The 56,648-nt window shown below is 45.1% G+C and carries 61 protein-coding genes (1 of these 61 only partly in view); 34 read left to right on the top strand and 27 right to left on the bottom strand.

Annotated features, from left to right (window positions below):
- Window positions 1-66: the 5' end (the start) of a biotin transporter BioY gene (locus tag M1D59_RS17470; protein WP_020452815.1), read on the bottom strand. Its footprint begins 531 nt before the window's first position; 66 of the gene's 597 nt are visible here — the first part of the coding sequence; its start codon is at window positions 64-66; its stop codon lies beyond the left edge, outside the window.
- 103 nt (window positions 67-169) lie between these two features.
- Here M1D59_RS17470 and M1D59_RS17465 point away from each other — a divergent pair, with 103 nt between their 5' ends.
- Together M1D59_RS17465 and M1D59_RS17460 are read left to right on the top strand one after the other, a co-directional pair.
- A complete protein-coding gene (locus M1D59_RS17465) occupies window positions 170-763 on the top strand; it encodes a sulfite oxidase-like oxidoreductase (protein ID WP_059231512.1) in 594 nt (197 codons plus the stop codon).
- A gap of 15 nt (window positions 764-778) precedes the next feature.
- The gene (locus M1D59_RS17460) at window positions 779-1,021 is read left to right on the top strand and encodes a hypothetical protein (RefSeq protein ID WP_458117559.1); all 243 of its coding nucleotides are present in this window, start codon (window positions 779-781) and stop codon (window positions 1,019-1,021) included.
- Between the two features lie 52 nt (window positions 1,022-1,073).
- Here M1D59_RS17460 and ald read toward each other — a convergent pair whose 3' ends face one another.
- Together ald and M1D59_RS17450 are read right to left on the bottom strand one after the other, a co-directional pair.
- A complete protein-coding gene (gene ald, locus M1D59_RS17455) occupies window positions 1,074-2,213 on the bottom strand; it encodes an alanine dehydrogenase (protein ID WP_458117558.1) in 1,140 nt (379 codons plus the stop codon).
- Window positions 2,214-2,323: 110 nt separating this feature from the next.
- Window positions 2,324-3,562 carry a PucR family transcriptional regulator gene (locus M1D59_RS17450; RefSeq protein ID WP_020452812.1) on the bottom strand — a complete coding sequence of 413 codons (1,239 nt, stop codon included), beginning with the start codon at window positions 3,560-3,562 and terminating at the stop codon, window positions 2,324-2,326.
- A gap of 182 nt (window positions 3,563-3,744) precedes the next feature.
- Between M1D59_RS17450 and M1D59_RS17445 the strand changes: the two genes are divergently transcribed.
- The 10 genes from M1D59_RS17445 to M1D59_RS17400 all read left to right on the top strand — a co-directional run bounded on the left by M1D59_RS17445 (window position 3,745) and on the right by M1D59_RS17400 (window position 17,335).
- On the top strand, window positions 3,745-5,154 hold the full coding sequence (locus M1D59_RS17445; protein ID WP_023856169.1) for an alanine/glycine:cation symporter family protein: 1,410 nt from the start codon (window positions 3,745-3,747) through the stop codon (window positions 5,152-5,154).
- Between the two features lie 333 nt (window positions 5,155-5,487).
- Complete coding sequence (locus M1D59_RS17440) at window positions 5,488-5,784, top strand: WXG100 family type VII secretion target (RefSeq protein ID WP_003184900.1); 297 nt, start codon at window positions 5,488-5,490, stop codon at window positions 5,782-5,784.
- Window positions 5,785-5,864: 80 nt separating this feature from the next.
- Complete coding sequence (locus M1D59_RS17435; RefSeq protein ID WP_020452810.1) at window positions 5,865-6,104, top strand: EsaB/YukD family protein; 240 nt, start codon at window positions 5,865-5,867, stop codon at window positions 6,102-6,104.
- Between the two features lie 14 nt (window positions 6,105-6,118).
- On the top strand, window positions 6,119-7,435 hold the full coding sequence (essB, locus tag M1D59_RS17430; RefSeq protein WP_245117748.1) for a type VII secretion protein EssB: 1,317 nt from the start codon (window positions 6,119-6,121) through the stop codon (window positions 7,433-7,435).
- Between the two features lie 36 nt (window positions 7,436-7,471).
- Window positions 7,472-11,956, top strand: coding sequence for a type VII secretion protein EssC (essC, locus tag M1D59_RS17425; RefSeq protein ID WP_023856167.1), 4,485 nt, complete (start codon window positions 7,472-7,474; stop codon window positions 11,954-11,956).
- On the top strand, window positions 11,953-14,949 hold the full coding sequence (gene esaA, locus M1D59_RS17420; RefSeq protein WP_059231516.1) for a type VII secretion protein EsaA: 2,997 nt from the start codon (window positions 11,953-11,955) through the stop codon (window positions 14,947-14,949). Before essC ends, esaA begins: the two co-directional genes overlap by 4 nt.
- The gene (gene essA, locus M1D59_RS17415) at window positions 14,939-15,427 is read left to right on the top strand and encodes a type VII secretion protein EssA (RefSeq protein ID WP_025809752.1); all 489 of its coding nucleotides are present in this window, start codon (window positions 14,939-14,941) and stop codon (window positions 15,425-15,427) included. The genes esaA and essA overlap by 11 nt, the downstream gene beginning before the upstream one ends.
- 12 nt (window positions 15,428-15,439) lie before the next feature.
- Complete coding sequence (locus M1D59_RS17410; RefSeq protein WP_023856164.1) at window positions 15,440-15,895, top strand: hypothetical protein; 456 nt, start codon at window positions 15,440-15,442, stop codon at window positions 15,893-15,895.
- 20 nt (window positions 15,896-15,915) lie between these two features.
- On the top strand, window positions 15,916-16,647 hold the full coding sequence (locus M1D59_RS17405; RefSeq protein ID WP_458117557.1) for a (S)-benzoin forming benzil reductase: 732 nt from the start codon (window positions 15,916-15,918) through the stop codon (window positions 16,645-16,647).
- Between the two features lie 157 nt (window positions 16,648-16,804).
- Window positions 16,805-17,335, top strand: a complete 531-nt coding sequence (locus tag M1D59_RS17400; protein WP_020452803.1) for an HD domain-containing protein — start codon at window positions 16,805-16,807, stop codon at window positions 17,333-17,335.
- On the opposite strand, the gene M1D59_RS17395 is transcribed toward M1D59_RS17400, so the two are convergent.
- The 3 genes from M1D59_RS17395 to M1D59_RS17385 form a co-directional block, all read right to left on the bottom strand.
- Window positions 17,332-18,795: an esterase/lipase family protein gene (locus M1D59_RS17395; RefSeq protein ID WP_145654515.1), complete on the bottom strand. Its 1,464-nt coding sequence runs from the start codon at window positions 18,793-18,795 to the stop codon at window positions 17,332-17,334. The genes M1D59_RS17400 and M1D59_RS17395 overlap by 4 nt on opposite strands.
- Before the next feature lie 146 nt (window positions 18,796-18,941).
- Window positions 18,942-19,838: an alpha/beta hydrolase gene (locus M1D59_RS17390; protein ID WP_035337600.1), complete on the bottom strand. Its 897-nt coding sequence runs from the start codon at window positions 19,836-19,838 to the stop codon at window positions 18,942-18,944.
- A gap of 170 nt (window positions 19,839-20,008) precedes the next feature.
- A complete protein-coding gene (locus M1D59_RS17385) occupies window positions 20,009-20,443 on the bottom strand; it encodes an Rrf2 family transcriptional regulator (RefSeq protein WP_020452800.1) in 435 nt (144 codons plus the stop codon).
- Between the two features lie 187 nt (window positions 20,444-20,630).
- Between M1D59_RS17385 and M1D59_RS17380 the strand changes: the two genes are divergently transcribed.
- The 7 genes from M1D59_RS17380 (at window position 20,631) to M1D59_RS17350 (ending at window position 26,445) form a co-directional block, all read left to right on the top strand.
- Entirely contained in the window at window positions 20,631-21,740 is a 1,110-nt protein-coding gene (locus tag M1D59_RS17380; RefSeq protein ID WP_101561517.1) for an AI-2E family transporter, read from the top strand.
- Between the two features lie 56 nt (window positions 21,741-21,796).
- Entirely contained in the window at window positions 21,797-22,018 is a 222-nt protein-coding gene (locus M1D59_RS17375; protein WP_020452798.1) for a spore germination protein, read from the top strand.
- A 73-nt stretch (window positions 22,019-22,091) separates the two neighbouring features.
- Window positions 22,092-22,340, top strand: a complete 249-nt coding sequence (locus tag M1D59_RS17370; protein ID WP_020452797.1) for a YueH family protein — start codon at window positions 22,092-22,094, stop codon at window positions 22,338-22,340.
- A gap of 93 nt (window positions 22,341-22,433) precedes the next feature.
- Window positions 22,434-22,835, top strand: a complete 402-nt coding sequence (locus M1D59_RS17365; RefSeq protein WP_026580054.1) for a YueI family protein — start codon at window positions 22,434-22,436, stop codon at window positions 22,833-22,835.
- Window positions 22,836-23,008: 173 nt separating this feature from the next.
- On the top strand, window positions 23,009-23,560 hold the full coding sequence (locus M1D59_RS17360; protein WP_231005627.1) for a cysteine hydrolase family protein: 552 nt from the start codon (window positions 23,009-23,011) through the stop codon (window positions 23,558-23,560).
- A gap of 17 nt (window positions 23,561-23,577) precedes the next feature.
- Window positions 23,578-25,047, top strand: coding sequence for a nicotinate phosphoribosyltransferase (locus M1D59_RS17355; RefSeq protein WP_023856157.1), 1,470 nt, complete (start codon window positions 23,578-23,580; stop codon window positions 25,045-25,047).
- 177 nt (window positions 25,048-25,224) lie between these two features.
- Window positions 25,225-26,445: an EAL and HDOD domain-containing protein gene (locus M1D59_RS17350; RefSeq protein ID WP_020452793.1), complete on the top strand. Its 1,221-nt coding sequence runs from the start codon at window positions 25,225-25,227 to the stop codon at window positions 26,443-26,445.
- A 42-nt stretch (window positions 26,446-26,487) separates the two neighbouring features.
- Here M1D59_RS17350 and M1D59_RS17345 read toward each other — a convergent pair whose 3' ends face one another.
- Window positions 26,488-26,835 (bottom strand): hypothetical protein, encoded by a 348-nt coding sequence (locus tag M1D59_RS17345; protein ID WP_223254849.1) that lies wholly within the window; start codon window positions 26,833-26,835, stop codon window positions 26,488-26,490.
- A gap of 485 nt (window positions 26,836-27,320) precedes the next feature.
- Between M1D59_RS17345 and degQ the strand changes: the two genes are divergently transcribed.
- From degQ to M1D59_RS17315, 6 genes are all read left to right on the top strand, one after another.
- A complete protein-coding gene (gene degQ / locus M1D59_RS17340) occupies window positions 27,321-27,461 on the top strand; it encodes a degradation enzyme regulation protein DegQ (protein ID WP_003184860.1) in 141 nt (46 codons plus the stop codon).
- 186 nt (window positions 27,462-27,647) lie between these two features.
- Window positions 27,648-28,529, top strand: coding sequence for a polyprenyl synthetase family protein (locus M1D59_RS17335; protein ID WP_128823060.1), 882 nt, complete (start codon window positions 27,648-27,650; stop codon window positions 28,527-28,529).
- Window positions 28,530-28,532: 3 nt separating this feature from the next.
- Window positions 28,533-28,706, top strand: a complete 174-nt coding sequence (gene comX / locus M1D59_RS17330; protein ID WP_080131484.1) for a competence pheromone ComX — start codon at window positions 28,533-28,535, stop codon at window positions 28,704-28,706.
- Between the two features lie 11 nt (window positions 28,707-28,717).
- A complete protein-coding gene (locus M1D59_RS17325) occupies window positions 28,718-31,030 on the top strand; it encodes an ATP-binding protein (protein ID WP_095323674.1) in 2,313 nt (770 codons plus the stop codon).
- 86 nt (window positions 31,031-31,116) lie between these two features.
- Entirely contained in the window at window positions 31,117-31,755 is a 639-nt protein-coding gene (locus M1D59_RS17320) for a response regulator transcription factor (protein WP_003184849.1), read from the top strand.
- Between the two features lie 16 nt (window positions 31,756-31,771).
- A complete protein-coding gene (locus M1D59_RS17315) occupies window positions 31,772-32,161 on the top strand; it encodes a hotdog fold thioesterase (RefSeq protein ID WP_009329508.1) in 390 nt (129 codons plus the stop codon).
- A gap of 36 nt (window positions 32,162-32,197) precedes the next feature.
- Here M1D59_RS17315 and mnhG read toward each other — a convergent pair whose 3' ends face one another.
- The 7 genes from mnhG to M1D59_RS17280 are packed head-to-tail and all read right to left on the bottom strand — an operon-like array spanning window position 32,198 to window position 37,964.
- Window positions 32,198-32,572: a monovalent cation/H(+) antiporter subunit G gene (gene mnhG, locus M1D59_RS17310; RefSeq protein ID WP_023856153.1), complete on the bottom strand. Its 375-nt coding sequence runs from the start codon at window positions 32,570-32,572 to the stop codon at window positions 32,198-32,200.
- Complete coding sequence (locus M1D59_RS17305) at window positions 32,556-32,840, bottom strand: Na(+)/H(+) antiporter subunit F1 (RefSeq protein WP_003184842.1); 285 nt, start codon at window positions 32,838-32,840, stop codon at window positions 32,556-32,558. The genes mnhG and M1D59_RS17305 overlap by 17 nt, the downstream gene beginning before the upstream one ends.
- On the bottom strand, window positions 32,840-33,316 hold the full coding sequence (locus M1D59_RS17300; protein ID WP_020452787.1) for a Na+/H+ antiporter subunit E: 477 nt from the start codon (window positions 33,314-33,316) through the stop codon (window positions 32,840-32,842). The genes M1D59_RS17305 and M1D59_RS17300 overlap by 1 nt, the downstream gene beginning before the upstream one ends.
- A gap of 5 nt (window positions 33,317-33,321) precedes the next feature.
- The gene (locus M1D59_RS17295) at window positions 33,322-34,800 is read right to left on the bottom strand and encodes a Na+/H+ antiporter subunit D (protein WP_023856152.1); all 1,479 of its coding nucleotides are present in this window, start codon (window positions 34,798-34,800) and stop codon (window positions 33,322-33,324) included.
- The gene (locus M1D59_RS17290; RefSeq protein ID WP_020452785.1) at window positions 34,793-35,134 is read right to left on the bottom strand and encodes a Na(+)/H(+) antiporter subunit C; all 342 of its coding nucleotides are present in this window, start codon (window positions 35,132-35,134) and stop codon (window positions 34,793-34,795) included. The genes M1D59_RS17295 and M1D59_RS17290 overlap by 8 nt, the downstream gene beginning before the upstream one ends.
- A complete protein-coding gene (locus M1D59_RS17285) occupies window positions 35,134-35,565 on the bottom strand; it encodes a Na(+)/H(+) antiporter subunit B (protein ID WP_003184834.1) in 432 nt (143 codons plus the stop codon). Before M1D59_RS17285 ends, M1D59_RS17290 begins: the two co-directional genes overlap by 1 nt.
- Window positions 35,562-37,964 (bottom strand): Na+/H+ antiporter subunit A, encoded by a 2,403-nt coding sequence (locus M1D59_RS17280; RefSeq protein ID WP_458117556.1) that lies wholly within the window; start codon window positions 37,962-37,964, stop codon window positions 35,562-35,564. Before M1D59_RS17280 ends, M1D59_RS17285 begins: the two co-directional genes overlap by 4 nt.
- Before the next feature lie 245 nt (window positions 37,965-38,209).
- Between M1D59_RS17280 and M1D59_RS17275 the strand changes: the two genes are divergently transcribed.
- A complete protein-coding gene (locus M1D59_RS17275; protein WP_025809732.1) occupies window positions 38,210-38,443 on the top strand; it encodes a hypothetical protein in 234 nt (77 codons plus the stop codon).
- Between the two features lie 59 nt (window positions 38,444-38,502).
- On the opposite strand, the gene M1D59_RS17270 is transcribed toward M1D59_RS17275, so the two are convergent.
- From M1D59_RS17270 to malK, 6 genes are all read right to left on the bottom strand, one after another.
- Window positions 38,503-39,846 carry a 2-hydroxycarboxylate transporter family protein gene (locus tag M1D59_RS17270; RefSeq protein WP_458117555.1) on the bottom strand — a complete coding sequence of 448 codons (1,344 nt, stop codon included), beginning with the start codon at window positions 39,844-39,846 and terminating at the stop codon, window positions 38,503-38,505.
- A gap of 271 nt (window positions 39,847-40,117) precedes the next feature.
- Window positions 40,118-40,909, bottom strand: a complete 792-nt coding sequence (locus M1D59_RS17265; protein WP_458117554.1) for a phosphatidylserine decarboxylase — start codon at window positions 40,907-40,909, stop codon at window positions 40,118-40,120.
- 42 nt (window positions 40,910-40,951) lie between these two features.
- Window positions 40,952-41,434: a DedA family protein gene (locus tag M1D59_RS17260; protein ID WP_020452781.1), complete on the bottom strand. Its 483-nt coding sequence runs from the start codon at window positions 41,432-41,434 to the stop codon at window positions 40,952-40,954.
- Window positions 41,435-41,440: 6 nt separating this feature from the next.
- On the bottom strand, window positions 41,441-41,977 hold the full coding sequence (pssA, locus tag M1D59_RS17255) for a CDP-diacylglycerol--serine O-phosphatidyltransferase (protein WP_020452780.1): 537 nt from the start codon (window positions 41,975-41,977) through the stop codon (window positions 41,441-41,443).
- 525 nt (window positions 41,978-42,502) lie between these two features.
- Window positions 42,503-43,210: a response regulator gene (locus M1D59_RS17250; RefSeq protein WP_025809726.1), complete on the bottom strand. Its 708-nt coding sequence runs from the start codon at window positions 43,208-43,210 to the stop codon at window positions 42,503-42,505.
- A complete protein-coding gene (gene malK / locus M1D59_RS17245; protein WP_023856146.1) occupies window positions 43,203-44,804 on the bottom strand; it encodes a malate sensor histidine kinase MalK in 1,602 nt (533 codons plus the stop codon). The genes M1D59_RS17250 and malK overlap by 8 nt, the downstream gene beginning before the upstream one ends.
- Window positions 44,805-44,990: 186 nt before the next feature.
- Here malK and M1D59_RS17240 point away from each other — a divergent pair, with 186 nt between their 5' ends.
- Window positions 44,991-45,548 (top strand): YufK family protein, encoded by a 558-nt coding sequence (locus tag M1D59_RS17240; protein ID WP_020452777.1) that lies wholly within the window; start codon window positions 44,991-44,993, stop codon window positions 45,546-45,548.
- A 50-nt stretch (window positions 45,549-45,598) separates the two neighbouring features.
- Here the strand turns inward: M1D59_RS17240 and M1D59_RS17235 are convergent, their stop codons facing one another.
- The 3 genes from M1D59_RS17235 to M1D59_RS17225 all read right to left on the bottom strand — a co-directional run bounded on the left by M1D59_RS17235 (window position 45,599) and on the right by M1D59_RS17225 (window position 49,175).
- Window positions 45,599-45,997 (bottom strand): thiol-disulfide oxidoreductase DCC family protein, encoded by a 399-nt coding sequence (locus tag M1D59_RS17235; RefSeq protein WP_033155026.1) that lies wholly within the window; start codon window positions 45,995-45,997, stop codon window positions 45,599-45,601.
- 31 nt (window positions 45,998-46,028) lie between these two features.
- Window positions 46,029-47,864 carry a transglycosylase domain-containing protein gene (locus tag M1D59_RS17230; protein ID WP_052252271.1) on the bottom strand — a complete coding sequence of 612 codons (1,836 nt, stop codon included), beginning with the start codon at window positions 47,862-47,864 and terminating at the stop codon, window positions 46,029-46,031.
- A gap of 132 nt (window positions 47,865-47,996) precedes the next feature.
- Entirely contained in the window at window positions 47,997-49,175 is a 1,179-nt protein-coding gene (locus M1D59_RS17225; protein ID WP_026580045.1) for an MFS transporter, read from the bottom strand.
- Window positions 49,176-49,485: 310 nt separating this feature from the next.
- Between M1D59_RS17225 and kapD the strand changes: the two genes are divergently transcribed.
- Window positions 49,486-50,103, top strand: a complete 618-nt coding sequence (gene kapD / locus M1D59_RS17220; protein WP_023856141.1) for a 3'-5' exonuclease KapD — start codon at window positions 49,486-49,488, stop codon at window positions 50,101-50,103.
- 27 nt (window positions 50,104-50,130) lie between these two features.
- Here kapD and M1D59_RS17215 read toward each other — a convergent pair whose 3' ends face one another.
- Complete coding sequence (locus tag M1D59_RS17215) at window positions 50,131-50,520, bottom strand: kinase-associated lipoprotein B (RefSeq protein WP_023856140.1); 390 nt, start codon at window positions 50,518-50,520, stop codon at window positions 50,131-50,133.
- A gap of 67 nt (window positions 50,521-50,587) precedes the next feature.
- On the opposite strand from M1D59_RS17215, the gene M1D59_RS17210 reads away from it, so the two are divergent.
- A complete protein-coding gene (locus tag M1D59_RS17210) occupies window positions 50,588-50,788 on the top strand; it encodes a hypothetical protein (protein WP_020452772.1) in 201 nt (66 codons plus the stop codon).
- A 26-nt stretch (window positions 50,789-50,814) separates the two neighbouring features.
- Here the strand turns inward: M1D59_RS17210 and M1D59_RS17205 are convergent, their stop codons facing one another.
- Window positions 50,815-51,978, bottom strand: a complete 1,164-nt coding sequence (locus M1D59_RS17205) for a MalY/PatB family protein (protein WP_023856139.1) — start codon at window positions 51,976-51,978, stop codon at window positions 50,815-50,817.
- Window positions 51,979-52,084: 106 nt separating this feature from the next.
- Between M1D59_RS17205 and M1D59_RS17200 the strand changes: the two genes are divergently transcribed.
- On the top strand, window positions 52,085-52,582 hold the full coding sequence (locus M1D59_RS17200; RefSeq protein ID WP_035337575.1) for a hypothetical protein: 498 nt from the start codon (window positions 52,085-52,087) through the stop codon (window positions 52,580-52,582).
- A 79-nt stretch (window positions 52,583-52,661) separates the two neighbouring features.
- Window positions 52,662-52,916 (top strand): DUF1871 family protein, encoded by a 255-nt coding sequence (locus M1D59_RS17195; RefSeq protein WP_023856137.1) that lies wholly within the window; start codon window positions 52,662-52,664, stop codon window positions 52,914-52,916.
- A 39-nt stretch (window positions 52,917-52,955) separates the two neighbouring features.
- On the opposite strand, the gene M1D59_RS17190 is transcribed toward M1D59_RS17195, so the two are convergent.
- Window positions 52,956-53,777, bottom strand: coding sequence for an alpha/beta fold hydrolase (locus tag M1D59_RS17190; RefSeq protein WP_023856136.1), 822 nt, complete (start codon window positions 53,775-53,777; stop codon window positions 52,956-52,958).
- 204 nt (window positions 53,778-53,981) lie between these two features.
- Between M1D59_RS17190 and M1D59_RS17185 the strand changes: the two genes are divergently transcribed.
- The 3 genes from M1D59_RS17185 to yugI all read left to right on the top strand — a co-directional run bounded on the left by M1D59_RS17185 (window position 53,982) and on the right by yugI (window position 56,250).
- Window positions 53,982-54,482, top strand: a complete 501-nt coding sequence (locus M1D59_RS17185) for an Lrp/AsnC family transcriptional regulator (protein ID WP_003184796.1) — start codon at window positions 53,982-53,984, stop codon at window positions 54,480-54,482.
- Complete coding sequence (locus M1D59_RS17180; protein ID WP_020452766.1) at window positions 54,483-55,655, top strand: aminotransferase; 1,173 nt, start codon at window positions 54,483-54,485, stop codon at window positions 55,653-55,655.
- A gap of 205 nt (window positions 55,656-55,860) precedes the next feature.
- Window positions 55,861-56,250, top strand: a complete 390-nt coding sequence (yugI, locus tag M1D59_RS17175; RefSeq protein WP_020452765.1) for a S1 domain-containing post-transcriptional regulator GSP13 — start codon at window positions 55,861-55,863, stop codon at window positions 56,248-56,250.
- Window positions 56,251-56,281: 31 nt separating this feature from the next.
- On the opposite strand, the gene M1D59_RS17170 is transcribed toward yugI, so the two are convergent.
- Window positions 56,282-56,518 (bottom strand): DUF378 domain-containing protein, encoded by a 237-nt coding sequence (locus M1D59_RS17170; RefSeq protein ID WP_020452764.1) that lies wholly within the window; start codon window positions 56,516-56,518, stop codon window positions 56,282-56,284.
- Window positions 56,519-56,648 lie beyond the last annotated feature (130 nt).

Here is a 56,648-nt window from a genome sequence, read left to right as displayed (position 1 = left end):
CCCCATGAGGGCGGCAAACATTCCGACAAGCGCCATATCAGCGGCGCGAAGTTTCTTTTTATTCATGATCTTTGTTCCTCCTCAGTGATTCAACACAACCTTATCGTAAGAGATCGTAAAATAGTTTGTCAACCACTTTTTAAACAAAGTTAACAAAGGGGGTTCTTTCGTGTTTTTTGGAAAAACAAAACCGCACAAGTCCGACAGGGTGCCTCCAAACCAAAATGTCACGACATCTTTTCCTGTTCTTCATGCAGGCGATGTTCCGGAATACAAAGACCTCTCAAAATGGAATTTGCAAGTCTACGGACTTGTCGAACAGCCGCTCCTGCTGTCTTTGAATGATCTGCATGACATGCCGCAGAGCGAAGTGTCCAATGATATTCATTGTGTAACAGGCTGGTCCAGGCTCGATAATGTCTGGGAAGGGATCAAAACAAAGGAGATCGCTGAAAGAGTAAAGCCGCTTCCCGAAGCCAAATTTGTCATCTTGCATGCAGAGGAAGGCTGGACGACGAATGTTCCGCTCGAAGACTTCTTAAAGAATTCGTCTCTTTTGGCTCATTCCCACAACGGCGCCCCGCTCACACCGGAGCACGGTTTTCCGCTCAGAGCGGTCATGCCGCATCTGTATTTTTGGAAAAGCGCCAAATGGCTGAGGGGCATTCAGTTTACAAAGGAAAACCATCCGGGCTTTTGGGAGAAAAACGGGTACCATATGAGGGGAAATCCTTGGAAAGAAGAAAGGTACAGCTTTGATTAACGGGGGGAGGATGAAATGTTTTTCGTACAGCTGCTCATATTTTGCATGCTGACCGTATGTTTTTGGCTTTTGATCGCATCATTCAAGAAAAAGGCTTTTGCTGTTTTATTTGCGCTGACAGCTACGGCGGTTTTGCCGCTGTTTGCCGCAGCCGGCGATGCCTCAGACAGGACGCTGTGGAGAATCGTTCTGTTTGCGGTGATCCCTGTTTCTGTGATTACCGCAAAATTGATTCAGGATCGGCGGAAAACGGAATAAAAGAAAAAGACAGAGTCTCGGAGCTGTTTCCCGGGGCTCTGTCTTTTTGATGCTATGCACCGGTGGCTGACGACGAATTTTCGATCGCAAGCTCTGCCGGAACGTAATCATAGTTTAAGTCTCTGGCTACGGCTTCATAAGTGATATGGCCGTTTGCTGTGTTTACGCCGGCTTTTAGCGCACGGTTTTCAAGTATCGCTTTTTCCGCGCCCTTATTTGCGATTTCAAGCGCGTACGGAACTGTTACATTCGTCAGTGCGACTGTGGATGTCCGCGGAACTGCCCCGGGCATGTTGGCAACGGCGTAATGGACGATTCCGTGTTTGACATAGGTCGGATTGTCGTGGGTTGTGATGTGATCCACCGTCTCGACGATGCCGCCTTGATCGATTGCGACGTCAACGATCACCGAGCCCGGTTTCATCTGTTTGACCATCTCTTCCGTCACCAAAGTCGGCGCTTTGGCACCCGGGATCAGCACCGCGCAGATGAGGAGATCGGCTTCAGCGACGGCATCAGCGATGTTGACCGGATTGGACATCAAAGTTTTGATTTGGTTGCCGAATTGATCATCAAGCTGGCGCAGACGTTCCGCGCTTAAATCGATCATCGTCACGTCGGCTCCCAGACCCGCCGCGATTTTTGCCGCATTTGTGCCGACAACGCCTCCGCCGATAATCGTCACTTTCCCGCGCGCGACTCCTGGTACCCCGGCCAATAGTATGCCTTTTCCGCCTTTCGGCTTTTCAAGGAACTGGGCGCCGATTTGAGCGGCCATCCGCCCGGCTACCTCTGACATCGGCGTCAGTAAAGGAAGGGAGCGGCCGTCGCTGACCGTTTCATAGGCAATGGCTGTCACGCCTTTTTGCTTTAATGCTTCAGCCAGGGAAGGCTCTGCGGCCAGATGCAGATAAGTGAACAAGATAAGCCCTTCTCTAAAATACGGATATTCTTCAGGAAGCGGCTCTTTGACTTTCATCACCATATCAGCTGCTTCCCAGACGGCTTTCGCCTGTTCTGAGATCTCCGCTCCCACTGAGACGTAATCTTCATTTTCAAACCCGCTTCCAGCCCCCGCGTCTATTTCGATGATGACGCGGTGTCCTGCCGCGATTAGTTGAGAAGCTGCACCGGGAGTCAAGGCAACACGGTTTTCATTGTTTTTGATTTCTTTCGGTACGCCGATAATCATCCCATCATTCCTCCTTTTTCTGTAAAAATGCTGTTGTTTTAGTTTATACTGACTTTTTAGAATTTTCTTTGTTTGGATCGAAAAATAAAAAAACATGCATTTGTGGAATTTCACAAATGCATGTTGCGAAGCTTGATTTCCAGATAAATCGTAAATTTTTCATTGATGTTTTTTAAATCGATTTCGGCGATTTTACTGATGCGCTTCAGCCTGTAGTTCAGCGTGTTGACGTGAATGTTCAGCTTTTTGGCGGCGGTGTTGACGTTGCTGTCGCATTCGATAAACTGCTCAAGCGTCTCGACAAGATTGGAGTGGTGCTCCTTGTCATATGCTTCAAGCTGCATTAAAGAATAGTTTGGATAGCTTGCGTGTTTCCGTTTTTCGCTGAGCACGTCGAGATACTGATAGATGCCGAGTTCTGAAAAGCTGACGAGCTGCCTTGTTTCTTCGGGAAAACGCTCCTTGACCTTCAGCGCCGAGAGCGCTTCCTGATAAGACTGGTGTACAAGGGTGATCAAGCTGTACATTCCGCCGATCGCAATCGTGCAGTTGTTCAGTTTATAGCGCTCTTCAAGCTGCTTTTGTATATTCGCGGCAAATTGCTTTAAATCATTGAACGGCTGTCCCTTTTGCCCCGTTTTTGGCGAAGCAAGGACAATCAGCTCATTATAATCGATTGTAGCCAGAAGAATTTGCACCTGCTGAGTCGTCTCCAGCAAGTAGTGGAGCTGTTTTTCGGTTTTTTCTTCGATTTCGTCTTTCAGCCGGATGATGATGACCGAGTAAGTTGAAGGTACCCCGATACCAAGCTGATGAAAGCCGTCGGAGATCTCCTGATCTTCCGAAATATGCCCGGTCAAGAGCTTCCAGAAAAATTCCTGGCTGCGCTGTTCATTTTTTCTTTTTCGGACTTGATAAGGCAGCAGCTTGTTTTTGACGGAATCCGCAGCCAGCTTCAAAAGATGAAGCTCGTCTTCCGACAGCGTTTTTTGGCTTTCCAGCGCCCAGATAAAACCGATAACCTCGCTGTTTTTCCAGATTGATATCGCCACGCGGCTCGACAGGCCGACTTCATCGATTTGCTCGACCCTGATCGGTTCGTCGGTTTTCATCAAGGCGGGAATCGTTCCATCTTTCCAAAGCTTGTTGATGACCTTTTCCGGCACGCGTCTTCCGATGATCGTTGACGTTCTCGCCGGGTCCGTGTAGTCGCTGTGGGTGCTGTAAGCAAGGAGACGGTGGTTGATGTCTTCTATTGTAATCGGACAGTCCAGCACCTCGCTGATATGATCTGCCACATCTTCTAAACGGTCATATTGATATTTAAAAGGATTGTTTCGATTGTTCATAAAAAAACCCCTACTTTTATGTTTGCATGAAAAAATTTTGACATATACCCATCTTACTTTTATTATGAATATAGTTGTTTGTTAAAATCAACAAAAAAGTCGCTGACGATTTATTATTTTTCATAAACGTAGCGATGTATTACACCAAATTTAATTATTCTGAAATAAGAGGAGTAGGAACATTGGCGATTCTAGAGAAAATCAACGGCTTTTTATGGGGAGTCCCGGGCATCATTCTGCTTGTGGGAACCGGTTTATTTTTGACGTTCATCCTACGGGGGCTTCAATTTAAAAGATTGATATATGCATTCAAACTTGCATTCGGGAAAGAGAAAGAATCAGCCGGAGCAGACGGTGATGTCAGCAATTTCAAGGCGCTGATGACGACGCTTGCCGGAACGATCGGAAACGGGAATATTGCCGGTGTAGCCACGGCGATTACGGTTGGAGGTCCGGGGGCTTTGTTTTGGATGTGGCTCGTCGGTCTTTTAGGGATGGCTACGAAATACAGCGAAGCATTGCTCGCCACGAAATACCGCGTCAAAAATGAGCGGGGCGAATATTCGGGCGGACCGATGTACTATGTCGAAAAAGGGCTCGGGAAGAAGTGGAAGCCGCTTGCCGTTTTATTTGCATTGTCAGGTGTGCTTGCCTCTTTTGGAATCGGGGATTCCGTCCAGTCCAACACGATTTCGGAAGTCGTCACACACAGCTTCGGAATTCCAGGCTGGATCATCGGTCTTGTGCTCGCGATATTGACAGCCGCGATCATCTTCGGCGGTTTTCAGCGTGTCAGCACGGTGGCGAGCATTTTCGTGCCGGTCATGGCGATTCTTTATATCGGCGGCTCACTGATCATTATTTTCCTTCATTATGATCAAATCATTCCGGCGTTCCAGCTGATTTTTTATCACGCCTTCAATCCGGTGTCAGCCGCTGGGGGCTTTACAGGTGTAGTCGTGTCTGAGGCGATCAGAAACGGCATGTCGAAAGGAATCTTTTCAAATGAAGCGGGTCTTGGTACCGCTGCTTTGATCGCAGGAAACGCGAAATCCGATCACCCCGTCAAGGCTGCTTTGGTTGCGATGACGGGAACATTCATCGTCACATTGATCGTATGTACAATGACCGGGCTCGTCCTCATTATTACGGGATTTTGGGATCCTTCAGGCGGTCTGCTTTCTGGTGTTGCCCACGATACATCGCTTGACGCCGGCGCGCTGACAAACGCCGCGTTTGCTTCTTCGCTCGGAGCCGCGGGTAAATACATCGTGACGTTTTCAGTTATTTTCTTCGGCTATTCAACCATTGTCGGTTGGTATGTATATGGAGAAAAATGTCTGGAATATTTAGTTGGTTTAAAATGGGTGCCGGTTTACCGTGTCGTTTATGTCATCGCTGCATATTACGGTGCAGTCGCAAGCCTCAATACTGTATGGGCTTTTGCCGACATGGCGAACGCATTAATGATGATCCCGAACTTAATCGCCCTTGTGCTCTTATGGAAAGTCATTCGGGCGGAAACTGACGATTTCTTTTTGCACCATTATAATAAGGAAAAACAAAAATCAGCCGGCTTGAAAGCGGGCTGATCGAGACAAGCCTGCCTCTCTTAGAGGCGGGCTTTTTTTGCGCTTATGCAATCCTTCCTTTATCCTATGGAAACGGTTCAGACCCAAGTGGGTACACAGAACCATGTCATTTGATTCAAATGTTACGAGAGAAGAAAATTGAGATAATTTTACTAGATTTCTATAATTTTTGCTGGGTGGAAATAGAGGAATGATAAACCTTTAGACTCATTTTGTAAAATAACAACAGATTTGTTTGACTGTGCCTCAATCTTGTTTTTATAATAAAAGCGTTCAAAAAAATAAGTTATTTAGCCCATATCTAGGGCGAATAGCGCAGGAGGTATAAGGAATATGTCAGGAATCATTCGTGTTACGCCGGCTGAATTGCGGCAAATGGCTGACAGATATCAAAAAGAAAGCGGAGATGTGACTGAACAGGTCAATCAGCGCCTTGATCAAATGATCAACCAGCTTCAAGATATGTGGGAAGGTGAATCAAGCCGTGCGTTCTCAGAGCAATATCAAGAGCTAAGACCTTCTTTTATTAAAATGGCTGAACTTCTAAGCGACGTTTCTAAACAACTTCATCAGACTGCTAACACTCTTGAAAGCACTGACCAAGACATCGCTAGCCAAATCCGCGGCTAATTTACAGATTAGAAGAATGAGAGAAGCGCCTAATTCAAAAGAAGATGACGGCGCTTTTTCTATTGAGAGGTGATGAACTGGTGTATGTTGACATTACCATCGATTTAAAACATTACGACGGCAGCGCCTTTGACCTCAGACTGTCGGATTACCATTCTGTTAAAAAGGTAATCGACATCGCGTGGCAAGCCAAAAGCATACCGGTACCTCCCCGGGAAGGCTACTGGGTAAGGGTGACAAATAAAGATGCCGTTTTTTCAGGCGAATATACATTATCGCAATGCGGAATTACGACAGGTGACCGCCTGGAAATTTTATGAAAGGATCTGGGTGAATGGCAGAGAAAAAGAAAACGTATCTCGAAGACCAATTAGAGGCCGTCATGACGAAAGAAGACGGTTCATATATCTTTCGTTTTCAAAGAGAAAAGATCAATCTTGTGAACGGCTTGGAAGCAAACGTCATCAAAGAAGTCGATCCTTCCTTTAATAAAGAAACCGTCATGACCGATGATGAAGTCCAAATTTTGATTCAGCCCCCTTCCGAATATAAAGAATTTCGTTATATAAAAGGAAAAAATAAAAAAAGCAAATGGCTTTTTGCGTACCAGCTCGTGAAAGCCGTTGAAGAACATTCAATTAAAAGGCTGCACCTGATCGCTGCGCCTGAAAATATTGTTTTTGACAAAGGATTAACACCTAAATTTTTACATTATGGAGTGAAAGAAAGCATTCCGCCATATGAACACGACGAAGAAAGACTTTTCAATGAAGTGAAAGCCGCCGCTGCGCTTGCTGTCGATGGGCAGTTTACTTTTGAAGAGTATTTAAAATACAGCGAAACCATCAAGTTTTCAGACCAGGTAAAAGACATCATCACAAGCGGGACGTACGGCGATTTGAAAGCCGTCATTCAAAAGAAGATCGATGAACTGGATGCCGAAGAAAAAACGCTTGTCCATCTTCCGAAAAAGAAATGGAAGATTCAAAGGTACATAGGGTTAGGACTTATTTTATGCTTAATACCGGCTGTTTTATTTTCCTTCTACTCATTATTCTTTGCACAACCGAAACAGCAGGCGTTTATCGAAAGCAACCGCTACTTCTTAAATAAACAGTACAGCAAAGTCATCAGTACGCTTGATAAATATGATGCCGGCGAGATGCCTGATTCTGTTCAATATCAGCTGGCTTATTCGTATATCATCGTTGACAATGTACTGAAGGAAGCGGATTTACAGGAAGATGCTATGAAGAGCCTGACGCTTCAAGTCGATCCGAATAACTTCCTTTATTGGATTCAGATCGGACGCGGCGCCAATAAAGAAGCGCTTGAGACGGCCCGTAAGCTGGAAAACAATGCACAGATTATGTTGGCACTTATGAAATATACAGATGACATTAAAGCTGATGATAAATTGTCCAGTGATGAGAGGCAGAAACAGCTGGAACCGCTCGAAAAAGAACTTGAAGAATTGAAGCGGACAGCAGATGAACAGAAAGCTAAAACTGATGAAAACCAGCAGGCAAACACCGAGCAAAGCCAGGCGGACGTAGAAGCCGCAAAGGCTGAAAAGGAGAAAGCCGAGCAAGAGCAGGCGAAAAAAGAAAATAAAGAAAAGGAAGACAAAAAGAAAAAAGATGATAAATAAAAGCGAAAACACCTGTTGTTGGCAGGAGGCGGGGAAATGAGTCTGTTATGGATTTTTTATCATAAAAACTATCAAAAAATAAAACTGGATGATCAGAACAGCCGCACGCTCACCATCGGGCCGGATTTGAAACATTCTGTCACGATCAAGCATTTTTCGTTTGAAAAAGGCCCGGTGGTACTGGAAAAGCAGAAGGACTCAGACGCTTTCAACGTGCAGCTGGGAGGGGAGACTGTTTCTTCTTTAAAGCTTGGCGGAAAGGCGTCCGTCCAAAGCGGCGCTGAACAGCTGACACTTTTTTTAGCCGAAGAATCCGACAGCGTTCCCGCCTACTATTTGGGAGAGAGACAGGAAGTCGTCATTTCTTCCCTTGATCAAGAAGCGGATGTTTATTTCAATGAAACGGATTCATTCTTTGGAGAAAAAGGTACATTCTCCTTCATCCGCCTCGACGGGCGATGGAATGTCCTGCCGAATGGCGCCAAAATTTATTTGAACGGAGAAGAAGTGTCCGCTTCGGTCTCCGTGCAAAATGGAGACGAAATCGCATTTGGACTGAATATTCTTCGCATCATTGAAGATGACCTCTTGGAAATCGAGGGGTTCGGGCAATATGATACGTCTTTGGAGAACATTCTCAAGCCGAGCTCGGAGACAAAAAATAAATATCCGCAATACCGCAGGCCGCCGAGAATGATTTACGATCTGCCGGATGAAAAGATATCCTTCAGCTTCCCGGCACAGGAAAGCGACGGAGACAACAGAGGCTTATGGCTGATGATTCTGCCTCCGATCGTCATGTTGCTCGTCATGGGGATCGTGGCGCTCATTCAGCCGCGGGGAATTTTTATCATCGTCTCCCTTGCGATGTTTATGATGACGCTGATTACGTCAACCGTGCAGTACTTCCGCGACAAAAATCAGCGTAAAAAAAGAGAAGAAAAAAGAGAGCGGGTCTACACCCTTTACCTTGAAAACAAAAAGAAAGAGCTGCACGAACTTGCAGAAAGGCAAAAGTTCGTCCTTGATTTCCATTTTCCTACATTCGAGAGAATGAAATATTTAACAAAGGAGATCAGCGGACGGATTTGGGAAAAATCGATTGAAAGCGCCGATTTTCTGCAAATCCGCCTTGGAACCGGAAATGTTGCATCTTCATACCAAATCAATTTGAACGGCGGAGATTTGGCCAATCGCGATACAGACCATCTCCTTGAACAAACGCAAAAAATGGAAGAGGTCTACAGAGAACTGAAAAATGCACCGATCACCGTGAATCTTGCTGAAGGCCCGATGGGCGTCGTCGGAAAATTGTCCGTCGTCAAAAATGAAATTCATCAGCTTGTCGGCCAGCTCGCATTTTTCCACAGCTATCATGATTTGCGCTTTATCTTTATTTTTGACGAAGCCGAGTATCAAGAATGGGAATGGATGAAGTGGCTTCCGCATTTTCAGATGCCTCATATTTATGCGAAAGGGTTTATTTACAACGAACAGACAAGAGATCAGCTCCTTTCAAGCATATATGAAATTTTGAGAGAACGGGATTTAGATGAAAACAAAAAGAAAACTTTGTATAAGCCGCACTTTGTGTTTATCATCACAAATCAGCAGCTCATCGCGGAACACGTCATTTTAGAATATTTGGAAGGCAAGCAGAAAAACCTCGGAGTGTCGACAATCGTGGCGGCAGAGACGAAAGAAAGCCTGTCCGAAAACATTCATACTCTTGTTCGTTATATTACTGAACAGGAAGGCGACATTTTGATCAAGCAAAAGAAAGCCGTCCAGATCCCGTTTCAGCTGGATCACCACAACAGAGAAGACAACGAACTGTTTTCCCGGACGCTGAGAACGCTTGACCACCAGACGGGCATGACGAATTCGATTCCTGATACCGTATCGTTTCTCGAACTGTTCCAAGTGAAGGAAGTCGATGACATCGGTATTGGCCAAAAATGGTTGACAAGCGAATCGGCCAAATCTTTGGCCGTACCGATCGGCTATAAAGGAAAAGACGACATTGTTCATTTAAATCTTCACGAAAAAGCCCACGGCCCCCACGGGCTGCTTGCCGGAACGACCGGTTCGGGTAAAAGTGAATTTTTGCAGACTTATATTTTGTCTTTGGCCGTTCACTTCCACCCGCATGAAGTCGCATTTTTGTTAATCGACTACAAAGGGGGCGGAATGGCGCAGCCGTTCCGGAACATCCCGCATTTGCTCGGAACGATTACTAACATTGAAGGCAGCAAGAACTTCAGCAACCGGGCGCTGGCGTCCATTAAGAGTGAGCTGAAGAAAAGGCAGCGGCTCTTTGATCAGTATAAAGTCAACCATATCAATGACTATACAAAGCTTTACAAACAGAAAAAAGCGAAAACGGCGATGCCGCACCTTTTCTTAATTTCAGACGAATTTGCCGAGCTGAAAAGCGAAGAACCGGAATTTATCCGCGAGCTTGTCAGCGCGGCAAGGATCGGCCGAAGTCTCGGGGTGCACTTAATCTTGGCGACGCAAAAACCGGGCGGCATCATCGACGACCAGATTTGGAGTAACTCCAGATTCAAGGTCGCCTTGAAGGTTCAGGATGCGAATGACAGTAAAGAAATCCTTAAAAATGGGGATGCGGCTACCATCACGGTAACGGGCCGCGGTTATTTGCAAGTCGGCAACAATGAGGTGTATGAACTGTTCCAGTCTGCATGGAGCGGCGCCCCTTACATGGAGGACGGCTACGGCACAGAGGATGAAGTGGCGATCGTCACAGACACCGGTTTAATTCCTTTGTCAGACGTTGACGCCGATCATACTGCGAAAAAAGAGGCCGTAACGGAAATTTCCGCAGTCGTCGAACAAATTGAACGGATTCAAGAGGAAATGGGAATCGAGAAGCTTCCGAGCCCTTGGCTGCCGCCTCTTGAAGAGCGCATACCTAAAACACGCTACCCGTCTGAGGAAGCGGATGCCTTTAACTTTGCTTATATCGATGAACCTGAAAAGCAAAGCCAGGAGCCGATCAGCTATCGCATGATGGATGACGGCAATATCGGCATCGTCGGATCGTCAGGCTACGGAAAATCCCTAACCGCTACGACGTTCATGATGAGCTTTGCCGAACAATATACACCGGAAGAATTGCATTACTACATTTTCGACTTTGGCAACGGAACGCTGCTTCCGCTTGCAAGGCTTCCGCATACCGCGGATTATTTCTTGATGGACCAAACGAGAAAAATCGAGAAATTCATGGTCCGGATCAAGGCGGAAATCGAGCACCGGAAAAATCTTTTCCGCGCAAAAGAAATCAGCCATATCAAGATGTACAATGCGCTGAATGAGGAAAAGCTGCCGTTTATTTTCATAACGGTCGACAACTTTGACATCATTAAAGACGAAATGCATGAACTTGAAAGCGAATTTATCCAGTTTTCACGCGACGGCCAGTCGCTTGGAATTTATTTAATCCTGACCGCGACAAGGGTCAATGCGATCAGACAGTCGCTCTTGAACAACCTGAAAACGAGGGTTGTCCACTACCTGATGGATCAGTCTGAAGCATATTCGATCATCGGAAGGCCGGAATTCAGCCTTGAACCGATCCCTGGACGCGTCATTATCAATAAAGAAAACCAATACTTCGCACAAATGTTTATGCCTGTGGAAGCGGACAATGATATCGAGCTGTTTGAACGGATCAAATCCGACATTCAGGCGATCGCAGAACGGTCGGAAGGCATGAGAAAGCCGGCGCCTGTGCCGATGCTGCCGCTGGAGCTTTCCGTTACGCAGTTTGTGAGAGATTATCCGCTTCAGCCTGAAAGAGGCCTTATTCCAATGGGACTCGATGAAGAATCTGTCGAACCGGTATACTTTAACCTTGAGAAAAATAAGCACTGCCTCATCATGGGTCAGACGCAGCGCGGAAAAACAAACGTCATCAAGATCATGCTCGAGCACCTGCTTGACCATGACACGAAAAAAATTGCCGTGTTTGATTCGATAGACAGAGGGCTTTCTCAATATGCGACAGAGGATCAAATCAGCTATCTTGAAACAAAAGACGACATTATGCTCTGGCTGGCTGAGACGGAAGAAATTTGCCGGACAAGAGAAGCGATGTATTTGGAAGCCGTTAAACAAGGCGAAATCGCCAACCTTGATTTTTCACCGATGGTCTTTATCGTCGACGGACTTTCACGGTTCCAGCAGACAATCGACGCATCTATTCAGGATAAAATGGCGATGTTTATGAAGTCATACGCCCATTTAGGCTTCCACTTTATACCTGCCGGAAATCACAGCGAGTTCACAAAAGGCTATGATTCGCTGACAAGCGAAGTCAAGCAGGTCAGACACGCCATGCTATTGATGAAAAAATCCGAGCAGAATTTGATTCAGCTCCCATATGAACGCCAGGAGCCGGAAATTCTCCCGGGCTTTGGCTATATCGTTGAAAACGGCAAAGAGAGGAAAATTCAAATTCCTTTATGTGCCGTAGAAAGGAAGAAAACGAAATGACGGAACAACAAAAAAGCACGCTGAAAATTATCAGCGCCTTCGTCACGATCATCTTGCTGCCCGTCTTGTTCTTTCATTTCATCGGTGAGAACCCGACGAAAAAGGTATCGAACGCGACAAGGGAAATCGCTGTCGTCAATGAAGATACCGGCATTTTGAAAGATGACGGAACCGTTGATGAAGATGCGCTGCTGGGGAACGAAATCTCGGCTTCCCTGGTTGACCGTCCGGACTATAAATGGACGGTCGTCAACCGGAGCGCAGCAGAAAGCGGACTTTCGGAGAAGCAATACGATGCGATTGTCTACATTCCGTCGGACTTTTCGCAAAACATTTTAAGCTATAACCATGAGCGTCCACAAAAAGCGGAGCTGGAATTTAAAATTCAGGACCAGCTTGACGCCGTCAACAAGGAAAAAGTCCAGCGCGAACTTCAAGACGCGCAAAAAACGGTGAGCAAAAAAATGTCTTCCCTGTATTGGCGCTTTGTCAAACAGGGAGTCAAAAAGGTCAGAAAAGAGTTTGACAGCATCGTAAACAAAGAATCAGAGTTCCAAAACGCGATGTACAATTTTTACAAGCCGAGCTCCAACAATTTAGCGGGCGAAGTAGAAAGACAAAAAGAGATGATCGACAGACTGAAAGAATCGATCAATGAAACAGAAGGCACATCAAAAGAGCGCAACGCAGGCGTAGAAGAATCCAAAAAACAATTGGACAGCTTCGTCGACAACGTCAATCAGTACAAACAATATCAAGAAAAGCAGTCGGAACTGCTTCAAGCTGCACAAGCGGACAGTGAAAAGCAAATTCAAGACGGCCTTACGGTGATTAAGGAAAAGCAGTCCATCGTTGCTAATCGCTTCAGTGATAAAATGAGCGGAATGACGACGGCATTTGGAAATTTACAGAATCAGTTTGGATTAGCTGTGAATTCGAATGATAATTTGCAAGAATACCGGTATAATTGGGTTCCGCAGGATCAGCTTGGTAAGATAAGCACTTTACAGAGTGAATTGATTTCTAACTATAAAAGAGAAGCTAGACAAGTGACAATAAATAATATTGAATCTAATTCTGACATGTTAAAGTATCGTGCGGAATTGTTTAAACCTGATAATAAAGAAACGCCAAAAGATGAAGACCCTGAAGATGATGGAAAAGATGATTCAGGTGAAGATGACGATAGTAAAAATATCGAAATAAATTTAGACAATGAAACAGCTGAGCTTGAGAAAATTTCAAAAGAATTAGAGGAATTGTCTAATAACATTCAAACACCAAATAAAGAAGAGCCAGAACCTCCTTCATCTGGGGAGTCAGAAGCCAATACTTCGGATCCCGCAAATACAGGTCAAACAGAAGAAAATAATGTTGATGATACAAATAATGAAGATCCGCCTTCTGCAGGAGAAAGTCCTGATGAACAAGACAGTAATAATCTTGAAGAGTTAAAAAAAGAGTTGAATACGATCTCTGTAAACATTGCAGATGTAAAGTCAAACATTGATCAAAAAACAAAAGAGCATAATGAAGAACTTAAGAAAAAAATTGATAATTTAGATGAAAAAGTAACGAAACTAAATGATAAAATTGATGAATTAAATAATACTGTAGATAAGCTGAATAAAAAGTTTGAAGAGGAAAGAGACAACAATTTTAAGAATATATGTAATAATATAATGAAGCTCGAAAATGAGTTGAAGGATTATGATATTAGCCCTGAAGTGAAAAAGGTTTTTGAAAATCAGGATTTTGTTAATAGAGACATTAATCAATTAATGGATTACTATAATCTATTATCAGTCTATCATGCTACAGTAACAGGGAAATTCAAAGCGAGTTCATCGCTTGAAGAAGGAATGCTCCAAAATAGCAAAGATAAAGTTGATACCGTCCTCAGAGTCGATGAAGACGAAAACACAAAATGGGAAAACCTAAAAAACAACATGCTAGCCACTAGCGAAGATGTTGAAGCTTACACAACAGACATGACCGATTTCGTCAAAAGCTACGGCGATTTCATTAGTGAGAAGCAGACTGACGTGCTGAATGAACTCAGCACGATTTCAGAACGAGCAAATGCCGTATCTGAACAGCTGCGCAATCCGGAAGGCGCCGGAACGGCGGTCATGCAGGGAGACGCGACAGATGGAACGATGGTCATCAGCATGCAGGATACGCTCGGAAATGACATTTTGCAGCTGTCTAACATGCTCGGTTCCTTGTCGGAAACGCAATCAGGCGTCATCGAGTACACGGGCAATATTCAGGAAAGTGTGAACGATGTTCAGAAAAAAGCGGATACCCTGAATTCAAACTGGGGCCAAAATGTCGCGACGACAAAGCTGATCCGCGGAGACGTGTACGGCATTCTCGGCAATGCGTTCGGAGGAAACGACGGATATGTATACGATCATCTGGCAAGTCCGGTGAAAATCAGCGGGGATGTTCCAGAGTCGAAAGCGCAAAACGTACCGCCGGTCGTCATTCTCGTGATTGTGATGCTTTCCAGCTTGCTGATCGGATATTTCAGCCACCATTATCAAAATGCTCCGCTCTTAGTCAGAGGCGCGCTGTTTGGCATTTTGAATATTATTGTCGGACTGATGATCAGTCTGTTCGGTTTGAACATTTACTCACTCGCAGACGATCAGGCCGTCATGTGGTCGGTCTTTACGATCTTGCTGCTGGTCGCAAGTTCAGCCATCATCCGGACGGCGTTTATGCTGGGATCGATCGCAGGCGGAATCGCAACAGCCGCTATGGTGCTGTTCTATGTAGCGCCGCTGCTTGACTTGGCGATGCCGAACTTCAGCTTTAACAATCCGGTATCAACCGTATATATGTCGATTCAGTACGGAACTGGAAGCCAGTTTGCACTCGGAATCGGTGCATTAATTTTAATCACGATCATCGCGATTGCTGTTCCTTTTATTATCGATTTTGCAAAATCAAGAACAGAAGAAAGCGAGACTGACCATGATGCTTAATGCGAAATGGGGAAAGAAGGGGATCATGGCAGTCATGCTCTCCTTCTTTCTTTTCACTCCGTTCGTGAAGGCGGAGGAAACCGATAAAGTCGATGTAAAGCCAAACGAGTATGAAAAGCAGGATATTAAAATCGAGACGGACTATCTTCAGGAAGAAGAGACGGAATACAAGGAAGAAATATCAATTCCAGAAGAACTGAAGGAATTCTCATTTACAGATTCGAAAAAAGAAGATGCCATCGAAAAGCTGAAAAGCCTGTCCGGAAGCTTCACGAATGAAAGCAATTCCGTGGCGTCAAAGCTGAAGCAGCTTGACCTGTCATTCTCGGCAAATCCGTCCTTATCGGGACGGGAAGATGACGCTGCGGAAAGCCGGCAATCCATCTTCCTGCCCATTTTATACGGTCTGCTGATCCTCTTATGCATCGCAGGTCTGTTCTTTTTGATTCCGAAAGTCAGCGGGCAGCAGAAAAAATAGGAGCGCTCAACAATGAAAAATCCGAGGTTCTATAAGGTGCTATCTGCATGGTTAGCTTTTGCATTGGCGTCGATTTGGTTATTAATGCTTGTGGCAGTACACGGGCTGCTCATATTAGAATCCATTTTCTATTACATTGTGGTCATCTGCACATTAGGCATCATTTTACTGATATACCCATCGATGAGGGAGGGACACGATCAGGCAATGGCGGACTTTGTCCACTACGGTTATGGCTTGCTAGGCTCGGGTGTGGCACTCGCCATCATGATCTTTGCTTTGATTCGCATTTTAAAAGGGAAATGCGGTTCATGGACGCAAGGTCTGCTTGTTTTTGGGGCAGCTCTCCAGCTGATTGTGTTCGAATGGTTCAGTTTACTGACGGCGGTTTTTTACGTGCTCGCCGCGTTTCTTCCGGAACAGAAAACCGCTGCACTTGAGAAGCAGGCTGATGAATCAGTACAATAATGGATAAGGAGGGACGCCGTATGCATTTATCCATTGTTACCGGAGCGTCAAAAGGGCTTGGCGCCGCGATTGCCGAAGGGCTTTTGCAAAAAGGCCATATTGTTCACGCTGTCTCAAGGACCAAGTCTGAAGTCAGTCATGAGAGGCTGATCCGGCATGAGGCTGATCTGACACAGCTCGCCGAAACAGAAAAGTGGTTTCGGCAATTGACAGAATCTGTCCAAGCCCGCGATTTTACTTCGATCACCTTGATCAACAATGCGGGTATGGTGACGCCGATCAAGCGCGCCGGTGAAGCTGAACCGGAAGAGCTGAGGCTGCATTATGACTTAAATTTGTTAGCTCCGGTGATTCTCAGCCAGCTGTTTACCAAATGGCTCAAGCCATACAAAGGCAAAAAATCGATTGTCAATATATCATCAGGTGCGGCCAAAAACCCTTATAAAGGATGGAGCGCCTACTGCAGTTCAAAAGCGGGGCTCGATATGTTCACGAAAACATTCGGCTTTGAACAGGAAGATCAACCTGATCCGGTGAAAATGATTTCTTTCTCACCGGGGATCATGGATACCGGCATGCAAGAGGTAATACGTTCATCATCGAAAAAAGACTTTCATGAAATTGAACGATTCAAAACCTATCAAACAGAAGGAAAGCTGAGAAGCACGCCTTACGTCGCCGGCGTTCTGCTCGATCTGCTTGAGACCGACTTTGAAAACGGCAGAGTGTATGACATTAAAGAGTTTTTGTGAAAAATAAAAAAACAAGCACATCAAATCGATTGTGCTTGTTTTTATTTTATTATGGCGCCAGCTCATATAGCGGAATTTTAAATATGATGTGTCAGATCAATTGAGATTTACATGAAAATATGTTAGGATTCTAAAAATATATAAAGGAGGGGTTTACATGAGAAACGTAACATTAGTGGATGTATTCACCCATCCAATCGCACAAAAATATTTAACACGCTCCGGTGTAGCTCATGCCGTAGCCTGCGCTTACCACGCATACCGCCTGGCGGTGCGAGCGGGAGTAGACCCTGATATCGCGACAAAAGCGGCTTTGCTGCACGATATCGGTCATTATGAATGGTATACCGACGGGGAATGGGATTATGAAAAATACAAGCAAAACGACATTCACGCGATAAAGGGTGCCGAGCGCGCTCACAAGCTGCTGATCCGCCTCGGCGAAGATCGGAAAGCGGCAAAAGAGATTGCTTTGGCGATTTTGCTTCATACGGATTCCTATTTGCCAGAAGGGGACCTCGATAAAAACAAGCTGCAGGAAATCGTCAAAAAAGCGGATGAGCTGGATGAAGAGCCGGGCGGAAACCACCATTACCGCAAAATCGATCATAAGCTGGCGCTTGAAAAGATCAGAAAACTTGACCGCATGGTCGATGAATCTTTATCTCCCATGAAAAGAACGGTTTAATCGGACAAAGGGCTGTTTTCAAACTTCTCCCCTTTGTCATTTACATAAATAGAGCGGATGATCGTCCTGTTAAACGGCGAGTTGTCTGCCGTTTTTCCTGAAAGGTCGATCGTCACCGAATACAAGCCCGCTTTTTTGAATGACAGGCTGTTTTGCAGCGCATTGATGGAAGCTGGTTTCAGCGACTTTTTCTCGGCCTGTTTTCCGTTTTCATAGCGGATAGAACGAACGGACGCCTTAACATTCGCAAGATTTGCCGATTCTCTGGTGACTGCGTTTTTAATTTGCTGGTTCAGAGGAGAATCGAACGTCACAATGAACAAAAACGCCTCTTTTTGTTTGACAGATGATGCGATCTTCCATGTACCTGCTGCCGGATTTTTAATGGCAGCGGAATGGACGAATCCCCCTTCAAAAACATCCGCCGTCTTTGCTTTTGAAAAATCTTTGAGCGGTTTGCCGTGCGGATCTGTCAATTTGATATTTCCCGAGGAATGATTGCTCAGCCAGTGAACGGTTATTTCCTTGACGCCTTTTTCAACGGCGAATTCCTCTTCTCTCAATCCATGATTTTCCCCTCCTCTGATGAAAGGGTACGATAGGTTTTCCTTGATGGCCGCTGTTTCATTTGCATATGCCTGAACCGTCAATAAAGGCATAAATACAGGAAATGTGAGGTTTCCTTTAATAATCGAGAAGTGATCCCACTTCCCTGTATTCAGGTTTGTGGCGTAAGGGAGTCTCGCATTTTTTTCGGTGACGGCACCGTCATTTTCGCCAAACATGTTTAAATAGACGCCTCCAAAAAATAAAACGCTGCCGAACCCGCCGATTTTATTGCCTGCCAAGGTGAAATATTTGGTTTTCGATCGATTGGGATGATTGTCGGTCTGATCGCGGAACGATTTCATAAACCCTGTTTGGAGAGAGTAAACGGCGGCATTTTTCTGGCCTAAAATATCGGCGAGCCATCCTGCCCAGCTGCTGTAGGCAAGGTCTGCCAGCTGCGAACCGTGATGGGGGGTTCCGAGCGTAATCAAGCGCTCGACATAATGGTATGCGTTGTGATGAATCAGCGCCGACTGACTGTCAATTCCGCCTTTGCTGTAGGAAACGAGAATGACCTTGCGGCCGAAATGCTGGTAGATTTCGCGCAGTTTCGCGGCCAGCATCGCTCCGTTATCCTGCATGTCTTTATCGGGGTGAAGATCGATAAAAGCCGCATCATATCCGTTTTTCCACGCCTGCTCCGCCATGTCATTTTCGTCAAACCAAGCGCTTGAAGAGCCGTTTAATCCATGGACAAATACAATCGGCGGTTTTGCGGGATCAGGATGTTCAACAGGGTCTCCCGCGAACCAGTGACCCGGATCGCCTCCTCCTCCTTTAAATCCTCCCGCTTTCGATACATGCGGATACACGACCAGCAAAACAAGCATGAGCAGTACCAGTTTTTTCATCGTTGTTCACCTCATGGTTTTGTTGTAAGCGTTTTCATCTTATTTTCTGAAGGTGAACTTTATACCGATATACTGAAAAAAATTTAGAAAATATTCATAAAAGATAGGAATATACACTGAAAGGCCGGATATCCGGCCTTCAATGTTCATGCTTTTCCAGGCTTTAAATGTTTGCGGAAGAACGATTTGACGATGTCAAGGGTATGAGCCTGGGTAAAACCGTTATGTCCGGCCCCGTTTATTTTATACATAAGGGCATCATGGCCCTCTTTTATTAAGGCTTCAAACAATTGGACGCTTTGTTCATAAGGGACGACATCGTCCTGATCCCCGTGCATGATCAGAATGGGGGGCGCGTCCCTGTGAACATAGCTTATCGGACTCGCTTGTTTCGCCTGTTCTCTGTTTTCTTGAACAGGTCCGCCGATCAGCTTGGATTCCGGTGAATTGGGTGAATCATGGTCGAAGATGGACGGATACTTGCTCATGGACAGAAGATCAACCGGGCCGAACCAGTCCGCAACCGCATCGACTTTGCTCGATACATGACGGTATTCGTCCTGGCCTTCAAATTCTTCAATTCCTTCGGTCAATCCAAGCAAAAGAGCCAAATGGCCGCCTGAAGAATCCCCCCAGACTCCCACTCTATCAGGATCGATGTTATAGCGGTCGGCATTTGCTTTTAAAAAGCGGACAGCTGTTTTCACATCATGAAGCTGAGCCGGAAACAGCGCCTCTCCGCTGCCTCTGTATTGAACGCTTGCCACGACATAGCCTTGCTCGACAAATGGAACCAGCTGGGGGATAAAGGCGGATGTATCCTGTTTTGTCCAACCCCATCCGCACCCTTGCAGATAAATAATCAGCGGGTATGTTTCTTGATTGCCTTCCCGGTTAAATAACGCATCCATTGGATTGCGGCGCACCAGCAAATGTAATGTCAAAGAAGTGTCTTTCACTTTTGTGTACTCAATATTCGGTATGAGCTGAATGTAAGAGTTGGTGTTTTGCTCCCAGTTGATTTCTTTTATATGATTCGTCATGTTAAGTCCTCCCTTAATGTGTTGGAAATCCGAATTCGCCTGTGTTGATCACATGGTACCCACCTCCTTTTATTCCGTTGTAATGAACAATATTACAACGAGGTGAAAAAAATTAATGCCAGACGCTCGTTGTAAGTGTGGTTATTACAACGAGTCGAAAAAAATATGCCTCATTGAGAAGCATTCTTTTTTTGGATAATCAGATCAGTCAATTCTTTTATAGAAATTTCTTTGAGTATAGTCTCCATGGCTGTTTGTGCTTTTAATAAAATAAGCTCAAGAACCTGGTGGATATTCGCGCCAACCCAGCAATCAGGATTGGGATTTTCGTGAGTGTGAAACAGTTCGCCTTCACCGACAACTTCGACGGCTTTATAGACATCATACAAAGAAATGGCGCCGGCATCCCGTAATAAGTGCGCGCCGCCTGTGCCGCGCTTTACTTCAATCAAGCCCGCTTTTTTCAGCAATCTGCTGATTTGGCGGATGATGACTGGATTGGTATTGACGCTGTCTGCGATTTGTTCTGATGTCAAATGGTCGCTTCGGACTTGCATCAAGGATAACATATGTACGGCTATCGTAAATCTGCTGCTGATCTTCATCAAATCACCCTTCCGTTGTAATTATTGTATTTACAACGGATGAAGCTGTCAATCTTTTTTGCTCAAAAAGGTGTTGAAATGAAACCCTGTCAAAGCTTTTTCGTATGAATGGAAGGAAAACAGTTGACAGACGTTAGTGTGAATAGTAGTTTTTAGATTAATGAAAAAAGCCGGGAGGAAACAAAGCTTGTTTAAATCAAAAACCCATTTTTGGACGCTGCAAATTTTATTGGTTCTTCTTATTATTTATGTGTCGACAAAAGTGTCTTTTCTTTTCGAACCGATCATTGTATTTGCATCGACTTTATTTACTCCGATTTTAATTGCGGGAATCTTGTATTTTATATTCAATCCGATCGTGCGGTTTCTTGAGAAAAAGCTGCCGAGAACGCTGTCCATTCTGCTGATCTATTTGGCGTTTGTGGCATTGATCGTGTTTGTGTTGTCATCTGTCGGTCCTGTGTTTACAAAGCAGGTGACCGATTTGTTTAACAGCATTCCGTCCTATGTGAAACAGATCCAGATTTTCATTAAGCAAATGTCGAATTCGCAGTGGTTCACTTGGATGATGAATCAGGACTTCGTATCGGTTGCCAAAATCGAAAGCTCAATCGGCGAATATCTGACGAGCCTGCCTGAGAATATTACAGGGAGCCTGTCTTCTGTATTCGGTGTTGTGACCAACATTGCGATCACGTCTGTTACCGTGCCGTTCATCCTGTTTTATATGCTGAAGGACGGCAACCGTTTCCCGAATTTGGCTGTCAAGATTCTGCCTGACAAGTACAAAAATGAAGGACTGAAAATTTTTAAGGATTTGTATGAGACGCTGGCGGCTTACATTCAAGGACAGTTGATCGTTTGTATGTTTGTCGGAACGGCTTGCTTCATCGGTTTTTGGATCGCCGGTGTGAAATACGCGCTGATTCTCGGCGTAATTATTGCCGTGACGAATATTATTCCATATGTCGGACCGTTTCTTGGAGCGACACCGGCTGTCATTATCGCTTTTCTCGACTCGCCGACGAAAGCACTCATCGCGCTGATCATCGTCGTTGCCGTTCAGCAGACTGACGGAAATCTGCTGTCGCCGCTGATTATCGGCCGCCGCCTGAATACGCATCCGCTGACGATCATCCTTTTATTAATCGGCGCCGGAAGCTTCGGAGGCATTCTCGGCATGATCCTGGCCGTTCCGGCTTATGCCCTGCTCAAGGCTTTTACATTGAATATCGTCCGCCTTGTCCGTTTAAGGCAGAGGTATAAAAAAGAAACGGCGGAAAATGCTGAAGTCTGAACGTTTTGCCCATTTTCACATATGATGCTAATAAATTGAATGGCGGAGGTGTGAAGATGCCGGCGATCGTCGGACCGATTTTTATCAGGCAAGTCGTTGATGACAGCGCAGCCTTCTTTGGAGATGTGTTTGCCATTTCCCCGAAGTGCACGGATGTTTCCGGAGGAGGAGCGGGTACATTTTTAACAGGGGACTACGGTTTGATTCAAAACAATAGCAATAAAACATCCTTCACAGATGCGGATGTGATCGACGGTTTCAAGTCATTGAACCTGTGACAGCCTCTTTTAAAGAGGCTGTTTCTTTTTTATAGTATAATGGGAAAAAAGATAGATAAGGCAGGTGACAAAGATGAAAATAAGGAAGGCAAACATCTTGAACAAAGATCAGATGATCACAGACGTTTACCTCCATGAAAATAAAAAGGAATTTCATACGCTTGTGGCTGTGCCGCAACTGGAGTGGAGTAAGCTGATTTCTTATGAGGAAGAAAAAGCAGAGCTCGCCGAAAAGCTTGACCGGTCATTGTCAAAAGTGGCTGAAGCGGATGCGGCCGAGGAGCTGTCCAAAAAGATTGTACAATGGGTGACCGAAATGTAGCCCGGGCTCATGCCCGCTGTTTTCATGGGCATACTGATAAAAAAACGCAGCTTAAAACAAGCTGCCAGCAAGATAAACTGGAGGGTCTAAGACGTGAGCGACCAATCAATGGATCAATATTTACAGCAGGGAATGTATGGACCACGCGAAACGAAGCCGGATGAACGCAGACTGTTTTTAGGCTCGCTGAGGGAACGGGTTATCATCGCATTGACGAAAGGACAAGTGCTGCGTCCGCAGGCATACCGCGAAGTCATTGATGCGCTTGGCTCAAAAGCGGATGCGACATTATTGCTGAACGGTGAAATCGACTACTCTCATTTATCTCCTTACATCAAGGAGTCCAATAAACAAGGTGTTTCTTTTTCCATCGTGTCCGACCAGCAATCGGATACTCCCCTTGGACTTGTCCTCGCAGCGCGTGAGGCTGTAGAGAAAGAATCGATTTATGTTCAGGACGACATCTTTGAGCAGTCGGTTTTAAACAAGAGATGAGGCACGGGTTTTCCACAGGGCGTGCGAAAACCCGCGGTTTTTGTTTTTTTCTGAAAAAGAAAAAAACCGCTGCTGGCGCGGCTTTGCAGCCATATCCGCTTGATTCGCCATTCACTTGTCCGTTTAGATAAGTTATAATGTTACCTATCATACAAAAGGCGGGGAGGGCGGCAATGAAAAAAGCTCTTATATGTATAGATTATACAAATGACTTTGTCGCAGCTGACGGAAAGCTGACGTGCGGAGAACCAGGCCGGGAAATCGAAGACGCCGTGACGCGTCTCGCGGAAACGTTTATTCAAAACGGCGATTACGTCGTATTTGCAGTCGATTCACACGAGGCCGGCGATTCGCATCATCCGGAAACCCGTTTGTTTCCTCCACATAATATAAAAGGTACATCAGGACAGGATTTATACGGAAGGCTTGAAGCGCTTTATCGAAAACACGAACATGATCAGAATGTCTATTACATGGAAAAAACAAGGTACTCTGCTTTTGCCGGGACAAACCTCGAGCTGAAGCTTCGTGAAAGGGATATTAAAGAACTGCACCTCGTTGGCGTATGCACAGATATATGCGTGCTCCATACCGCAGTAGACGCTTATAATAAAGGGTTTAATCTTGTCATTCATCAAAACGCAGTGGCTAGCTTTAACCCGGACGGGCACGACTGGGCTCTTTCTCATTTTGCAAACACCCTGGGAGCCTCAGTGTCAGATTGAGGAAGGAGAAATGAAGGTTGGAACACCGTTTTACAGACGACAGTCTAGCACTACACACAGACCTATATCAAATTAATATGGCGGAAACGTATTGGCGCGACGGCATTGATCAAAAGAAAGCCGTTTTTGAACTGTTTTTCAGAAAGCTCCCTTTTGACAGCGGTTTTGCCGTTTTTGCCGGTCTTGAAAAAGCGATTGAGTTTTTGCGGGATTTCAGATTTACTGAAAGCGATTTAGTTTATTTAAAAGAAGAGCTGGGCTTCAAAGATGACTTTCTCAGCTTTTTAAAAGATATGAGATTCACCGGTTCGCTTTATTCCATGCAGGAAGGCGAAATCGTGTTTGGAAACGAACCGATCATGAGGATCGAAGCGCCTTTGGCCGAAGCGCAGCTGATTGAAACGGCTCTGCTCAACATTGTGAATTACCAAACATTGATCGCGACAAAAGCCGCGAGAATCAAAAGTGTGATCGGAGATGAGACGGCGCTCGAATTTGGAACAAGGCGCGCGCATGAAATGGACGCGGCGATGTGGGGAGCAAGGGCCGCGATTATCGGCGGGTTCGATGCGACAAGCAATGTCCGCGCCGGCAAGCGTTTTGACATTCCGGTATCGGGCACGCACGCCCATGCGCTTGTTCAAGCCTACCGCGACGAATACACGGCATTTAAAAAATATGCGGAAACCCATAAAAAATGTGTCTTTTTGGTCGATACATATGATACGGTGCGTTCCGGCATTCCAAATGCAATCAAAGTGGCGAAGGAATTCGGTGATCAAATTGAATTTTCGGGAATCCGCCTGGACAGCGGAGACCTCGCCTATTTGTCCAAGAAAGCGAGAGCCATGCTGGATGAAGCCGGTTTTACAGATACAAAAGTCGTCGCCTCAAGCGATCTTGATGAGTATACGATTATGAACCTGAAAGCCCAGGGCGCAAAAATCGACGTCTGGGGCGTCGGCACAAAGCTGATTACCGCTTATGATCAGCCGGCTCTCGGCGCGGTTTACAAACTCGTTTCCATCGAAGAAGACGGAAAAATGGCAGACACGATTAAAATTTCTTCGAATCCGGAAAAAGTGACGACTCCAGGCTTGAAAAAGGTGTACAGAATCATCAATCAGCTGAACCATCATTCAGAAGGCGATTATATCGCTTTGGACTATGAAAAGGTCAATGAACAGGAGCGGCTGAAGATGTTTCACCCCGTTCATACGTTTATCAGCAAGTTTGTGACGAATTTTGATGCGAAAGACCTTCACCAGCCGATCTTTGAAAAAGGCGAGCTTGTTTATGAGAATCCGAGCATTCAGGATATTAAGCGGTATGTTCAAGAAAATCTCAGTTTGCTTTGGGAAGAGTATAAGCGGATCAGCAAGCCCGAAGAATATCCTGTCGATTTAAGCGAAGCTTGCTGGAACAACAAGATGCAGCAAATTCACGAAGCAAAAATCAAGGCGAAAAAAGGTCTGGATCAAGGTTGACTCTGTAAACGATAGTTTTTAATATAACTGGGGATTGAAACAGATAATTTCTTCGGGGATTATCTGTTTTTCAATATTAAGTTCAATATTTGGGCGGATTTTTTAAGCGGACGGGATTTGCTCATTTAATTGATATACTTAAAAGCGAAGGCACCTCAGTCGCTAGGGGGAAAAAGAATGAGGGTATTCGTTGCCAGACAGCCAATATTCAACAGAAAAGAACAAGTTGTCGCATACGAGCTTTTATACAGAGAGAGCGAGAAAAACTTTTTTTCCGGTATTGACGGTGATCAAGCGACAACAGAATTGATGATTAACAGCTTTTTAAACATTGGAATCGATAAATTGACAGAAGGCAAAAGGTATTACGTGAATTTTACCGAAGGTCTTTTGGCATCAGGGCTGCCGACTTATTTTGATCCGGACCAGCTCGTTGTAGAAATCCTTGAAGATGTGCCGATCACCCCTGAGCTTATCGAAAGGTGCAGGCATTTGAAAAGCCTCGGCTACACGATTGCCCTTGATGATTTTTGTTTAAAGCATCGCGTGGAGAGGGACTTGCTCCATCAGCTTTTGGCATCCATTGATATTTTGAAGATCGATTTTTTCAAAACGACGCGGCAGGAAAGACAGAGCATCCTTCGATCATGCCGGAACCACCGTCTGACGTTCCTCGCTGAAAAAGTGGAGACGCGAAAGGATTATGAGCAGGCTGTAAAAGACGGATTTCAACTGTTTCAAGGCTATTTCTTCAGCGAGCCCGCTGTGATTGACGGTCAGGACATTACATATCATTTCCATGCTTACTATGAGCTGCTGCATGAATTAAGCGAAGATCAGCCTGATATTGAAAACGTCACAAATATTATAGAACGCGATTTGTCGCTTTCCTACCAGCTGCTGAAGCTGTTGAACTCTCCGGCCAACCGGCCGATTCAAAAGATTAAAAGCATCCGCCAGGCTATCGTGCTTCTCGGATTTAAAGAAATCAAAAGGTGGATCTTCATCCTCTCATTTAAGGATTTAACGAAAAAACAAAACTCCAGCAAGAACGAAGTCGTCAAGATTTCGCTGATCCGCGCGAAGCTTTGCGAATTGCTGGCGAAAAAAACGAATCGCCCTCAGCCGGCTTCTTATATGCTGACAGGCATGTTTTCATTTATCGATACACTGCTTCACAAAGAACTGGCGGAAGTCATCAGCGAACTGCCGCTGACGGACGAAGTAGGACAAGCACTGCTCGGCAAAGAAAACGATTATCGAAAAATCTTACGGCTTGCAAAATCGATCGAGCGAAACGAATGGGAAGACAGCACGCCAGAAACAGAAGGCTTAACAAAAGATGAAGCGTATCAATGCTATCTTGAAGCCGTTGATTGGTGTCAAAAACTTTTATAAAAAAATTCCGGCTCCTTTTTAGGGACCGGAATTTTTTTTGCGCTAAGACCAACGCAGGAGGAGGAATATTCTGCTGCGGGGGCTGATAAGCATGATGCGGATGCCGTCGGGATCGAAAGAGGCATCAAGCTGGCTGCGGACGCCAGTTTGTCTGAGCAGGGCAAGGACGGTATTTTTTTGGTTGCTTTGGGCAGCCGTCATGATTTGGTGAGCCAAAGCACGCGATGCTGAAAGCCTGCTTAAAATTCTTTGTCCGTCAGCCATCAAGCCCTCCGCTTCTTTTGCCGAACGCGAAAAGGCGCTGGCTTCAACTTCCGGATAGACCTGCCGGCAGCGGATATGTTGGTATGGATGCATCCAAAAGCAATGAGAAGGAAGCAATATGAACACCTCGTTTCAATTTTTACGGGTCAAATTGCGGTTTTTGCGGTGTAAGGCGAAGGGTCGGTTTTTTTTAAGGGCCGAAATGCGTGTCGGTCTATTGCGTGTTTTTCGGTGGTGCATACCCGATCTGCGTTCCTTGAACAATCAAGTTTTTCTATTCCCCGCTAGTTATTACTTTAGACTCAATGTCGCAAAACGAACAAAAAATAACTGAACTTGCGGTGCTAAAGGGGTTTATTAGTGATCTTTATTTGATCCCTTTAAAAACAAACTAAAATTTTATGTTTCATTAGGAATTGAGAACTAATCGCAAGTCGTGTAGAATGGGTGTTATGGTCTATTTAAAGTTTGCGGTGTAACGCATGAATTTATATGCAACTTTTCGGTGAAAAAGAGACCAATTCCCTTTAAACTTGTATTAACAGATCAAATACCTATGACTCGTTCACTATACACAAATTGATTGATCTTCCAAAAGGAGTGTGGAATCGGTGGAAAAGCAACAAATTGAAGAATTAAAACAACTGCTTTGGCGGCTAGAGAATGAAATCAGAGAAACAAAGGACTCCTTGCGCAAGATTAACAAAAGCATTGATCAATACGATAAGTACACATATCTAAAAACCTCGTAAAAAGACTTGTTTCAGACAAGTCTTTTTTTTTTGCAAACAAATCCAAAAAAAGGATATATTATTATATAATTGTTAAATAAAAAAATTGCTCTGTCAATCGGGAATTTGATTTAGTAAAATATTAAGAAAGGAGGGAGCACCATCTCTAAGCTTTTTTGTCTAGATCACAGTAAAATCAAGCAAAGAATGAATCATTTTATAGACGTTGAGATTCCCAACGCGGACTTAAATCGGACGCTGCACGCTTTTCTAGATGCAAAGGACCAGTTGCATTTCAGCGAGCTTGCTTTTTATCATTACCAAAGTTTCGGCGGCACGGACACTGATGCGGCGGAAACGCTTGGAGCGGGCATAGAACTTTTGATTCTTGCGTTTGATATATTCGATGATTTAGAGGATGAAGACAGCCCCGATGAACCTTGGATGAAAATAAACCGTTCAGTCGCAATGAATGCGGCGACTGCGCTTTATACATTAGGTATTAAAGTGGTTAGCTCCGTTTCGAATGATCCTGCATTCTTACATAAACTGATTGACTATATATTGCAATCATCCCAGGGACAGCATGAGGATCTAAGAGGCAAACCCGTCACTGAAGAAGAGTGTCTCGATATGATCAAGCGTAAATCAGGTTCACTGGTGGCTCTTTCATGTGTTTTGGGAACCATGCTTGCAACCGGGAAATTTAATAAAGCAGTCGAAACATACGCTTACCAGCTAGGTATTGCTTCACAAATCGAAAATGATTATAAAGCACTTTTTTATGATTCAAAGAGCGATATCGCCAAGAAAAAGCGAACGCTTGCGTACTTATATTTGTCAAGAAAATTTAACCAGTCGTCGATTGATTTGTTAAAAACATTTGAAACTAAGGATAAAATTGCCGATAAAGAAATAAAATGCTATAAAGGAGAACTGAAGGCAGCAGGCGTCACTCAGTATATGTATGTAATGAATCAGCTCGCTATTCAACAATTCAAAAAAGAAATTGAGGAGCTGGAATTAGAAGAGAAGGCGAAAGAGGATTTAACTTTGCTGCTTTTACAGATGTTTGGTGGGGAGGAATAAGTTTTGCAGGAGATTGTAAGTTATTTAGTACAACATCCAGAGGTGCTGAAGCAGGTTATCCATGGAAATGCAAGCCTCTTAGGTGTAGATCATGATCAGTTATTGACTATCATAAAGGCATTTGAAGGAATCGAAATACAAGGTAAGGTAACATTGTGGAATTTAAACAAAGGATAGGGAGCTTGAAATTGAAATCTTCATTAAAGTTTATTTCAATTTTGCTGGTTCTTTTAAGTTTTGTTTATAGTATTTATATTTGTTATCTCTGTTTTAATAATGCATTTGAAGGTGCTAAATTAAAGTATAATTCGCATAATCAATTAGTCGTTATAGAAGTAGAAGAGCACTCTCTTGCGGAATATGCCGGGCTTAAAAAAGGTGATATTCTTCTCGAGATTGATGGTAAATCTATAACCAAAAAGAGAGAGCCAGCAGAAGACATTCTTTCGTGGGCTTACTCAGTCACGGTAAAACGGGATGCCGAAGTGGTGGATATCAATACCAAAGAGACATTTCTTGGATATGATATATTTTTTGTGTTTTTGATCCCTGTAACTTTTTATTTATTATGCCTATTTTGTATTTTTTTCATTTTAAATTCAAGTAAATCAAAGAAACTGTTTTCTTCAACTTTTTTATTGATTGCTTTTTTATTAAACGTTTCTATCGCATATTTAAGTGCAGGTGGCGTATCTAGGGGTGATGTGTTTAGTAGATACGTAAATTTGCTGACATTTTTATCAGTGCCCGTAAGTTACTTGCATTTTGTTTATCAGTATTTTAAAGAAAAAGGGAAACAATTTTTCAATAATAAAGTGTTTTTACTATATCTCTTGCCGGTAATTAATATTATTATTGAATATTTTTTAGGTGAGGATAAACTATCAATTGAAGTTCTAAGCACCATAAATTTGTCTTCTTTTTTTATTGGTGTAACCATGGTTTTCATCGTTATTTTATATGGATTAAATAAATATAAGTTTTCCGAACAGGCTTATTTTTTAAAGATATTGATGTTGACCAATTTTATAGCAATAATACCTTTTGTGGGCTTTTATGTTTTGCCAACTTTAGTTTTAGGAGATTACATATTTCCATCTGTTTTTGTTGCACCATTTCTTTTATTAATTCCATTTTCTCTAGTCTATCAATTTATGGCAAATAAAATATACAATATTGAGTTTATTCTAGGCAGACTAAGATATTATGGATTATTGGCGATTATACCAACAGTAATCGTTGTATGTATAGTAACGTTTACACAATATCAAACAGGTGGCTACAATACAGTTAGACTCGCAATTTATATTTATCTTGTCATGCTTGGTGTATTTTATTTAAAAGAAATGCTAGACTTCCGTTTTCGCCTAAAGCGTTTTTCAGAGAAGTTTAACTATCAAGACAGTATTTTTAAGTTTACTCAAACGATCCGGACATTTACCTCTTTGAACCAAGTACTGTTAGAATTGAAGCAAACGATTCTGGATGTTCTAACCGTGAGTCAAGCGCATGTTTTAGGAGTTAAAAGCGACGGGACAATATCTTTGCTCGAGGGAGATACCGAAGAATATCCGTGGATCCCGTACGAACAAGAAGTAACCAAGGTCATCACCGACATCGGCAAAATCGTCGAAGTCGACCGCGGATTTTTGATTAAGATCGGTGAACGGGGCGGGACTTCTTATGTCATGCTGTGTTTGTCGGTTTTAAATACGCCTAGGCTGACGCGCGATGAGATTTCGTGGCTTGAGACGCTGGCGTTTTATACGAGTGTTTCCCTGGAAAACGTCTTGAAAATCGGCGAGCTGATGGAGCATCTGGAACATGTGAAAAAAGAAGGGCCGAATCCGGCGTGGCTGAATAAATTGATGTTTGCGATTGAAGAGAAGCAGAGATCTGATTTGGCCCGTGATCTTCATGATTCTGTGCTGCAGGACATGATTTCCTTGAAGCATCAAAGCGAGATGTTTCTGGCTGATTTTGAAAAAGATAAAGTCTGTACGAATCAAATCAGGCAAAGGCTCATCAATATGAATGAGCAAATGTCCACCGTCATCCAGACGACAAGGGAAACGTGTCAGGAGCTGAGGCCGCAGCTGTTGTACGATCTCGGACTGGTCAAAGCCCTTTCGAAACTGGCGGCACAGCATCAGGAGTCCTCATCGATCGATAAGATCCGCCTCAATACGGAAAGGTTCTCAAAGGTGCTCGACCTGGACACGCAGCTGAATTTGTACAGAATTGTGCAGGAGCTTTTAAGCAATGCGGTTAAACACTCGAAAGCTAATGAGGTTTTGATTATGCTTGTCTGCATAAAAGAAAAAGTTGTTCTTCATTATGAAGATGACGGCATCGGTTTTGATCCGGACAAGCTTTATCAAAACAGCGCAAGCATGGGGCTGTCGGGTATTCGCGAGCGAGTCCGCGCGCTGAACGGCAGTCTGGATATACAGACAGCAGAAGGGAAAGGCTTCAGGGTCGCCATTGAAATGGAATTGTAATGTTTAGTTAACATTTTTGCTTGGCATCCGCCAAGTTTTTTCTATAAAATGGTGATAGGGCAAGGTTACGCAAAAGGGAGGAAATTATGAGAAGATTACTTGTGATCGATGATCATCCGGCTGTCATGGAGGGGACGAAGGCAATTCTTGAAACGAACCAGGACTTTGTTGTCGATTGCCTCAGCCCTGAAGCCAGCGAACAATTTCTCAAGAAGCATGATTTTTCTGCGTATGACCTGATCTTAATGGATTTAAATTTGGGTGAAATCAACGGCATGGACCTATCTAAGAAAATCCTTGAGACGTGTTCATCATGCAAAATTATCGTTTACACAGGCTATGAAGTCGAAGATTATTTTGAAGAGGCGATTCGTTCCGGCATGCACGGCGCCATCAGCAAAACGGAATCGAAGGAAAAGATTATAGAGTACATATATCAGGTACTGGATAATAAAATTGTCGTCGATTATGATTATTTCAAGCAGCTGATTACACAGCAAAAATCGAAGTCAAACAGCCAGCAGACTCAGCACGATCTTTTGACTGAAAGGGAATGCCTGATCTTAAAAGAAGTCGAAAAAGGCTATACAAATCAGGAAATCGCTGATGCGCTTCATTTAAGCAAGCGGTCGATCGAATACAGTCTGACTTCCGTATTCAGCAAACTGAATGTAGGATCACGGACAGAGGCTGTTTTAATCGCGAAATCTGAAGGCGTACTTTGATGAAGGGACGATTGTGATGGAAACGAAACATACACTTCTTGAAGCGTTGGGAATCGAGTTGAAGGAATGCAGCAAAGAGCGGTGTGTTGCGGTCATGCCTGTCGACGAAAGAACGCGTCAGCCATTCGGTTATCTGCATGGAGGTGCGTCCGTTGCGCTTGCTGAAACGGTGGCAAGCATCGGGGCATATCAGCATATCGATCCAAAAGAGCAGGCATGCTTCGGGCTTGAGATCAACGCCAACCATATTAAATCGGTGAAAGACGGAACGGTTAAAGCGGTCGCAACGCCTCTGCATGTAGGCAAATCAACAATGGTGTTTCAAATTGAAATACGCGATGAGCAAGACAGCCTGATTTGCACGTCCAGGTGCACGATGGCGGTCATCAGCCGCCCTTCATCGTAAACCAAAAAAACTCGCCTTTTAGGGCGAGTTTTCTTTTTATAAATAGGAATCTTCCTTCTTTTTAATCAGAAAATTTCTGTTGCCTTCATAATCGTCCTGTACGCTTTTCTTTTCCATTTTTACGCCGGTGTTATAGGCGGCCCTTGCGATCAGGTGGGCGCCTACAGGAGACGTCAGAAATACAAAGACGATACCGAGCAGCACTTTGGCCGTAATGAAGCCGTGCAGAAACCAGAAGTAAAAGAATACGCCGAGCAGCACGCTGATGATCCCCAATGTCGCTCCTTTAGAAGCGGCGTGGATTCTTGAGTATACGTCAGGCAGCCGCAGCGTTCCAAAGGAAGCGGCTAACGATATCAGTGCGCCAAGAAGGACCAAGACGGCGATAAGCAATTTAGCGGCTTCGATCATTTTCGATAATCTCTCCTTTCTCAAGGAATTTAGAAAATGCGACGGTGCCGATAAAGGCCAGAATACCGATCAAGAGGATGACCTCCAAATATGCTGTCGTATTTAACAAGATGGACACGAGAGCCGTAATTCCGATCAGGTTGATGCCGATCGCATCAAGCGCCACCACTCTGTCCGGGATGCTCGGCCCTTTAATGACCCTCAGGACATACAGAAAAGTGGAGACCGCCAAAATGCCGAGTGACAATTGCAAAATAAATTCAAACATCAGCGGCTTACCTCCTTAATGGCCTCTTCAAACGAAATGCGGATATCACTGATAGCTTTCTCAGCATCATCGATATCGACCGCATGAATATAAAGAATCGAACGGTCATCAGAGATATCAACAACCAATGTGCCCGGTGTCAGCGTAATCAGGTTCGCCAATGTCGTGATTTCCCAGTCCGCTTTAAGGTCTGTCTTGAAGGCGAAGATGCCGGGCTTATTTTTTAACCTTGGGGATAAGATCGTCTTTAATACGCTGACGTTTGCGAGAACGAGCTCTTTAATAAAAATAAACAGCAGTTTAATGATCGCCCAAATGTTAATTAAGTAAAAGCGGCGGCGGAAAAAACGCCTCATCAGAAAGAGCGAGAATAATCCGATCACATAACCGACGACAAGCCCGGCAGCAGTGTAGTCATTGTTCAGAAACATCCAGCACAACGCAAGAATAAAGTTCAACAATATTTGTAATGCCATGCGATCTACTCCTTCAAAACGGCTTCAATATATTTTTCGGGGTTGACGAGCGTATCAGCCGCCTGATGGAAATACGGCGCGATAAGCTCGGTTCCGAGTCCGATGGCAAGCGACAGAAAGAGCAGTACCGCTGCCGGATACATGTAGCCTTTTAGCGGTCTTTTGGCCGGAGCATCTTCCTGTTCATCCCCCCAGAAGCCGTTGATAAATATTTTCATGATGGAATACAAGACGAGCAGACTGGATAAAAGCATCAGCAGCGTAATCACGAATTCACCGCTTAGAAAGCCGCCCTCTGCAATTTTCAGCTTGCCGATGAATCCGCTGAAAGGAGGGACCCCTGCCAATGAAACTGCTGAAATCATAAACATCCAGCCGAGCACCGGATGGTTTTTGATCAGGCCGCTCATTTTTTTCAGGTTGTTTGTCCCTGTCAGAGTAAACAGCGCTCCGCCAAGCATAAACAGCGCTCCTTTAATGATCATGTCATGAATCAGATAGTAGACAGATCCTTCGATCGAAGCCGGCGTATTGGCGGCGATACCGAATAAGATCACACCGACCGCAGTCACAATATTGTAGATAATGATTTTTTGAACATCCCAGTAGGCGATCGAGCCGATGACACCGAAGATGATCGTAAGGGCCGCAAGCCAGACCATTAATTGATGAGTAAAAGCCGCGTCTTGGGTGAAAATTAATGTAAACACCCTTGTGATCGCGTACAGGCCGACTTTGGTCAGAAGTGCGCCAAACAGTGCGGACACAGCGGCAGGCGGCGCATAATAAGAACCAGGCATCCAGAAATACAGCGGGAAAATGCCGCCTTTTAAACCGAAGACGATCAAAAATAAAACAGCGATGACCGTGATCAGCCCGGTTTGGCCCGATTCACTGATCCGAACGCTCAAATCCGCCATGTTTAATGTGCCCGTCACCGCATATAAATAAGCGACTCCGATGACAAAGAGGGCGGAAGAGATAATGTTAAAGACGATGTACTTCAGAGATTCCCGCAGCTGGATCTTCGTGCCGCCAATGACGATCAGCACATAAGAAGCCATCAGGAGAACCTCAAAAAATACGAACAGGTTAAACAAATCCCCGGTTAAGAAAGCGCCGCTAACTCCGGCAAGCAGGAACTGGACCGCGGGATAATAAAAGAAACGCTCGCGTTTTTCGCCGATGGAGCGAAACGAATAAAGAACCGTCAGAAATCCGATAATGGCTGTCGTTAACGCCAGAAGGCTGGCGAATTGATCAGCGACAAGGCTGATCCCGAACGGCGGCTTCCACCCGCCGAGATACAAGGTCTGGATTCCGTCCGTATAGACGGTCTGCACAAGAACAGCGGCCGCCGCGATCGCCGCAATGGAAGATATGGCGCTGAATGCACGCATCAGCACGATCGACTTGTTCATAAAGATGAGCAGAACTGCGGCCATTAAAGGAATCAGTATTGGCAGAATTACAAGATTATTCATGTTGATCATTTCCCCTCATTTGATCCATATCATCCATTTTCAGCTCTTGGTAGGCGCGGAAAGCCATGACCAGGAGAAACGAGGTGACCCCGAAAGCAATGACGATCGCCGTTAAAATCAACGCCTGAGGGAGAGGGTCGACATAGGTTGACGACTCTTCATTTAAAATGGGGGGCGCACCTTTTTTTAACCCTCCCATTGTCAGCAGAAGCAGGTGGACGCCATGGCTGAGAACGGCAGTTCCGATAATCACCCTCAGAAGGCTTTTTGAAAGCAAGAGATATGTCGCCGCCATAAACAAAATTCCTACAATAAAAGACATTAAAATCTCCATTATTCTCTCTCCCCAATCGTCTGAATAATGGTCATGGTCACTCCGACCACTACGAGATAAACCCCGATATCAAACAATACCGCGGTGGCAAGCTCCGTTTTCCCCAAGAGCGGAAGGTTAAAGTAATCAAACGCGTGGGAAAGAAACTGAGCGCCGAATAAAAATGAGCCGATTCCGGTGGAAACGGAAATGAATAAGCCGACGGCCGCCACATAGATAAAGTTGACGGGCAAAATGTTCTGCACCGTTTTTAAATCATAGGCAAGCAGCAGAAGGACGAGCGAAGACGCCGTCATCAATCCGCCGATAAAACCGCCGCCCGGGTTATTATGGCCGGCAAAAAACAGATGGAAAGAAAAGAGCAGAATGATAAAGGATGCAATCTTTGTAACGGTTTGCAGGATCACATCATTCGTCTGAACCTTTTTCAATGCTCTTCCCCTCCTTTCCCCATTCTGAGCCTGATCATGCCGTATATTCCTAAAGCGGCTATGACAAGTACGGTAATTTCAAACAATGTATCAAATCCCCTGAAGTCGACCAATATCACGTTGACGATATTGTGGCCGCCTGCGAGTTTATAGCTGTTTTCAATAAAATACGATGCAATGCTTTCAAGGGAGCGCTGGCTGTTTGCAGAAAGTGCGAGCAGCGTCACAACAGTTCCGACTCCGACCGAGACAAGCGCATTTGTGACCCTGAACTTAGCCGACTTCGGCTTGAATCTGAGCTTCGGCAAATGATAGAAGCAAAGCAGGAACAATGCGACTGAAATCGTTTCGATAATCAGCTGCGTCAGCGCGAGATCCGGCGCTCTGAAAATGACGAAGAACAGCGCAAGCGTGTAGCCGATGACGCCGAGCCCGATAATCGCCGTCAGTCTTGATCTTGCGAAAACGGTGGTAAATGTTGCGGCAATCATGACGGCTGACAGAACAAGCTCATAGATGCCGATTGAAGCATTGCCTTTCACATCGTATGAAAAGCCTCCGGTAACAACGAGCGATCCGCCGATGATCACGATAAAGAAGACAAAAACATAGACGAGATAATCGCGAAGAAACCCGGTCATATACGTTCTTGTAATCTTGTTGGAGCCTTTTTCAAGCCCAGACAACGAGCTGTCGTACAGTTTGTTGAGCGTCAGTTTTTCCGGGAAGAGGCCGTAGACCTTCCGCCATTTTGACAAGGTCAAATAGGCGAGAACGCCGAGAGCAACGACGCCGATTGTCATGTAGAGTTCAGGTGAAAAGCCGTGCCACATGTAAATATGAACCTTGAATTTTTCGTCTCCGTCCAAAAGGGTCGGCATAATCGACGATGCAGCCGGTTCAATGATGCTGTATGACAGAATGTTCGGGAAAAAGAAAAAAATCACCACGAGAGAGACGAGGACAATCGGCGAAATCAGCATGCCGAGTGGAGCCTCATGCGCTTGTTTTTCAAGTTTTTCAGGCTGATATTTCCCCCCGAACGTTTTAAACAGCAGAACCATGCAGTAAATGAACGTAAACACGCTTCCGATCCAAGCCAGAACAGGAAGCACAAAACTCCATGTGTCGGCGTTATACAAATTAAAATCCGTAATCCTGAGCATGCTGGTGAAAAACATTTCCTTGCTCAAAAAGCCGTTGAACGGCGGCAGACCAGCCATTGAAAACGCGCCGATCAGCGTAATCGTAAACGTAATCGGCATGATCGTCATCAGACCGCCAAGCTTGCGGATATCCCTCGTTCCCGTTTCATGATCGATGATTCCGACTGCCATGAACAGGCTGCCTTTAAATGTCGCGTGGTTGATCAAGTGAAAAACGGCGGCGATTACTGCAACCATATAGTATTCAAAATTTTGATAGTGCAAAGCTGCGGCACCGACGCCGAGCATCGACATGATCATTCCGAGCTGGCTGACCGTAGAAAAGGCAAGTATCGCTTTCAGATCAGTCTGCTTGACGGCGTTGAACGAACCCCAGAAAAGCGTGACAATCCCCGTGAGGGACACGATCCAAAACCATTCCCCGGAAAAAGCGAACACAGGGGTGAATCTTGCAACGATATAAATTCCCGCTTTTACCATCGTGGCGGAGTGCAGGTAAGCACTTACAGGCGTTGGTGCTTCCATCGCGTCTGGAAGCCAGATGTAAAAAGGGAACTGCGCAGATTTAGTGAAGGCTCCGATTAACACCAGCACGAGAGCCGGAATGAAAAAGCCGTGGCCCGAAATTAAATCAACTTGGTTGATCATTTCTCTGATCGAGAATGAACCCGTAATCGTGTAAAGAAGAATGAAGCCTCCAAGCATGGAAAGACCGCCGAAAATGGTGATAAGCATCGATTTTGTCGCGCCGTATCTTGATTTTTCCCGCTTGTACCAATAGCCGATGAGCAAAAAAGACGATATGCTGGTCAATTCCCAAAATAAATAAAGTACAATGACGTTATCAACGAGAACAACGCCGAGCATTGCCCCCATGAACATGAGCAGATAAACGTAAAACGGTCCGAGCTGCTCTCTTTCTTTAGATAGATAATAGATGCTGTAAAGGACAACCAAAGACCCTATCCCTGTAATCAGAAGGGCGAATAGCAATCCGAGTCCGTCAACGTATGCGGTAAAGTTAATGCCAAAGGACGGAATCCATTCCAGTACAGCCTTTAATGTTCCGCCATCCGCCGTCATTTTGATCATGCGGAAAAAATAAATAAATAATAGAACAGGAAGAATCAGGACAAACCAGCCTGTATGAATCTTTCTGACGTTTTTCGCCAATAGCGGAATCAAAAAGGCGAGTGCAAAAGGCGATAAAATTGCAATATGTAAAGCCGTCATATTAACCTCCCTTTAAGGTAGCATGTATAAATACATTCTGTTCCATACTAAAATTTTCAAACGTTATGTACTTTTTTAGAACTGGTGACCTAGACAAATTATAACTCAAATTTTAATCGGCTGCATGATCTCATGATAACCGCGGTTTATGCGGTCTTATGAACCTGAAAACAATTTTAACAAAAAATGCGGCATTTGTATAATGGAAAGTTTTTTTGAACAAGATGAATTTGAGGTGATGAAAGATGAGAAGGAAAGCTTTTATCAGCTTAAGTTTATTTTGTTCGCTTTTTGCGGGAGCGTTTATGATCAACAGGGAAATGACGCGTGAACAGACTCCGGGGATAGGAACGGACGAAGGCCCTCAATATCGCGGGGATTACACGCCGCTTCAGACGGGAGCGGAAGATCAGTCCTTAATGGGAAAAGAAAGAGCTCCCTTTAAACCGAGAGAATATATCAGAGTTGAGAAACGCTGAAAACAAAAAAGGAATCCGATCGTATAGATCAGACTCCTTTTTGTTTTTTTATGCGGCCCTTACGAGGTCAAGAACCTTAGTAAAACGGTCGCCATAATGACGGTTGCTGCTCCGCCGAGACGCGTTGAGATTTGCGCAAACGGCATCAGCCCCATCCGGCCTGAAGCCGAAAGAATGGCCACGTCCCCCGTACCGCCGAGACCGCTGTGACAGCCGGTGACAATCGCTGATTCAACAGGGTACATGTTCATTAATTTGCCGACAAAGTAGCCTGATGTCACCATGGCAATGACGACTGAAGCGCAGACGGCGATGAAGCGCAGGGAAATAACGGACGCCACATCATCAAGCGGGATGTAAAGAATGCCGAGCCCGACCATCAGCGGCCAAGTGAAGCTTGATGACATGAATTTGTAAAGCTGGTGTGCGCCTTTTTCCATGCTTGCAGGCAGAAGCTTTGCATATTTTACGGCAGCCGCCGCGATGATCATCAGGATCGCTCCCGGAATTGCGATGAACTTGGAGACCAAACCGCCGAAAATGAAGAAGGAACATGCGATTAAAACGCCGGCACCCATTAATTTCAAATCGATTTTCGGCTCCTCTTCTTTTTGGTTGAAAATTTCATCGTCTTTTTTCGATTTGACGAGCCTGCCGTTACCATTCAGCTCAGGCCGCTTTTCGCCAAGCTTTTTCATCAGTCCGGCTGAGATGATGGCAACGACGTTTCCGATAATAGCGGCCGGAATGAGCTGTGAAACAAATACATCTGTGGATTGTCCCAAAATTTGCGAGTAAGCGAGTGACAGCGGCAGGATTCCTTCGCCGATGCCTCCGGCAATAATCGGTACAATAATAAAGAAGAAAGCTTCATAAGGGCTGTAGCCAAACAACAGACCGACGAGAATACCGGCGGCAACCGCTGCGACCGTCCCGGCCAACAACGGAACGAACATTCTCATAAAACCTTGAATCAGAACCGTGCGATGCATTCCTAAAATACTTCCCGCGACTAAACATGCGATGTAAAAATACAGAAAATTCGACGTTTTCATCAAAGTCGTAACCGCTTCCATAGATGCGGGGTTAAGCACTTTGAAAAAGACTAAAAACGAAGGAACAAACAGCGAGAGAATGGCAGGTCCGCCGATATCTTTTAAAATCGGAATGCGCTGTCCAACATCCCCGAGAATAATACCGAGAATCATAATGATCGCGAAACCGCCAAGCATGTCATTCGGCAATTCGTTATAGTAAGCTGCCAGAAAAATAATCAGCGCAAGCGCAATGTATAGCGGAAACGGAATCACGCCGATTTTCCAATTGATCAACTTCTGGAAAAAATTTTTATTTTCTTTATGACCGTGATTTGTAATCGGTTTCAAATCTTTTGCTGCTTCCATCAAAAACACCCCCATGTTTGTATGTGTTCAATTGTAGAAGAAAAGTGTCAATTCTGTGCGTTTTTTAAATTAAAATAATCGATTGATAATTAAATTAAAGCGAAAAAGAGCGGGAAAAGAGGAGGAATCTGCTTGATTTTGATCAATTTATAGGTCTTTTGATTTATTGGGGGGCGTATCCAGGTAAAAAAGGGAATTCCCTGTCCGGGGAGAAAGCTTTTTTAAAGCAGCAATTTAAAAAACCCCCGAAACTGTTTTCGGGGGTTTTGCATTATGATTTTCTTTTGACAAGAGATCCTAACGCCTCTCCCATTTTCACTTGAAGAGAGGGGTGAAGGCGCTCATCAGGAATAAAGGTATCCTTTTCAAACAGCAGGATAACGGTCGAGCCGAAAGAGAAATATGCGATTTCGTCGCCTTGACGCCATTCTTTTGACTCCTCGAGCATCACGATCGAGTTAATATACATCGCCCCGACCTTCACAAGCAGGGCGGACCCATATTGATGCTTAAATTCGGAAATCATCCGGTAGTTTTTTGTCAGCGGCGATTTTCCGTAGGTCAAACCGATTTGATTCACGGGGTAAGACGTGCTTCCCAGCGAATATTGCGTTTCAAGTGTACCGTCAGCCGGGCTGTGAATTCTGTGGTAGTCCCTCGGGCTTAAATAGATGATGATATAGGTTCCGCCGATATAGCGGTTCACGATCTCGGATCGCCCGATCATTTCTTCTACGGAATAGAGCTTTTGTTTGACGGTAAATTGCTTGTCGCGCGTGATGGCGCCCATTTCTTCGATGACTCCGTCCACAGGGCTGACCAGGCTGTTTGGTTCAGCGGGAAGGGGGCGTGCACCGCTCTTTAATTTTCTGATGAACAGCTCGTGCAGGCTGTTAAAAGAGCGGACATCTTCCAGCATCTCTTCTGTATTGATATGAAAGGTTTTGATATAGGAGGGGATGAGAGGTTTGCTGAGCTTTGACTGAGCAAACTTTTTCAGCATCCGGGACACGCCCTTTTTATTCGTCAACTCGATCAAAAACCGGTAAAGCCGCTTTTTCAAGCTGTTCACTCCTTTACTGATCACACGGGATGCAAGCGGTATTTAAATCACGCCGATTGTGTATCCGATCGTAATAAAAACGAGACACCAAATAAAAGCCCCTGATCCGGCATAAATCAGGAACCTTTTCATGTCCATCTCGTTCATGCCGGACAGATAGCATGTCACATGGCGGATTCCGGGAACAAAGTAGCCGAAAAGAATCGTCCACGGGCCGTATTTTTCAAACCAGCGGTGCACGGTGTCCAGTCTTTTCGGCGTCAGACCGATCCATTTCCCGAACTTATCGAGCAGCGGTTTACCGATTTTCTTCCCTAGAAAGTAACTGATGAGCATCCCTGATACCGCACCTGAAAAGCTGATCAAAAGAGACAGCTCATAGTTTAATAGATGAATAGAAGACAGATACCCGACAAATGTCATCATGACTTCATCGGGTATCGGCAGGCCTACAATTCCGAGAACAAGCATCCCGAATATCGCAAAATACCCGTATTGGGAAATCAATTCTTTTGCCAACTCCATGAAAAACTAGCTCACTTTCTTCAATAGTTTTTTCCCCTTCAGGCTGATGACTTTGATTTTGCTGACCATGAGAAAGGACAGGAACAGCATAATCAAAATGTACGGCTTTTTGCCAAGGATCTCTGATAAAAGGTTTAAGCAAACCAGAATTGTTCCGGCTGCGGTGATCGGAAGGCCTGTAAAATAATCCTGGTTCTCTGATTGAATATTAAATCGCGCCAGCCGAAGCGCTCCGCAAACAGGGAATAACAATGTCGAAGGAAGGCCTAAGATCGGTGCATCATAAAAAACGATTGAATAGGTGATGATGGCCGGGGCGACTCCGAAAGTGATAATATCAGACAAAGAATCCAATTCTTTTCCAAACGGGCTGACGGCATTTAATCTGCGCGCGGCCATGCCGTCAAGGCTGTCCAAGATAGCGCCGATCAGAACAAATATAATGGCTAAGAATAAATACCCTCTGAATGCAAGCAATATTGAAGAGATGCCCGAAACAAAGTTTCCAATCGTAATTAAAGAAGGTATGACTGATTTATTCAATGTTTTCGCATCCTTTAAATAAAAACGTTTTATATAGAAATTAAACAATATTAAATTGTATACGATTTGCTTCCTGTCTGCAATAAAATTCCTGAAATGATTGATAACCAGACTTTTTCATCATACCATAAAAGTGGTAAAGACACTGGCGGCGTCAAAAAAATTTATATTTTGTTAAGGTAACAAAAAAATGAATAAGAGAGCAGACGCTCTCTTATTCTATCGTTCGGTTGGCGTTTTCCTTTAATATAAGCCGATAAATCAGGCCAGCGCGGGAATCGTCAAACGCAAGGCGAAATCAGCATCAGACGCTTGGTATTTCTTTGAAGAAGGAAGCGTGGACCCGATGCTGTTGATAGCTTTGAGCGAAGCCGAAGAACAGAGCGGATTCGTTCGGGTCGAACCCTAAGCGCAGCGAGCGCGATAAATCCTTGTCCGGTAACGGCGGCATGCGAGAAGTCAAGCGTGACCGTCACAAAAAAACGCCCGCTGTCTTTAGGAAGCAGCGGGCGGGGAGGGGACATGTTATAGATATTGGTTAATCACGTTCAAGTCATTTGTATTTAATTTATATTGGAAAACCGGTCTGCCGATCGTGCCGTAGGCCATTTCTACGTTGAGAACTTCGATTTCCTCCAGAAACTTCAAGTATTTGCGAATTGAAACTTGAGAGATTTCCGTGTGATTGGCCAAATCTTCTGTTGTGAACGTCAAGCTGTCAAACGATCTGATGCTTGACCAAATGAGATTCAGCGTGCTTTTGGTCAGCCCTTTTGGCAAATGCATCTTTTCGGGCGCGCGTTTTTTTTGAAAAAGTTCGAAATCCAGCTCTTTTTGGCTGATATTCCGGTTGCTTGCATAAAGCTGCTGCTTCCGTTTGTAATCGATTAGGGCGCTTTGAAACCGCTCAAATTCGAACGGCTTGATTAAGTAATCGACAGCCCCGTACCGCAGCGTTTTTTGAACAACATCCATTTCACTGGCCGCTGAGATGACGATCACGTCGACAGCTTGATTCTGGCGTCTGATCTCAGTGAGCAGCTCGACGCCGTTCCTGCCCGGCATATAAATATCGAGCAGGATCAGATCGATGTGCTCTTCCCGGAGGAAGGTGAGAGCCTCTTGAAAAGAAGCGGCAATTCCCTTCAGCTGAAATCCCTCTACCTGGCTGAGGTAACGTTTATTCAGCTCTCTTACCATCGGGTCATCTTCAACAATTAATACATCAATCATGGTCATCCTCCTTTGGTTCATACGGAATGCGGAGACTGAATGTCGTTCCTTCATTCTTTTCGCTTGTCACGATGATATGTCCATTTAAATTTTCAAGGCTTTGTTCGACGAAATAAAGCCCGAACCCCCGGTTGGAGCCCTTTGTTGAAAAGCCTTGATCAAACATTTTCTGCTGTTCCTCCTTGGATATGCCGACTCCCGTATCCGTGACTTCAATATCAAGCTGTCCGTCATGGTGGCGGAATGAAATCGAGATATTTTTCTTATCAGTTGCGGAAACGGCATCCAGGGCATTGTTGAGAAGGTTCCCGATAACGGTGATTAAATCGTGTATCACCGCTGTGTTGGCTGTATCCGGAATCCTCGTGCTGCAATGAACCTCCAGCGAGGCCCCCTGTTCCCGGATATAGCTCTGCTTGCCGAGCAAAAAGCCGGCGAGCACCGAGTTTTTAATATGGTTGATAATTTCGCTCGCTTCAGACTGCTGATAGATCGCAATGTCTTTTATATAGTTTCCAAGCTCGTCGTAGTTCTTTAATTGAACGAGACCGAGAATCACGTGGAGCTTGTTCATAAACTCGTGCGACTGCGCCCTGAGCGCGTTTGCGTACATTTTAACACCGGACAGCTGCTCAGCTAAGTGCTTCACTTCGGTTTTGTCGCGGAATGTGGCAATCGCTCCGACGATGTTTCCCTTTTTTAAGTGGATCGGAACTTCATTAAAGACAAGTTCTAGCCCGTTGATTCTAACGTCGCGGTCCAGAACGGGCTTCTGAGTATCGATCACTTGTTTCAGGCGGTTGTTTGGCAAGATGTCGGTGACATCCCGGTCGATCGGATTCTCTTCGATCCCCATTTTATGAAACAGGCGCTTCGCTTCCGCGTTTGCGAGCTTGATTTTTCCTGTTCGGTCAACGGCGAGTATCCCTTCTTTTGTCGATTCAAGCATCGCGCTTCGTTCATTCAAAAGCGTTGCAATTTCATACGGTTCCATACCGAACATAATCGTTTTTACTTTCCTCGCCACGATGACAGCTCCGATGATTCCGGCGAAGATGCTGAGGACGATAACCGTATATAAAGGGCGGAGATTTTGCTGGGTGATCTGCTCAATCTCGTTAAGGGTGATTCCGACCGCTACCGCTCCGACCTGGCTGCCCGTTTTATTATAAATGGGAACAAAAGCCCTCAGTGATTCACCGAGCGTGCCTTTTGCCGTACTAATGTGGCGGCGGCCTTTCAGCACTTCTTTTTCGTCCCCGCCGGCAAATTTCTTTCCGATTTTATTCGGATCCGGGTGGGTTTTACGGATGCTGTTCATATCCATGACAACGACGAATTCAGTCTCGGTGATTTTTTGAACGCGGGCGGTGTATGTTCGGAGCTCATCATATTCGCCGCTTTCCAGCGATTGCGCCGTAATCGGAGCTTCGGCGACCATCTCCGCCGTCTGCAGGGCAATCTGCTGCTCCTGCTCCCGAATGTTCCTTGCGGTCTCGGACCCGACCATAAAAAACGCGATCAATAAAGAAATCAAAACGACGACGCAGACAAATATCGTTAATCGTGTCTGCAGTTTTAATGTTTTTTTCAACGGCGATTCCTCGCGATCTATTGATTAGTCAACACATAATACTTTACAAGTAAATGGCGAATTTGTGAAGAATCCTGCCCCTTTCTGCCGCGAACAGCAGAAATTAAAAATATGGAAAATATTCTTGTCAACAGGTCCTAAGTCGTACATAATGAATGAGGAACATATCAGAAAGGGACTTTTTTTATGAAAAATACGTATGTAACAGGCTTTTTTCCTTTTATCGCAATTCTTCTTTTCAGTTCATCTCTTGCGATTTCTTCCGTTATCTATGCCATGGGGATACTGTCTTCTCTCGGCATTTACAAAGGAATGCTCGAATTTTTCTCTGAGAGCGGCATCCGGATGGCTTTGTTTGCTGTGTTTACGCTGATTTTTTTCATGGTATTTTCCGCTTTGAAGCTGATTGCCAATACAGTGACAGAGCTTGCCCTCTTATTTTTCGCCAAAGATCCTGAAGGAGCGAACCTGAGGAAAATCAGGGTCGGTTCTGCCGTGTATCTGGGAGCAAGCCTTTTATCCTTTATTTTTGTCCAATATGCCGCTGGAATTGCAGCGCTTTTTTTACTCGCAACACTCGTATATTTAATTTTTATCGTTTATGCGATCCACAGCACGCTTTCATTTATGTCATTAATCGGCTTTATTATGTTTGAGCTGCTGTTTTGGTTTACGTTTTTAATCGGCACGGTGTATATCGTCATCAAGCTATATAACAGCGTCATGGCGAGCCTGCCCGTTTGAGCCATGCAAAAAACCGGAGCGCGGACGTTTGTCCGACGGCTCCGGTTTTTTTATGACAAAAATCGTTTTCTGATCTCAGGACCGGGAATGGTGCACTCGCTTTTTTGCCCAAACCATTTGTAACGGTTTTTCGCAATCACGCTGTAGATGGCGTCCCGTAGCGGTCTGGGAATGATCAAGAGGGCGGAAGCGGCCCGCCAAAGACCAGGAAGGCTTTTCACCACATGCAAGGCCGCGGTTGATTTCTGATATACCCGTCCGTTTTCGATCAAAATAAAGCTGTCAAAATGATCGGAGGGGAGCTGATATTGCTTGAGCAGCTTCCCCCCGGCATCAGATTGCAGGGAAGCGAATGAAAATAAGCCTTCTGGATCATGCTTGATGATGAATTGAACGGCTCCGTCGCAAAAGTTGCACACGCCGTCAAACAGAACGATTCGCTCAGGCATATCAGCCACTTTCAGCCACCCCTTTTTTGATTTAAGATGCGTATGCAAGCGTTCCTCTCCAGATTAAAAGTTGAGGTCCCGCGTGATGCAGATACTCGACATTGCCTTTTGCCTCTTTTCCGACCCATACACTCATTGTGTACGTATCCGTCAATCCGACAAACCAAAGGTCTCTGTACCCGTTGGATGTTCCGGTTTTGCCTCCTACATATCCGCCGCTGAAATTCGCTTTTTTCCCGGTTCCTTCTTTGACAACCGCTGATAAGAGCTGACGCATTTGGTTGTTTGTCCGCATGCTGAATACTTGCTGCGGTTTGTCTTTCCATTTGTAAAGCGTTTTGCCTTTTAAGTCCGTCACCTTTGTGATGGCATGGCTGGATGTATAGCTGCCGTTATTGCCGAAAGTCGTATAGGCATCGGCCATCTCCAGCGGTGAGAAGCCCCATGTAAATCCGCCCAGTGCAGCAGGAAGACGGTAGTCATTTTGAACGATTTTATCAAATCCGAACGGTTTTAAATAGCTGAATCCTTTTTGCACGCCGACCCGGTTCAGCATTCGTACGGCCGGTGTATTATACGAATTTTTAAAGGCTGTCTTGATCGACACGGTTCCGTATGTTCTTTCGTTGAAGTTGTTCGGACAGTATTCTTTGCTGCAAAATTTGCTTGCGTCAATCATGCTGCCTGCCGTCGCACCCGTTTCTTCAATGTACGGCCCGTAGTCAAGGAGCGGTTTAATCGATGATCCCGGCTGCCTGTATGCCTGGAATGCCAGGTTGTAATCATACTTTTTATAGTTTTTCCCGCCGGACATGGCGACGATTTGATGGGTTTGGTGGTTGATCACCACCGCTCCGCCTTGTACGCCTTCATAAGGGAGGCGATTATTCACTTGCTGGACGACCCGGTTTTGCATCCCGGTATCGAGCGCCGTATAAATTTTGATCCCGCTCGTCGTGAGGGAGCTGATGCGGTTAGACAGCTCTTTTTCGATTTTTTTCTTTTCTTCTTTTGTTTTTGCCTTTTTCAGCCGTTCGTCAAACCCTTCCGAAGCAGACACCAATTTGGTGAATTCCTCGTTGACATAAGTCGTATAGTCGGGATAAGCGTCTTTCTTTTCTTTTACATGAAGCGTAATTTTTTGCTTTACGGCTTTGCTGTATTCTTTTTCAGTGATCACGCCCGCTTTTTTCAGCCCTTCAAGCAGCCGCTTTTGGCGGGTTTTTGTGTAGTCAAAATGTTTCAAAGGATCATATAATGTAGGGTTATTAGGGATCGCGCAAATAAACGCCGTTTCGGCAAGGTTGAGAGATTTCAAAGGCTTGCTGAAATAGAAATAAGACGCGGATCCAATTCCGTAGACCCCATGATTAAAATAGATCGTGTTTAAATATTTCTCAAAAATTTCTTCTTTTGAAAGCTTTTTTTCCAGCTGATAGGAATACAGGAGCTCTGTGAACTTGCGGTCGAAGGTTCGTTCATGGTTCAAATACAAGTTTCTCGAAAGCTGCTGTGTAATCGTGCTGGCTCCCTGATCAATGCCGCCTTTTTTGACATTGGCTGCGGCGGCCCGGGCCATTCCGATAAAATCAAAGCCTTTATGCTGAAAGAAATGCCGATCCTCTGAAGTGAGAAACAGCTGCTTCACATGATCAGGGATATTTTTATAGGGGACAAATACCCGGTTTTGGTGATCTGAAACAATTTCTGAAATCAGGGCGCCGTCCCTGTCATACATGTAGCTGTTTTGTACAAGGCCGATATCTTTTATATTGATCTTCTCATCGAGCACCTGATCGAGAGGCTTCATATCCTGAGCTTCCCGGCCGGAGGCCATTAAGGTAAAGACAAATATAGGAATTAACATCAACAGAAAAATCCATCCAAAAAATGAACGCAACTTTGTCACTCTCTTTTCGCTAAATTCTAGCCATATCGTACCATTCTTTTTTGATATCGAGAAGGATAATTTGATAGATTGGCAGTTTTTTATCCGATTTCAGCTTGCTTTTGCCTCTGATTTTTTTTGCTGGGACCTTTGGAATATCAGAAGGCATGCTCCGCCGAAAAAGAGGACGGCAGTTGCGTAAAAAGCGGAAGAAATTCCGAAAAAGCTGGAAAGAACGCCGCCGAGCACCGGGCCGATGACATTGCCCAAAAATCTGAAACTTACATTATAGCCAAGCACTTCCCCTTGAATAGGCCCCGGAGATTCAACTCGGATTAAGGCGGTGATGCAGGGAATCATCCCGCCAAGCGCGATTCCGAACAGAAAGCGGAAGAACACAAGCATTTCATACTGAGATGTAAGTCCTTGCGGAATAACGCAAACCGCGGCAGCCAGCGCGAGAATCATCAATATTTTTCCATGGCCGAACCGATCGCCTAAGACGCCCCATTTTCTCGCGGCGAGAAGGCTTCCAAGGCCGGTTGCAGAAAAAGCCAGCCCTGAGAAGAATGCGAGATTGTCAGTTCCGTGCAGCTCGCTGACATATAAGGCGAGCAGCGGCTGAACACTGAAGTTTCCCACTTGAATCACAGCGGTGAGGATCATCGCCGTAATCAGCGGGCGCTGGTGCAAAATCGTCTGCAGCACCTGCTTTCTCGTATACCCGGCGGAGGCATCGCGCTTCGCCTTCAAAGGACGTTCACGCACTCCGGTAAACACGAGGAAAACCGCGCTGTAAATGGCAAATGCCGTAATGAAAAACGTATATGTAAAACCGACGCGATCGGCGAGCAGACCGCCGAGCAAGGGGCCGAATAACCCTCCTGAGACCGTGCCCATCTGCAGCGTGCCGAGCACTTTGCCAGCCGTTTTTTTCGGCGTCTGAGCCGAAATCATGGCAAGGGAAGTGGGAATGAACCCGGTTACGAGCCCCATCGCCATTCTCAAAAAAAACAGTTCGTATACGGAAGAGACAAGGGACATGAGAAGAATGCAAGTGCCGATGCCGGTGCCCGTGATCAAGAGGATTTTTTTATAGCCGTGTTTATCTCCGAACCTTCCCCAAAAAGGAGAAACCAAAAAGGCCATCAAAAATGTGACGCCGAAAACGTATCCGCTCCATTTTGCCGTAAATCCGTCCGAATAGCTGCCGAGCGTTTCGATATAGAGGGAAAGAAACGGCAGAACCATTGTAGAGCTTGCGGCCACGAAAAAATTCGCGAACCACATGATCACAAGGTTTTTCTTATAAACAGAGATGCGAATCACCTTCTTAAAAAGTTTGAATTTCCTTCATTATAAATGAAATGTGGAAGCTGTATGGAATCGCTGCTCATTGGAAAAATGAAAATTGGGTATTTGAAGGAATTTTCAACATTTTCAGAAATTAAAACCTTAAATATAGAAATATAATGATATAATAAGAGAAATATGAACGTACTTTGGAAAACATTCAGAAGGCTTTAGGCTTGGACGATTTCCATCCGCTGCGCTACATCCATAAGTTTTTTATATTGAGATAGAAAGGCAGGTGTGAAAGTTGGAAGCGAGCACCTTACTGATTATTGATTTTGAATTTACAATGCCTGAGGGAAAGTATCACCCGCAAAATTTTTTCCCGGAAATCATAGAAGCAGGGATTGTAAAGGCGGTTCATGATGAGGTGGTTGAGACATTTTCAAGCTATATTAAGCCGAAGAAGTTCCCTAAATTAACGAGGCGCTGCAAAAAATTTCTCAGCATTACGCAGGAACAGGTTGACCAAGGCATTACGTTTAACGCGTTGATTGAAAAGCTGCGGGAGCTTGATCCTGACCAAAACAGCGCCATCATTACATGGGGAAACATGGATATGAAAGTGCTGAAGCAAAATTGCATGTTCAACCATGTTCCGTTTCCGTTTAAAGGAGAGATGAGGGATCTTTCCATGGAGTACAAGGAATTCTTTGGTGACAAAACATTGACGAATTTGTGGAAAGCAGCGGAAGAGTACGGCGATTCAGGAACGGGAAAACAGCATAAAGCGCTAGACGACGCGATGACAACGTATAAGCTGTTTCGGCTCGTAGAACGGGATAAGAAGTATTTGGAAAATCCGAAACCGACGACGATCGGCGAACGGGTTGATCTTTCAAAAGTTTTTCCGCACGCCACATAAATAACCCAATCTGGCGAACAGATTGGGTTATTTGTGCGGGAAATATTCATTTTCAAGCGCATGAATAAGTTCAAGCGATTTTGCCGCGTATTCGGACGAATCGTTTTGCAGATCCGTTTTTAAACGGTTTAAAGCTGAGCGGAGCGAATCCGCATAATCCGGTACAGCTTCATCGAACGGCTTCACCATACGATGCGGGATATTTGTCTGTTCACCGAAAGCGAGCGCTTTTCGTTCATGAAAAAAAGGGACGTCTGCCTTGTTGGGATGGTGAAGATCGCCTTGCTTCGGGTGGGTCAGCACGGCGAGGATTTTGACAAGGTAGTGCATCGGTTTAACATCCGTAATTTCGCCGATGTAGACGCCTGTCTTATAAAAGCCCTTTACACGATCGCCGACTTGAAATTGGTTGTTCACTGCATCTGCCTCCTAATGGTATCATAATAAATAAATGGTAAAAAAATCATTTCAGGGAGGAAGAAAAATGGCGCCGTTTCTGATTCAGTTTATGCTCTATTTTCCTGAAGACAAAAGAGAATATATCCCTTCTTTTATTACGCTGGCCGTTTTCTTTATCATCGCAATTGTTGTATTCCGGCTGATCATCAAACATTCCAAAAAAGAAGCTGAAAAAGCGGAAAAGCTGGAAAGAGAATTGAATGAAACCATCCACAAGCGCTCTTAGAAGCGCCCGTTTTTCAGCCGGAACGCTTATGAAAAAGCGGTCTTCAGACGTCTGAGCCCGTCTTTTACAACAGAGAGCGAACATCCAACATTCATTCTGACGAATCCTTCTCCGCCCGGTCCGTACTTTGGTCCCGGCTCCAGAATCAGCTTTCCTTTATGAAGGAGAAGCCGTTTGATGTCCTGATCCGTCAATCCGAGCTTGCGGCAGTCAAGCCATGCCAAGTAAGAGGCGTCTGGCTCCATCATGCGGACCTCGGGCAGCTCCTCTGCTAAAAAGCGGCGGACTTCTTCCATATTTCGTTCGATGTAAGGGATAAGCTGATCGAGCCACGGTTCGCCTTTTGAATAGGCCGCTTCGATTGCTGCAACTGCAAATGTATTTAAAGAATGCAGTCCCTGACGCTGCATAACTTTTGCAAAGGCGGTTCTCTTCGCCTTGTCGGATATGATGATGGCTGAGGCCTGCAACCCGGCCAAGTTAAACGTTTTGCTCGGTGCAATGCATGTGATCGAAATATCCGCGAATTCCGGAGATAAAGAGGCGAACGGCGTATGGTTCAGTCCGTTCAGCATCAGGTCTGAATGGATTTCGTCGGAAACAACTGTGACACCGTGTTTAAGGCAGAGTTCGCCCAGCGTTGTCAGCTCTTCTTTCGACCATGAACGTCCGGAAGGATTGTGCGGATTGCAAAGAATGAACATCTTCACATCCGGTTCCCCAAGCTTTTTTTCAAGGTCGGAAAAATCCATTTCATAGCGGCCGTCTTTTTCGATTAATGGATTGTGTAACACAACCCGTCCGTTTTTTTCAACAATATCAAAGAACGGCGTATATACAGGCGGCTGTACGACCACCCGCTCGCCGGGCTCTGTGTACGCCTGCACCGCTTGGGCTAGCGCTGTTACAATGCCCGGGCTGAAAGTGATAAACCCCGGTTCAGTATTCCATCCGTGCCGGCGGCTGAGCCAATCGGTGACAGCTTCGTTCGTGCCCGCGCTTGCAGATGTATAGCCGAAAACCCCGTGCTCCAAGCGCTGCTGAAGAGCGTCGATAACGGGCTGGGGGGCGCGGAAATCCATATCAGCCACCCACATTGGAAGCGCGTCATCTACACCGAATAATTCCTGTGTTAAGTCCCACTTCACAGACTGGGTCCCGCGTCTGTTATGTTCTGTATTAAAATCCATGATCTCACCTCATGTCTTTTTCATATGTTATACATTAACTGTGATAAGGATAGATTGCAATGTTTTAACCATGAAAGCTTTTATAAAGTAAAGGGAGTGGCATCCGATGGAATGGAGCAGCATGCTAGAGTGGGCTTTTCAGCGTCATCTCAACCCTATGAGCTGGTATATTCGCCCGGTCTTTCTCGTGGCGCTTGCGTATTTTTGCTATAGGCGGACTTGGAAAGGCGTCATCGTTACTTTTTTGCTGATGACGAGCAGCATGTTTTGGTTTCCCGTCCCCGAGCGGATCAATCCGGAGATGCAGGCTGTTTTGGATTACGAGCAGATGCTTTTGTCCAACCCGCTTTCTGCCGTGCTCACGCTCGCTTTTATGATGGGGTTTCTCGTGTTGATTGGCGCGGCATTTTGGAAGCGCTCCTTAGGGTGGGGACTTGCGGTATTGAATGTGACGCTGATCGGCAAGGTTGTGCTGTCAGTGATGCTGACGGGGGAAAACGGCTGGGCGCCCCTCGGAAATACCATGTTCGGATTGATTCTCGTCAACGGCATCGGGCTGCTGCTGATCGCCTGGCGGAGGAAGCGGAGACAAGCCGGCCGATAGCCTGGTGCTTTCCTTATCGACAAGCCGGCGCGTTATGATACAATAGCTTTTGAAACATTACAATGAAGCGGTGATCATGATGAAAGAAAGTCAGGCAGCAGCACAAATCATCCACATCATAAAGGAATGGGATCCGTTTCAAGCCGGACCCGATTTTTATGAAACGGAAGCGGCCGAGATTGTTCAGGCCGTCTACACGGAAAACGACGCAGAGCGGCTGGGCGAAGCTATCCAGTCCGTTTTTGAAGTATCATTTGATCAGACGCTGCCGCTGGCAAAATGCAAACAGCTGGCTGAACGGCTCCTTGCGATCAAAGACAGCAGTTCGTGCTGATCAAAATTTAAAAACCGCCAAACGGCGGTTTTTTTATATTCATGTCAAAATGAAATCGGCAATTTTGTCTGATACATAATCCGGATTTTCTTCGGGGACGAGGTGGCCGGTTTCCCGCAAGGAATAGAAAATGGAATTGGGCAAATCCTGATGAAGCCTTTTGCCGATCTGTACAGGGACAACGCGGTCCTCTTCGCCCCAGATTAAGAGGGAAGGCGTCTCGATTTTCTTCAAATCGTCCGGTAATAAATCGCCTTCCCGGTGTCTGATGAGACGCGCGAGCGCCCTGAAAATTTGATCGTCAAGAAACGGTTTCAGGTAGCCATTGATCATCTCCTGATCGATCAGAGATCTGTCGTAGACAACATTCATGAGATTTTTCAGGACGCCTTGTTTTGACAGCCAGCGCTTGATGTACAAATAAAAATAAGGAATATGGCTCCCGAAAATGAGCGGGCGGGGGGAACGCTTTAAATAGCCTGAGCTGCACAGCAGGACGACTTTTTTGAACAGTTCAGGCCTTTCCTTTATCGCATAAAGTGAAATCTGGCCGCCCATCGAATGTCCGACAAGCACGGCGTCTCTAATCCTCAGCCTTTCGATCAGTTCGATGACCACCCTGGCCATGTTTTGATAGGTATACACAAAGGTGCTGGATTTTTCTGATTGGCCGAAGGGAGGCAGGTCAACGGCGACTAAATTAAACTCATCCTTCAGAAGAGGAATGATTTTTCTGTAGCAAAACGAGGAAGAAAGAAAGCCGTGTATTAAAACGAGCGATTGCCTGCCCGGATTCTCGTAATGCTCATAATATATATTGACCCCTTGAATGGTTTCAATAGAAGGTTTTGTTAACAGCATGATCCAAATCACTCCGAATGTTTTTCTTTCATGTTCAAACAATCTGGCTGCATGTTGTCGCCTAAGTCCTGAGTACGTTATTTATCGTACCCGAAAAAATTTTTTTCACGCTTTGATTTCGCTTTTTTTACCGCCTTACATTCGTTCAAAAACGTGCTATAATATTCAGAAGATTTCTTGACATATAAAAGGTGTGATAACGAGATGAAGCTAACAGAAAAAGAAACAGAAATATTGGAAATATTAGAGGAAAACAGCCGCCTCGAACCTGAAACCATTGCTAAAATGGCGAACATTTCACAGGAAGAAACAAAAGCGATTATCGAAAAGCTTGAAAAAGAAAAGGTCATCATCGATTATTCGGCAATGATCGACTGGCGAAAAGTCGACGGCCATGAAGGCGTTACAGCGATGATCGATGTGAAGGTAACACCGAAGCGCGGCGTCGGATTTGACGAAGTGGCCGAGCGGATTTATCGTTTTCAGGAAGTTGAATCCGTTTACTTAATGTCAGGCGTATATGATCTGTCTGTTGTCATCCGCGGCAGAACGATGTCGGATATTTCGCATTTCGTGTCCGAAAAATTATCGACGCTCGAATCGGTCGTGTCGACAACCACCCACTTTATTTTAAAGAAATACAAGCATGACGGTAAAGTTTTTGACTCCGGTGATGATGACAAAAGAATCGTGGTGTCTCCTTAAATGAGGACAACTTATATTTCGAAAGCAGCCCAGCAAATCAAACCGTCGGGCATCCGCAAATTTTTTGATCTTGCGTCCACAATGGAAGGCGTGATTTCATTGGGCGTCGGAGAGCCCGATTTTGTAACGGCGTGGAATGTCAGGGAAGCGAGCATCCTTTCCCTTGAACAGGGCTACACGTCATATACGGCAAACGCGGGTCTTCTTTCTTTGCGGAAAGAGATCAGCGCTTATCTGAATAAACGCTTTCATCTGGATTATGCTCCTGATGACGAGCTGATTGTCACAGTCGGAGCAAGCCAGGCGCTTGATATTGCGGTCAGGGCGATCCTTGATCCCGGAGAAGAAGTGCTGATTCCCGAGCCTTGTTTTGTCGCTTATGAAGCGCTTGTTTCTTTGGCGGGGGGAAAAGCGGTTCACATTCACACGAACGCAGAACGCGGATTTAAAGCGAGCGCAGCCGATTTTGAAGCCGTTCTGACTGAACGTACGAAGGCCATTATCCTTTGCACGCCGTCTAATCCGACAGGCTCTGTGTATACAAAAAAAGAACTGGAAGAGATCGCGGCTTTTGCTGAACAGCATGACCTGATTGTAATAGCGGATGAAATATACGCCGAGCTGACATACGATGAAGCGTATACAAGCTTTGCGGAAATCGCCGGAATGAAGAAGCGGACGATATTGATATCGGGTTTTTCGAAAGGGTTTGCCATGACAGGCTGGCGCCTTGGATATGTCGCAGCTCCTGCATATTTAAGGGACCCTATGCTGAAAATTCACCAGTACTCGATGATGTGCGCGCCAAGCATGGCTCAATTTGCGGCGGAGGAAGCCCTTAAAAACGGTCTCGAAGACGTCGAAAAGATGAAAAAAAGCTATCGCCGCCGAAGGAATGTGTTTGTGGATTCACTGAACGAAATCGGGCTTGACTGTCATCAGCCGGGGGGCGCTTTTTACGCGTTTCCGTCCGTTAAAAAAACGGGCATGAGTTCAGAACAGTTTGCTGAGGAGCTTCTCATCGCAGAAAAAGTCGCCGTCGTCCCGGGCAATGTTTTCGGGCCGAGCGGCGAAGGCTATATCAGATGTTCTTACGCTTCCTCGCTTGAACAGCTTCAGGAAGCGCTCGTCAGAATGAAACGCTTTGTCCAGAAGACCGGTGCAGTTCAATAAAAAAATGCGCACCTAAAAGGTCCGCATCAACATAAGGGGGGGGGAATACTAGAAAGCCTTAGTTGTTCTTTAGTATTCCCCTTTCAGCTCGGTTTTAAACATACAATGCTTAAAAAAGTTTTTTTGCTTAATAAAGACTTGTATGATATAATTTTTTATTGCGTATAAAAAGAGTTAAATTCATATGATTTAGGAGTTGTTAGTTATGACAGCAAAATTTGAAGTAGGCAGTGTTTACACTGGAAAAGTGACTGGATTACAGGCGTACGGAGCGTTTGTTGCATTAGATGAAGAAACACAGGGACTCGTGCATATTTCTGAAGTAACACACGGTTTCGTTAAAGATATTAATGAGCACTTGGCGATCGGTGATGAGGTGCAAGTGAAGGTTCTTTCTGTAGATGAGGAAAAAGGCAAAATCAGCCTTTCTATCCGCGCTACACAGGCAGCTCCTGAACGAAAAGAAAGCAAGCCTAGAAGACAAAAGGCTGTTCAAGCCGAAGATACAGCTGCTCCACAAGGATTCAACACGTTAAAAGACAAACTTGAAGAGTGGATCGAGCAGTCCAACAGAAAAGATCTTATTAAGAAATAATTGAAAAACTCCGGCAAAAGCCGGAGTTTTTTTATCGCATTTCCGGCTGCTTGGCGTCTTCGCCAGCAGTCTCTTCAGCCGGTCTAAATAAAAGTCCGAGGTTGATCAGACCTGCGATTCCGACAAGCGCGTAAACGGTCCGGGCTAAAGCGGATCCTTGACCGCCAAAAATGGCTGCAACCAAGTCAAATTGAAAAAATCCTATCAGTCCCCAATTGATTGCTCCAATGATTGTTAATACCAATGCAATACGTTGAAGTGCATTCATTTGTTTTTCCTCCTTTTTGAAGTCCTATATTTCACATTTATAGATTGCGACGGATTTGGAAACATTATACGCTTGAGGAGCAGATCGCTTTACAGGGCATTCGGCGATTTCCCATAATAGTAAATAAAGG

The organism is Bacillus sp. PK6-026, from assembly GCF_054161455.1.
The sequence above is the reverse complement of the archived record's forward strand: the minus strand, read 5'-3'. Positions and strand labels throughout refer to the sequence as shown.

What these genes read in the sequence shown, in the direction of transcription:
- M1D59_RS17460 (WP_458117559.1), top strand. Translation starts at nt 779, where the DNA reads ATGTTTTTCGTACAGCTGCTCATATTTTGCATGCTGACCGTATGTTTT.
- ald (WP_458117558.1), bottom strand. Translation starts at nt 2,213, where the DNA reads ATGATTATCGGCGTACCGAAAGAAATCAAAAACAATGAAAACCGTGTT.
- M1D59_RS17450 (WP_020452812.1), bottom strand. Translation starts at nt 3,562, where the DNA reads ATGAACAATCGAAACAATCCTTTTAAATATCAATATGACCGTTTAGAA.
- M1D59_RS17440 (WP_003184900.1), top strand. Translation starts at nt 5,488, where the DNA reads ATGTCAGGAATCATTCGTGTTACGCCGGCTGAATTGCGGCAAATGGCT.
- essB (WP_245117748.1), top strand. Translation starts at nt 6,119, where the DNA reads ATGGCAGAGAAAAAGAAAACGTATCTCGAAGACCAATTAGAGGCCGTC.
- essC (WP_023856167.1), top strand. Translation starts at nt 7,472, where the DNA reads ATGAGTCTGTTATGGATTTTTTATCATAAAAACTATCAAAAAATAAAA.
- esaA (WP_059231516.1), top strand. Translation starts at nt 11,953, where the DNA reads ATGACGGAACAACAAAAAAGCACGCTGAAAATTATCAGCGCCTTCGTC.
- essA (WP_025809752.1), top strand. Translation starts at nt 14,939, where the DNA reads ATGATGCTTAATGCGAAATGGGGAAAGAAGGGGATCATGGCAGTCATG.
- M1D59_RS17410 (WP_023856164.1), top strand. Translation starts at nt 15,440, where the DNA reads ATGAAAAATCCGAGGTTCTATAAGGTGCTATCTGCATGGTTAGCTTTT.
- M1D59_RS17405 (WP_458117557.1), top strand. Translation starts at nt 15,916, where the DNA reads ATGCATTTATCCATTGTTACCGGAGCGTCAAAAGGGCTTGGCGCCGCG.
- M1D59_RS17400 (WP_020452803.1), top strand. Translation starts at nt 16,805, where the DNA reads ATGAGAAACGTAACATTAGTGGATGTATTCACCCATCCAATCGCACAA.
- M1D59_RS17395 (WP_145654515.1), bottom strand. Translation starts at nt 18,795, where the DNA reads ATGAAAAAACTGGTACTGCTCATGCTTGTTTTGCTGGTCGTGTATCCG.
- M1D59_RS17390 (WP_035337600.1), bottom strand. Translation starts at nt 19,838, where the DNA reads ATGACGAATCATATAAAAGAAATCAACTGGGAGCAAAACACCAACTCT.
- M1D59_RS17385 (WP_020452800.1), bottom strand. Translation starts at nt 20,443, where the DNA reads ATGAAGATCAGCAGCAGATTTACGATAGCCGTACATATGTTATCCTTG.
- M1D59_RS17375 (WP_020452798.1), top strand. Translation starts at nt 21,797, where the DNA reads ATGCCGGCGATCGTCGGACCGATTTTTATCAGGCAAGTCGTTGATGAC.
- M1D59_RS17370 (WP_020452797.1), top strand. Translation starts at nt 22,092, where the DNA reads ATGAAAATAAGGAAGGCAAACATCTTGAACAAAGATCAGATGATCACA.
- M1D59_RS17360 (WP_231005627.1), top strand. Translation starts at nt 23,009, where the DNA reads ATGAAAAAAGCTCTTATATGTATAGATTATACAAATGACTTTGTCGCA.
- M1D59_RS17350 (WP_020452793.1), top strand. Translation starts at nt 25,225, where the DNA reads ATGAGGGTATTCGTTGCCAGACAGCCAATATTCAACAGAAAAGAACAA.
- M1D59_RS17335 (WP_128823060.1), top strand. Translation starts at nt 27,648, where the DNA reads ATGAATCATTTTATAGACGTTGAGATTCCCAACGCGGACTTAAATCGG.
- M1D59_RS17320 (WP_003184849.1), top strand. Translation starts at nt 31,117, where the DNA reads ATGAGAAGATTACTTGTGATCGATGATCATCCGGCTGTCATGGAGGGG.
- M1D59_RS17315 (WP_009329508.1), top strand. Translation starts at nt 31,772, where the DNA reads ATGGAAACGAAACATACACTTCTTGAAGCGTTGGGAATCGAGTTGAAG.
- mnhG (WP_023856153.1), bottom strand. Translation starts at nt 32,572, where the DNA reads ATGATCGAAGCCGCTAAATTGCTTATCGCCGTCTTGGTCCTTCTTGGC.
- M1D59_RS17305 (WP_003184842.1), bottom strand. Translation starts at nt 32,840, where the DNA reads ATGTTTGAATTTATTTTGCAATTGTCACTCGGCATTTTGGCGGTCTCC.
- M1D59_RS17300 (WP_020452787.1), bottom strand. Translation starts at nt 33,316, where the DNA reads ATGGCATTACAAATATTGTTGAACTTTATTCTTGCGTTGTGCTGGATG.
- M1D59_RS17295 (WP_023856152.1), bottom strand. Translation starts at nt 34,800, where the DNA reads ATGAATAATCTTGTAATTCTGCCAATACTGATTCCTTTAATGGCCGCA.
- M1D59_RS17290 (WP_020452785.1), bottom strand. Translation starts at nt 35,134, where the DNA reads ATGGAGATTTTAATGTCTTTTATTGTAGGAATTTTGTTTATGGCGGCG.
- M1D59_RS17280 (WP_458117556.1), bottom strand. Translation starts at nt 37,964, where the DNA reads ATGACGGCTTTACATATTGCAATTTTATCGCCTTTTGCACTCGCCTTT.
- M1D59_RS17275 (WP_025809732.1), top strand. Translation starts at nt 38,210, where the DNA reads ATGAGAAGGAAAGCTTTTATCAGCTTAAGTTTATTTTGTTCGCTTTTT.
- M1D59_RS17270 (WP_458117555.1), bottom strand. Translation starts at nt 39,846, where the DNA reads ATGGAAGCAGCAAAAGATTTGAAACCGATTACAAATCACGGTCATAAA.
- M1D59_RS17260 (WP_020452781.1), bottom strand. Translation starts at nt 41,434, where the DNA reads ATGGAGTTGGCAAAAGAATTGATTTCCCAATACGGGTATTTTGCGATA.
- M1D59_RS17250 (WP_025809726.1), bottom strand. Translation starts at nt 43,210, where the DNA reads ATGATTGATGTATTAATTGTTGAAGATGACCCGATGGTAAGAGAGCTG.
- M1D59_RS17240 (WP_020452777.1), top strand. Translation starts at nt 44,991, where the DNA reads ATGAAAAATACGTATGTAACAGGCTTTTTTCCTTTTATCGCAATTCTT.
- M1D59_RS17235 (WP_033155026.1), bottom strand. Translation starts at nt 45,997, where the DNA reads ATGCCTGAGCGAATCGTTCTGTTTGACGGCGTGTGCAACTTTTGCGAC.
- M1D59_RS17230 (WP_052252271.1), bottom strand. Translation starts at nt 47,864, where the DNA reads ATGTTAATTCCTATATTTGTCTTTACCTTAATGGCCTCCGGCCGGGAA.
- M1D59_RS17225 (WP_026580045.1), bottom strand. Translation starts at nt 49,175, where the DNA reads ATGTGGTTCGCGAATTTTTTCGTGGCCGCAAGCTCTACAATGGTTCTG.
- M1D59_RS17210 (WP_020452772.1), top strand. Translation starts at nt 50,588, where the DNA reads ATGGCGCCGTTTCTGATTCAGTTTATGCTCTATTTTCCTGAAGACAAA.
- M1D59_RS17205 (WP_023856139.1), bottom strand. Translation starts at nt 51,978, where the DNA reads ATGGATTTTAATACAGAACATAACAGACGCGGGACCCAGTCTGTGAAG.
- M1D59_RS17200 (WP_035337575.1), top strand. Translation starts at nt 52,085, where the DNA reads ATGGAATGGAGCAGCATGCTAGAGTGGGCTTTTCAGCGTCATCTCAAC.
- M1D59_RS17195 (WP_023856137.1), top strand. Translation starts at nt 52,662, where the DNA reads ATGAAAGAAAGTCAGGCAGCAGCACAAATCATCCACATCATAAAGGAA.
- M1D59_RS17190 (WP_023856136.1), bottom strand. Translation starts at nt 53,777, where the DNA reads ATGCTGTTAACAAAACCTTCTATTGAAACCATTCAAGGGGTCAATATA.
- M1D59_RS17185 (WP_003184796.1), top strand. Translation starts at nt 53,982, where the DNA reads ATGAAGCTAACAGAAAAAGAAACAGAAATATTGGAAATATTAGAGGAA.
- M1D59_RS17180 (WP_020452766.1), top strand. Translation starts at nt 54,483, where the DNA reads ATGAGGACAACTTATATTTCGAAAGCAGCCCAGCAAATCAAACCGTCG.
- yugI (WP_020452765.1), top strand. Translation starts at nt 55,861, where the DNA reads ATGACAGCAAAATTTGAAGTAGGCAGTGTTTACACTGGAAAAGTGACT.
- M1D59_RS17170 (WP_020452764.1), bottom strand. Translation starts at nt 56,518, where the DNA reads ATGAATGCACTTCAACGTATTGCATTGGTATTAACAATCATTGGAGCA.